This window comes from Micromonospora sp. NBS 11-29, from assembly GCF_002140155.1.
GTDB lineage: Bacteria > Actinomycetota > Actinomycetes > Mycobacteriales > Micromonosporaceae > Micromonospora.
The window spans coordinates 122,479-179,132 of the sequence record NZ_NAPR01000013.1 but is presented as its reverse complement, the minus strand read 5'-3'; the positions used below and the strand labels follow the sequence as shown (position 1 = coordinate 179,132).

56 protein-coding genes, 1 tRNA gene and 8 pseudogenes (1 of these 65 running past the window's edge) are annotated in these 56,654 nt (G+C 72.0%); 31 read left to right on the top strand and 34 right to left on the bottom strand.

What is annotated here, in order from left to right; genetic code table 11:
* Positions 1-174 carry the 3' end of a TetR/AcrR family transcriptional regulator gene (locus B1205_RS17210; protein WP_089157063.1) on the top strand. 492 nt of this gene lie to the left of the window's left edge, so only the last 174 of its 666 coding nucleotides appear in the window; its start codon lies beyond the left edge, outside the window; it ends in the stop codon at positions 172-174.
* A 25-nt stretch (positions 175-199) separates the two neighbouring features.
* Here the strand turns inward: B1205_RS17210 and B1205_RS29180 are convergent, their stop codons facing one another.
* From B1205_RS29180 to B1205_RS17180, 7 genes are all read right to left on the bottom strand, one after another.
* Positions 200-349 (bottom strand): hypothetical protein, encoded by a 150-nt coding sequence (locus B1205_RS29180; protein WP_176308662.1) that lies wholly within the window; start codon positions 347-349, stop codon positions 200-202.
* A 49-nt stretch (positions 350-398) separates the two neighbouring features.
* A complete protein-coding gene (locus B1205_RS17205; RefSeq protein ID WP_089156543.1) occupies positions 399-872 on the bottom strand; it encodes a DUF4383 domain-containing protein in 474 nt (157 codons plus the stop codon).
* A gap of 115 nt (positions 873-987) precedes the next feature.
* Complete coding sequence (locus tag B1205_RS17200) at positions 988-1,443, bottom strand: DUF4383 domain-containing protein (protein ID WP_089156542.1); 456 nt, start codon at positions 1,441-1,443, stop codon at positions 988-990.
* A gap of 97 nt (positions 1,444-1,540) precedes the next feature.
* Positions 1,541-3,340 (bottom strand): ABC-F family ATP-binding cassette domain-containing protein, encoded by a 1,800-nt coding sequence (locus tag B1205_RS17195; protein WP_089156541.1) that lies wholly within the window; start codon positions 3,338-3,340, stop codon positions 1,541-1,543.
* Between the two features lie 65 nt (positions 3,341-3,405).
* Positions 3,406-4,359 (bottom strand): 4-(cytidine 5'-diphospho)-2-C-methyl-D-erythritol kinase, encoded by a 954-nt coding sequence (locus B1205_RS17190; RefSeq protein WP_089156540.1) that lies wholly within the window; start codon positions 4,357-4,359, stop codon positions 3,406-3,408.
* Positions 4,360-4,442: 83 nt separating this feature from the next.
* Positions 4,443-5,312 carry a 16S rRNA (adenine(1518)-N(6)/adenine(1519)-N(6))-dimethyltransferase RsmA gene (gene rsmA / locus B1205_RS17185; RefSeq protein ID WP_089156539.1) on the bottom strand — a complete coding sequence of 290 codons (870 nt, stop codon included), beginning with the start codon at positions 5,310-5,312 and terminating at the stop codon, positions 4,443-4,445.
* A gap of 79 nt (positions 5,313-5,391) precedes the next feature.
* Positions 5,392-6,297, bottom strand: a complete 906-nt coding sequence (locus B1205_RS17180; protein ID WP_089156538.1) for a TatD family hydrolase — start codon at positions 6,295-6,297, stop codon at positions 5,392-5,394.
* Between the two features lie 81 nt (positions 6,298-6,378).
* Here B1205_RS17180 and B1205_RS17175 point away from each other — a divergent pair.
* Positions 6,379-7,568: pseudogene (locus B1205_RS17175) on the top strand (hypothetical protein).
* 59 nt (positions 7,569-7,627) lie between these two features.
* Positions 7,628-8,458, top strand: a pseudogene (locus B1205_RS17170) (alpha/beta fold hydrolase); the annotation flags it as partial.
* A gap of 18 nt (positions 8,459-8,476) precedes the next feature.
* Here B1205_RS17170 and metG read toward each other — a convergent pair.
* Complete coding sequence (gene metG, locus B1205_RS17165) at positions 8,477-10,279, bottom strand: methionine--tRNA ligase (RefSeq protein ID WP_089156537.1); 1,803 nt, start codon at positions 10,277-10,279, stop codon at positions 8,477-8,479.
* 135 nt (positions 10,280-10,414) lie between these two features.
* Between metG and B1205_RS17160 the strand changes: the two genes are divergently transcribed.
* Positions 10,415-11,239 carry a hypothetical protein gene (locus B1205_RS17160; protein ID WP_254910015.1) on the top strand — a complete coding sequence of 275 codons (825 nt, stop codon included), beginning with the start codon at positions 10,415-10,417 and terminating at the stop codon, positions 11,237-11,239.
* Positions 11,240-11,243: 4 nt separating this feature from the next.
* Here B1205_RS17160 and rsmI read toward each other — a convergent pair whose 3' ends face one another.
* Positions 11,244-12,083, bottom strand: a complete 840-nt coding sequence (gene rsmI, locus B1205_RS17155; RefSeq protein WP_441338512.1) for a 16S rRNA (cytidine(1402)-2'-O)-methyltransferase — start codon at positions 12,081-12,083, stop codon at positions 11,244-11,246.
* A 139-nt stretch (positions 12,084-12,222) separates the two neighbouring features.
* On the opposite strand from rsmI, the pseudogene B1205_RS17150 reads away from it, so the two are divergent.
* The 6 genes and pseudogenes from B1205_RS17150 to B1205_RS17125 all read left to right on the top strand — a co-directional run bounded on the left by B1205_RS17150 (position 12,223) and on the right by B1205_RS17125 (position 18,652).
* Positions 12,223-13,760, top strand: a pseudogene (locus B1205_RS17150) (dolichyl-phosphate-mannose--protein mannosyltransferase).
* Positions 13,761-14,074: 314 nt separating this feature from the next.
* Positions 14,075-15,311 (top strand): annotated as a pseudogene (locus B1205_RS17145) (VWA domain-containing protein).
* Between the two features lie 2 nt (positions 15,312-15,313).
* The gene (locus B1205_RS17140; RefSeq protein ID WP_089156536.1) at positions 15,314-16,087 is read left to right on the top strand and encodes a peptidase; all 774 of its coding nucleotides are present in this window, start codon (positions 15,314-15,316) and stop codon (positions 16,085-16,087) included.
* Positions 16,088-16,199: 112 nt separating this feature from the next.
* Positions 16,200-16,856 carry a 4'-phosphopantetheinyl transferase family protein gene (locus B1205_RS17135; RefSeq protein WP_089156535.1) on the top strand — a complete coding sequence of 219 codons (657 nt, stop codon included), beginning with the start codon at positions 16,200-16,202 and terminating at the stop codon, positions 16,854-16,856.
* Between the two features lie 75 nt (positions 16,857-16,931).
* Complete coding sequence (locus B1205_RS29830; protein WP_089156534.1) at positions 16,932-18,056, top strand: hypothetical protein; 1,125 nt, start codon at positions 16,932-16,934, stop codon at positions 18,054-18,056.
* A gap of 131 nt (positions 18,057-18,187) precedes the next feature.
* Positions 18,188-18,652 (top strand): DUF1579 family protein, encoded by a 465-nt coding sequence (locus tag B1205_RS17125; protein ID WP_089156533.1) that lies wholly within the window; start codon positions 18,188-18,190, stop codon positions 18,650-18,652.
* A 7-nt stretch (positions 18,653-18,659) separates the two neighbouring features.
* On the opposite strand, the gene B1205_RS17120 is transcribed toward B1205_RS17125, so the two are convergent.
* Positions 18,660-19,529 carry an alpha/beta fold hydrolase gene (locus B1205_RS17120; protein WP_089156532.1) on the bottom strand — a complete coding sequence of 290 codons (870 nt, stop codon included), beginning with the start codon at positions 19,527-19,529 and terminating at the stop codon, positions 18,660-18,662.
* A 53-nt stretch (positions 19,530-19,582) separates the two neighbouring features.
* Positions 19,583-21,697 (bottom strand): cellulase family glycosylhydrolase, encoded by a 2,115-nt coding sequence (locus B1205_RS17115; RefSeq protein ID WP_441338511.1) that lies wholly within the window; start codon positions 21,695-21,697, stop codon positions 19,583-19,585.
* 348 nt (positions 21,698-22,045) lie between these two features.
* On the opposite strand from B1205_RS17115, the gene B1205_RS17110 reads away from it, so the two are divergent.
* Positions 22,046-22,753 (top strand): methyltransferase domain-containing protein, encoded by a 708-nt coding sequence (locus tag B1205_RS17110; protein WP_217809843.1) that lies wholly within the window; start codon positions 22,046-22,048, stop codon positions 22,751-22,753.
* Between the two features lie 282 nt (positions 22,754-23,035).
* On the opposite strand, the gene B1205_RS17105 is transcribed toward B1205_RS17110, so the two are convergent.
* Positions 23,036-23,269 (bottom strand): GntR family transcriptional regulator, encoded by a 234-nt coding sequence (locus B1205_RS17105; RefSeq protein ID WP_089157059.1) that lies wholly within the window; start codon positions 23,267-23,269, stop codon positions 23,036-23,038.
* Between the two features lie 167 nt (positions 23,270-23,436).
* Between B1205_RS17105 and B1205_RS17100 the strand changes: the two are divergent.
* Both B1205_RS17100 and B1205_RS17095 read left to right on the top strand, forming a co-directional pair.
* Positions 23,437-23,694, top strand: a pseudogene (locus B1205_RS17100) (hypothetical protein); the annotation flags it as partial.
* Positions 23,695-25,104: 1,410 nt separating this feature from the next.
* Positions 25,105-25,332, top strand: coding sequence for a hypothetical protein (locus B1205_RS17095; protein ID WP_089156531.1), 228 nt, complete (start codon positions 25,105-25,107; stop codon positions 25,330-25,332).
* A 76-nt stretch (positions 25,333-25,408) separates the two neighbouring features.
* On the opposite strand, the pseudogene B1205_RS17090 reads toward B1205_RS17095, so the two are convergent.
* Together B1205_RS17090 and B1205_RS17085 are read right to left on the bottom strand one after the other, a co-directional pair.
* A pseudogene (locus B1205_RS17090) lies at positions 25,409-26,043 on the bottom strand (HAD family hydrolase).
* Positions 26,040-26,906, bottom strand: a complete 867-nt coding sequence (locus tag B1205_RS17085) for a winged helix-turn-helix domain-containing protein (RefSeq protein WP_089156530.1) — start codon at positions 26,904-26,906, stop codon at positions 26,040-26,042. The pseudogene B1205_RS17090 and the gene B1205_RS17085 overlap by 4 nt, the downstream one beginning before the upstream one ends.
* Positions 26,907-27,090: 184 nt before the next feature.
* Between B1205_RS17085 and B1205_RS17080 the strand changes: the two genes are divergently transcribed.
* From B1205_RS17080 to B1205_RS17040, 10 genes and pseudogenes are all read left to right on the top strand, one after another.
* Positions 27,091-27,417 (top strand): hypothetical protein, encoded by a 327-nt coding sequence (locus B1205_RS17080; RefSeq protein ID WP_089156529.1) that lies wholly within the window; start codon positions 27,091-27,093, stop codon positions 27,415-27,417.
* Between the two features lie 198 nt (positions 27,418-27,615).
* Positions 27,616-27,738 (top strand): hypothetical protein, encoded by a 123-nt coding sequence (locus B1205_RS31725; protein WP_254910014.1) that lies wholly within the window; start codon positions 27,616-27,618, stop codon positions 27,736-27,738.
* Positions 27,739-27,837: 99 nt separating this feature from the next.
* On the top strand, positions 27,838-28,113 hold the full coding sequence (locus B1205_RS17075) for a hypothetical protein (protein ID WP_089156528.1): 276 nt from the start codon (positions 27,838-27,840) through the stop codon (positions 28,111-28,113).
* Positions 28,113-28,352 (top strand): hypothetical protein, encoded by a 240-nt coding sequence (locus B1205_RS17070; RefSeq protein WP_089156527.1) that lies wholly within the window; start codon positions 28,113-28,115, stop codon positions 28,350-28,352. Before B1205_RS17075 ends, B1205_RS17070 begins: the two co-directional genes overlap by 1 nt.
* A 384-nt stretch (positions 28,353-28,736) precedes the next feature.
* Positions 28,737-29,770: pseudogene (locus B1205_RS33045) on the top strand (ATP-binding protein).
* A complete protein-coding gene (locus tag B1205_RS17060) occupies positions 29,767-30,684 on the top strand; it encodes a hypothetical protein (RefSeq protein ID WP_089156526.1) in 918 nt (305 codons plus the stop codon). Before B1205_RS33045 ends, B1205_RS17060 begins: the two are co-directional and overlap by 4 nt.
* A 95-nt stretch (positions 30,685-30,779) precedes the next feature.
* On the top strand, positions 30,780-31,469 hold the full coding sequence (locus tag B1205_RS17055; protein WP_254910066.1) for a GGDEF domain-containing protein: 690 nt from the start codon (positions 30,780-30,782) through the stop codon (positions 31,467-31,469).
* A 138-nt stretch (positions 31,470-31,607) separates the two neighbouring features.
* Positions 31,608-32,845, top strand: a pseudogene (locus B1205_RS17050) (replication initiator).
* A complete protein-coding gene (locus B1205_RS17045; RefSeq protein WP_089156525.1) occupies positions 32,842-33,027 on the top strand; it encodes a helix-turn-helix transcriptional regulator in 186 nt (61 codons plus the stop codon). The pseudogene B1205_RS17050 and the gene B1205_RS17045 overlap by 4 nt, the downstream one beginning before the upstream one ends.
* Before the next feature lies 1 nt (position 33,028).
* Positions 33,029-34,276, top strand: coding sequence for a tyrosine-type recombinase/integrase (locus tag B1205_RS17040; protein ID WP_089156524.1), 1,248 nt, complete (start codon positions 33,029-33,031; stop codon positions 34,274-34,276).
* Between the two features lie 64 nt (positions 34,277-34,340).
* Here B1205_RS17040 and B1205_RS17035 read toward each other — a convergent pair.
* The 6 genes from B1205_RS17035 to B1205_RS17010 form a co-directional block, all read right to left on the bottom strand.
* Positions 34,341-34,414, bottom strand: a tRNA-Ala gene (locus B1205_RS17035).
* Between the two features lie 218 nt (positions 34,415-34,632).
* Entirely contained in the window at positions 34,633-35,415 is a 783-nt protein-coding gene (gene sepX, locus B1205_RS17030) for a divisome protein SepX/GlpR (RefSeq protein ID WP_176308661.1), read from the bottom strand.
* A 178-nt stretch (positions 35,416-35,593) separates the two neighbouring features.
* Positions 35,594-36,244, bottom strand: a complete 651-nt coding sequence (locus B1205_RS17025) for a GNAT family N-acetyltransferase (protein ID WP_441338510.1) — start codon at positions 36,242-36,244, stop codon at positions 35,594-35,596.
* Entirely contained in the window at positions 36,177-37,490 is a 1,314-nt protein-coding gene (locus B1205_RS17020) for a molybdopterin molybdotransferase MoeA (RefSeq protein WP_089156522.1), read from the bottom strand. Before B1205_RS17020 ends, B1205_RS17025 begins: the two co-directional genes overlap by 68 nt.
* Entirely contained in the window at positions 37,487-38,476 is a 990-nt protein-coding gene (locus B1205_RS17015) for a UTP--glucose-1-phosphate uridylyltransferase (RefSeq protein ID WP_089156521.1), read from the bottom strand. Before B1205_RS17015 ends, B1205_RS17020 begins: the two co-directional genes overlap by 4 nt.
* A 9-nt stretch (positions 38,477-38,485) precedes the next feature.
* Positions 38,486-40,660: a diguanylate cyclase gene (locus tag B1205_RS17010; protein WP_176308660.1), complete on the bottom strand. Its 2,175-nt coding sequence runs from the start codon at positions 40,658-40,660 to the stop codon at positions 38,486-38,488.
* A gap of 82 nt (positions 40,661-40,742) precedes the next feature.
* Between B1205_RS17010 and B1205_RS17005 the strand changes: the two genes are divergently transcribed.
* A complete protein-coding gene (locus tag B1205_RS17005; protein ID WP_089156520.1) occupies positions 40,743-41,390 on the top strand; it encodes a 5-formyltetrahydrofolate cyclo-ligase in 648 nt (215 codons plus the stop codon).
* 34 nt (positions 41,391-41,424) lie between these two features.
* Here B1205_RS17005 and B1205_RS33040 read toward each other — a convergent pair whose 3' ends face one another.
* Entirely contained in the window at positions 41,425-41,574 is a 150-nt protein-coding gene (locus B1205_RS33040; RefSeq protein ID WP_369597309.1) for a hypothetical protein, read from the bottom strand.
* Between B1205_RS33040 and B1205_RS33035 the strand changes: the two genes are divergently transcribed.
* Positions 41,504-41,839: an FmdB family zinc ribbon protein gene (locus B1205_RS33035; protein ID WP_369597304.1), complete on the top strand. Its 336-nt coding sequence runs from the start codon at positions 41,504-41,506 to the stop codon at positions 41,837-41,839. The two genes, B1205_RS33040 and B1205_RS33035, sit on opposite strands and share 71 nt — an antisense overlap.
* An 899-nt stretch (positions 41,840-42,738) precedes the next feature.
* Positions 42,739-43,236, top strand: coding sequence for a flagellar biosynthesis protein FlgA (locus B1205_RS16995; protein ID WP_089157055.1), 498 nt, complete (start codon positions 42,739-42,741; stop codon positions 43,234-43,236).
* 14 nt (positions 43,237-43,250) lie between these two features.
* Here the strand turns inward: B1205_RS16995 and B1205_RS16990 are convergent, their stop codons facing one another.
* Complete coding sequence (locus B1205_RS16990; protein ID WP_089157054.1) at positions 43,251-43,433, bottom strand: hypothetical protein; 183 nt, start codon at positions 43,431-43,433, stop codon at positions 43,251-43,253.
* An 859-nt stretch (positions 43,434-44,292) separates the two neighbouring features.
* Here B1205_RS16990 and B1205_RS29170 point away from each other — a divergent pair.
* Positions 44,293-44,520 carry a hypothetical protein gene (locus B1205_RS29170; protein ID WP_140158083.1) on the top strand — a complete coding sequence of 76 codons (228 nt, stop codon included), beginning with the start codon at positions 44,293-44,295 and terminating at the stop codon, positions 44,518-44,520.
* A 7-nt stretch (positions 44,521-44,527) separates the two neighbouring features.
* On the opposite strand, the gene B1205_RS16980 is transcribed toward B1205_RS29170, so the two are convergent.
* Positions 44,528-45,010, bottom strand: a complete 483-nt coding sequence (locus B1205_RS16980) for a DUF2231 domain-containing protein (protein ID WP_089157053.1) — start codon at positions 45,008-45,010, stop codon at positions 44,528-44,530.
* 138 nt (positions 45,011-45,148) lie between these two features.
* On the opposite strand from B1205_RS16980, the gene B1205_RS16975 reads away from it, so the two are divergent.
* Positions 45,149-46,000 (top strand): oxygenase MpaB family protein, encoded by an 852-nt coding sequence (locus B1205_RS16975; protein WP_089156518.1) that lies wholly within the window; start codon positions 45,149-45,151, stop codon positions 45,998-46,000.
* A gap of 17 nt (positions 46,001-46,017) precedes the next feature.
* Here B1205_RS16975 and B1205_RS16970 read toward each other — a convergent pair whose 3' ends face one another.
* The 11 genes from B1205_RS16970 to B1205_RS16925 all read right to left on the bottom strand — a co-directional run bounded on the left by B1205_RS16970 (position 46,018) and on the right by B1205_RS16925 (position 54,334).
* Positions 46,018-46,857, bottom strand: coding sequence for a RecB family exonuclease (locus tag B1205_RS16970; RefSeq protein WP_254910065.1), 840 nt, complete (start codon positions 46,855-46,857; stop codon positions 46,018-46,020).
* Positions 46,858-46,977: 120 nt separating this feature from the next.
* Positions 46,978-47,592 carry a MarC family protein gene (locus B1205_RS16965; RefSeq protein ID WP_089156516.1) on the bottom strand — a complete coding sequence of 205 codons (615 nt, stop codon included), beginning with the start codon at positions 47,590-47,592 and terminating at the stop codon, positions 46,978-46,980.
* A 31-nt stretch (positions 47,593-47,623) separates the two neighbouring features.
* Complete coding sequence (locus B1205_RS16960) at positions 47,624-48,490, bottom strand: PHP domain-containing protein (protein WP_089156515.1); 867 nt, start codon at positions 48,488-48,490, stop codon at positions 47,624-47,626.
* A 10-nt stretch (positions 48,491-48,500) separates the two neighbouring features.
* Positions 48,501-49,778, bottom strand: a complete 1,278-nt coding sequence (locus B1205_RS16955; RefSeq protein WP_089156514.1) for a hypothetical protein — start codon at positions 49,776-49,778, stop codon at positions 48,501-48,503.
* Positions 49,775-50,260, bottom strand: a complete 486-nt coding sequence (locus B1205_RS31705) for an RNA polymerase sigma factor (RefSeq protein ID WP_254910011.1) — start codon at positions 50,258-50,260, stop codon at positions 49,775-49,777. The genes B1205_RS16955 and B1205_RS31705 overlap by 4 nt, the downstream gene beginning before the upstream one ends.
* Positions 50,261-50,632: 372 nt before the next feature.
* Positions 50,633-51,505 carry a PH domain-containing protein gene (locus B1205_RS16945; protein WP_089156513.1) on the bottom strand — a complete coding sequence of 291 codons (873 nt, stop codon included), beginning with the start codon at positions 51,503-51,505 and terminating at the stop codon, positions 50,633-50,635.
* A gap of 6 nt (positions 51,506-51,511) precedes the next feature.
* On the bottom strand, positions 51,512-51,670 hold the full coding sequence (locus B1205_RS29825) for a hypothetical protein (protein ID WP_176308659.1): 159 nt from the start codon (positions 51,668-51,670) through the stop codon (positions 51,512-51,514).
* A gap of 118 nt (positions 51,671-51,788) precedes the next feature.
* Positions 51,789-52,487, bottom strand: coding sequence for a DUF6758 family protein (locus B1205_RS16940; RefSeq protein WP_369597299.1), 699 nt, complete (start codon positions 52,485-52,487; stop codon positions 51,789-51,791).
* Between the two features lie 89 nt (positions 52,488-52,576).
* The gene (locus tag B1205_RS16935) at positions 52,577-53,200 is read right to left on the bottom strand and encodes a TrmH family RNA methyltransferase (protein WP_089156511.1); all 624 of its coding nucleotides are present in this window, start codon (positions 53,198-53,200) and stop codon (positions 52,577-52,579) included.
* Between the two features lie 40 nt (positions 53,201-53,240).
* Positions 53,241-53,732: a hypothetical protein gene (locus B1205_RS16930; RefSeq protein ID WP_089157052.1), complete on the bottom strand. Its 492-nt coding sequence runs from the start codon at positions 53,730-53,732 to the stop codon at positions 53,241-53,243.
* Positions 53,733-53,818: 86 nt separating this feature from the next.
* Positions 53,819-54,334: a MaoC family dehydratase gene (locus B1205_RS16925; RefSeq protein ID WP_089156510.1), complete on the bottom strand. Its 516-nt coding sequence runs from the start codon at positions 54,332-54,334 to the stop codon at positions 53,819-53,821.
* A gap of 548 nt (positions 54,335-54,882) precedes the next feature.
* Between B1205_RS16925 and trxA the strand changes: the two genes are divergently transcribed.
* The 3 genes from trxA to B1205_RS16910 all read left to right on the top strand — a co-directional run.
* On the top strand, positions 54,883-55,245 hold the full coding sequence (gene trxA, locus B1205_RS16920) for a thioredoxin (protein WP_089156509.1): 363 nt from the start codon (positions 54,883-54,885) through the stop codon (positions 55,243-55,245).
* A gap of 144 nt (positions 55,246-55,389) precedes the next feature.
* Positions 55,390-55,830: a hypothetical protein gene (locus tag B1205_RS16915; RefSeq protein WP_089156508.1), complete on the top strand. Its 441-nt coding sequence runs from the start codon at positions 55,390-55,392 to the stop codon at positions 55,828-55,830.
* Positions 55,827-56,654, top strand: an 828-nt coding sequence (locus tag B1205_RS16910) for an HTTM domain-containing protein (RefSeq protein ID WP_089157051.1), incomplete at its 3' end; no start/stop codon positions are given. The genes B1205_RS16915 and B1205_RS16910, both read left to right, overlap by 4 nt.

The following is a 56,654-nucleotide window of genomic DNA, read 5'->3' as shown; positions in this document are numbered from 1 at the left end:
CCGAAGCTGGCGGAGCTCTACTCACAGGCGCTGGTGGGCATGGTGGCGTTGACCGGCCGCTGGTGGCTGGAGGTCCGCAAGCCACGCAAGGAGACGGTGGCGGCCCATCTGGTGAACCTGGCCTGGAACGGCCTGTCGCACCTGGAGTCGAAGCCGGGGCCGATCATGGGTTGAGCCTGGTCCTCAACCCGCGCGGCGGTCACACCGTGCGGCAGGCTGGCCTGGCGGCCTCGATCGCCGCGTTGAAGTCCGGTCCGGCATCGATCTGGGCGAGCAGCACATTCGCCGCGTTGTAGCAGTCGAACCGTTCGATCTTTCCCGCGACGACGAGCCGGGCGACGGGGGCCACGAGCGGGGTCCTGCGGGCGTGCCAACCCGGCCGGTCACCGGCCTGGTGGTCACCGGGGTCCCTCGGCCACCGGGTGGTAGCGGCGCTGACGTTCCTCCTCGGCGTGCTCGGGCGGCCCGACCTTGTCGTAGAGGCCGGTGGCGAGCAGGATCAGCCCGAACAGCAGCGACACGATCACGGTCGACATGGAGAAGTTCAGGAAGTTCGCCGGGGTCTGGAGCACGGCCATCATCAGGATGCCGGTGACCAGGAAGACCGCGCCGGCGGTGAGGTTCATGTAGTGCCCGAGGTTGTTCCGGCGGGACGCGCCGACGATCAGGATCGCGCCGAAGACCACCGAGACCAGCGAGAACGCCAGGTTGGTGCGCAGCCCGAGGGCCCAGTTGCCGGCGCGGCCGAATAGACCGTCGCCCCAGGTCTGGAACACCCCGTAGACGCCGAAGACCAGGATGTAGAGACCGATGAGCCCGGACAGCAGCCGGTAGAGCGGTCGCGCGGGATGGTTCACCGGGAAGTGCGCCATGATGCCCTCCAGTCGTCCGACCGATTCGGGGCAATTGTCACCCGGGGCGACGCGCTCCGTACCCGGAAACCCCGAAGGCCCGGCGCGGACGCCGGGCCTTCGGATCGAGCGGGGGTCAGAGCACCAGGCGGGCCTTCTGCCAGGCCTCGTGCTCGTCGTCGGTGCCGACCTTGCCGTACATGCCGACCATCAGGAGCACCAGCGACAGGGTCAGGACCACGATGTCGGTCATGATCGAGAAGTTGAGGATGTTGGCGTCGGTCTGGAGGAACGCCAGCGCGGCCAGGCCGATGACCATCAGGGTGTAGGCCAGCCACTGGTTGATCGCCACGTCGAGGTTGCGGCCGATCACGGTGCCGACCAGGATCACCACGCCGAGCAGGACCGACAGCAGCGAGAAGCCCATGTTGGTGCCCTGCCCGAGCACCTTCGTGTCGTCCTGGGCGAAGAAGTCGTTGCCGGCGCTGGCGATGATGCCGAGAGCGCCGAAGACGACGAAGTACAGACCAACGAGCCCGCCGATCGCCCGGTAGATCGGCCGCGCGGGGTGGTTGACGGGGGTGTGGGCCATCTCTGCGTCTCCAAAAGACCGAACGGACGAGGGTTCCACCGCTGATTGTCCCGTACGCCGGTCAGTGACGCCGCACACCCCCCACCCGGGTGGGAGCTCAGCCTGCGGGCAGCTCCTCGGCCAGGGCCAGCCAGGTCTCCTCGGTGCGGTCCCGCTCGGCCCGCACCTCCTTCAACTGGGCGTCCAACTCGGCGACCCGGCCGTAGTCGGTGGCGTTGGCGGCGAGCTGCTCGTGCAGGCCCGCCTCCTTCTGCTCCAGCTTGGCGATCTGCCGTTCCAGCCGGTTGAGTTCCTTCTTCGCGGTGCGTACCTCGGCGGCGGACATGCCGTCGCGGGCCGGCGCGGCGGTGCCCGGGGTGAGGTCGGCGGGCGCCGGGCCACCGGTCGCGGCGGCGCGCGCGAGGTATTCGTCGACGCCGCCGGGCAGGTGCACGAGCCGCCCGTCGCCGAACATTCCGTACGCCACGTCGGTGACCCGCTCGATCAGGTAGCGGTCGTGGCTGGCCACCACGATGGTGCCGGGCCAGGAGTCGAGCAGGTCCTCCAGCGCGGCGAGGGTGTCGGTGTCCAGGTCGTTGGTGGGCTCGTCGAGCAGCAGCACGTTCGGCTCGCCGGCGAGCAGCCGCAGCATCTGCAGGCGGCGGCGCTCGCCACCGGAGAGGTCGCTCACCGGGGTCCAGAGCCGCCGGTCGTCGAAGCCGAAGATCTCGGCGAGCTGGGAGGCGCTGATCTCCCGGTCGCCGAACTGCACCCGGCGGGCCACCTCCTCGACGGCCTCCAGCACCCGCAGGTGGCCGGGGAGTTCGGCGAGTTCCTGGGAGAGGAACGCCGGCCGGACGGTCTGCCCGGCGGCGAAGCGCCCGCCGTCGGGGCGGGTCACCCCGGCGAGCATCCGCAGCAGGGTGGTCTTGCCGGCGCCGTTGCGGCCCAGCACGGCGACCCGGTCGCCGGGCCCCACCTGCCAGGTGGTGTCGTGCAGGATCTCCTTCGGGCCGGCGTGCAGGGTGACGTGCTCCAGGTCGTACACCTGCTTGCCGAGCCGGGCGGTGGCGAGCCGTTGCAGCGACATGGTGTCGCGTGGTTCCGGGACGTCGGCGATGAGCGCGTTGGCCGCGTCGATGCGGAACTTGGGCTTCGAGGTGCGCGCCGGGGCGCCACGGCGCAGCCAGGCGATCTCCTTGCGGAGCAGGTTCTGCCGGCGGGCCTCGGTGGCGGCGGCGACCCGTTGCCGTTCCACGCGGGCCAGCGTCCACGCGGCGAAGCCGCCCTCGTACGCCCGGACGGTCTGGTCGGCGACCTCCCAGGTAGTGGTGCAGACGGCGTCGAGGAACCAGCGGTCGTGGGTGACCACGACGAGCGCGCCCTTGCGGGTGACCAGGTGCCGGGCCAGCCAGTCGACGCCGCCGACGTCGAGGTGGTTGGTGGGCTCGTCGAGGACGAGCAGGTCGGCGTCGCGGACCAGCAGCGCGGCGAGCGCGACCCGGCGGCGTTCCCCGCCGGACATGGTGCCGATCGGGGCGTCGAGGCCGAGGTGGGGCATGCCGAGGCCGTCGAGGATGGCTCGCACGCCCGCGTCGCCGGCCCACTCGTGCTCGGCGCCCATGCTCTCGCCGAGCCACGCGGTGCCGAGCACGACGTCCCGCACGGTCAGGTCGGGAGCCAGGTCGAGGCGCTGGGGCAGCCAGGCGACACGCAGGTCGCGCCGGTGCGTGACGCGGCCGTCGTCGGCCCCCTCGGTGCGGGTGAGCAGCCGCAGCAGGGTCGACTTGCCGGCGCCGTTGAGGCCGACGACACCGATCCGGTCGGCGTCGTCCAGGCCGAGCGAGACGTCGGTGAGCAGCGGCCCGGCGGCGCCGTACCCCTTGGACACCCGGTCCAGGTTGACGATGTTGGCCACTGACCCACCCCTTCACGACTCAGGCGTCCCGGGGCCCGGGACGCCTGAGTCAAGGGTACGGGGCCTCAGACGATGCGGGCGCCGTGCACCGGGCCGCGGGCGACCCGAGCCTCCCGACACACCCCGGCGACGGTCAACTCGGCGGCGATCCGCCGGGCATCGGCCTCGTCGACGGCGAGGAACACGCAGGTGGGACCGGAGCCGGAGACGATGCCGGCGAGCGCGCCGGCGGCCTCGCCGGCCTTGAGCGTGTCGGCCAGCGCCGGGCGCATGGTCAGCGCGGCGTCCTGGAGGTCGTTGCCGAGCGTGGCGGCGAGCACCCGCGGGTCCCGCTGGCGCAGCGCGGCGAGCAGCGCGTCGGTGCTGCCCAGCGGCGCCCCGGCGGCCCCGGTGTCGCGCAGCCGGTCCAGCTCGCGGTAGGCGGCCGGGGTGGACAGGCCGCCGTCGGCGATGGCCACCACCCAGTGCCAGGACGTGGGCCGGGCCAGCACCGGGCTGACCGCCTCGCCCCGGCCGGTGCCCAGCGCGGTGCCGCCGTGGATCAGGAACGGCACGTCCGAGCCGAGGTCGGCGGCGATGCCGGCCAGTTCGTCGCGGGACAGGCCGGTGCCCCAGAGCGCGTCGCAGGCGACCAGCGCGGCGGCCGCGTCGGCGCTGCCGCCGGCCAGCCCGCCGGCGAGCGGGATCTGCTTGCGCAGGTGCAGCCGGGCGTGCGGGGCGACACCGGCGTAGCCGGCGAGGGCGTGCGCGGCGCGCATCACCAGGTTCGTGTCGTCCAGGGCCAGCTCGCCGGTGCCCTCGCCCTCCATGGTGAGGGTGAGCGTGTCGCCGCGGCGGGCGGTCAACTCGTCGTGGATGGAGATCGCGTGGTAGACGGTGTTCAGTTCGTGGTAGCCGTCGCGACGCAGCGGCCCCACCCCGAGGTGCAGGTTGACCTTGGCGGGCACCCGCACCTTGACCGGGCCGCTGGACCCGCGCCGCTGCCCGTCCTCGTCCTCCGGTCGCCAGGCCTCGGTCACCGGGAGAGCCCCCGTGGACGCAGGCGGATGTCGAACGGCTTCTGCACGGTCAGCTCCTCGGCGGGTCGGACAACGGCGCCAGCCTACTGGGCGGCGGCGGAGGCGTCCGGGGCCGACGCGGCGATCGCGGCGAACTGCTCCACGGTGAGGGACTCGCCGCGGGCGCCCGGGTCGACGCCGGCGGCGGTGAGGGCGGTGGCGGCCCGGTCCGCGCCGCCGGCCCAGCCGGCCAGGGCGGCCCGCAGCGTCTTGCGACGCTGGGCGAACGCGGCGTCGACCACCGCGAAGACCGCCTTCCGGGGTACGTCCGGTCGGGGCGGCTCGCGGCGGGTGAACGCGACCAGGCCGGAGTCGACGTTCGGCACCGGCCAGAACACGTTCGGCGGGACCTTGCCGGCGGCGCGGGCGCGGGCGTACCAGGCGAGTTTGACCGACGGGATGCCGTACACCTTGGAGCCGGGACCGGCGACGAGCCGGTCGGCGACCTCCTTCTGCACCATGACCAGGCCGTGCCGCAGCGTGGGCAGTTCGGCGAGGAGGTGCAGCACCACCGGCACGGCCACGTTGTAGGGCAGGTTCGCGACCAGCGCGGTGGGCGGCGGGTCGGCCAGGTCGGCGGCGGTGACCCGCAGCGCGTCGGCCGGGTGGACGGTGAGCCTCCCGGCGGCCTCCCCGGCGAAACGCGCGGCGGTCTCCGGCAGCGCGGCGGCGAGCGCCGGGTCGAGTTCCACGGCGTGCACGTGCGCGGCGACCGGGAGCAGGGCGAGCGTGAGCGAGCCGAGGCCGGGGCCGACCTCCAGCGCCACGTCGTCGGGGGTGAGCCCGGCGGTGGTGACGATCCGACGCACGGTGTTGGGGTCGTGCACGAAGTTCTGGCCGAGCTTCTTGGTCGGTGTGACGCCGAGCCGCGCGGCGAGTTCCCGGATCTCCGCCGGGCCGAGGAGTCCAGTCACGCCCCGTAGCGTAAGCGGCGGGCCGTCGCGGTTAGGCGGGGGCCCTTCTTATCGCCTGGCGCTGTGGCGGGGCCCCCGCCTAACACCACGGGCCGAAGGCGCGCTCACTGTTGGTGGAGATGGCGGCGCAGAGGGTGTCGAGGTCGGTGCCGGTGGTGTCGGCGAGGAACCGCACGGTCAACGGGATCAGGTACGACGCGTTCGGCCGGCCCCGGTGCGGCATCGGGGTCAGGTACGGCGCGTCGGTCTCCACCAGCATCTGCGCGGGCGGGGTGACGGCGGCGGCCTCGCGCAGCGCGGCGGCGCTGCTGAACGTGACCGTGCCGGCGAAGCTCAGCAGGTGGCCCCGGCGGACGCACTCGCGGGCGAAGTCGGCGTCGCCGGAGAAGCAGTGCATCACCACCGTTTCCGGCGCGCCCTCGTCGTCGAGGATCCGCAGCACGTCGGCGTGGGCGTCCCGGTCGTGGATGACCAGCGCCTTGCCGTACCGCTTGGCCACGGCGATGTGCGCCCGGAAGCTCTCCTCCTGCGCGGCCCGCCCCTCGTCGCCGGTACGGAAGAAGTCCATGCCGGTCTCGCCGACGCCGCGGACCCGGTCCCGCCCGGCCAGCGCCTCGATCTCGCGCAACGCCTCGTCGAGGTCGGCCAGGCGGGGCGCCTCGTTGGGGTGCAGCGCCACGGTGGCGAGCACCGGGGCGTACCGGTCGGCGACCTCGGCGCCCCACCGGGACGACTCGACGTCCACCCCGACCTGGACGAGCCGGTCCACGCCGACCCCGGCGGCGGCGGTGATCGCCGCGGCGACCGGGTCGTCGCCGGCCGCGCCACCGGGGGGTGCGCCGTACTCGCCGACGGTCAGGTCGAGGTGGGTGTGGCTGTCCGGCACGGGCACGGGCAGCGGCTCGGGGGCGGGCGGGAACTCGCCGGCCCGGCGGGCGGCGCGCTGCTTGCGGGTCTCGGTCTGCTCGGTCATCGCGGCCAGCATCACACACCCGCCCGGGGCCGCGTTCCCGGACCGCCACCGGCCGTTCACACGCCCCACATCTGGCCGGCTTAGCGTCCCGGAATGACCGTCACCGACCAGGCCGGCGGGGCCGCCTCCGAGCGGACCGGGCTGCGCGTGACGTACGACGGGCGGGTGTATCCGGCCGAGGAGATCGCCCGGGGCGCGGCGTACGAGTTGTTCAGCGCCGACGAGGCGCCCGGCTTCGAGTGGTGCCCCCGGCCCGGGGTGTTCCACCCGTGGCGGCGGTTCGTGCACGTCTCCGAGGTGGGCGCGGTGCACGGGGCGACCGCGCCGACCGAGGAGGCCGACTCGCCGCTGCTGATGCCGGTGCACCGGGAGCGGGGCTGGGCGTACGTGCATCAGCTCAGCCAGCGACCGGCGGCGGTGGGCGACCCGACGCTGGCCGCGGTGCGCGCGTCGGCGGTGATCCGGCCGGGCACCCGGATGGTGAAGGCGCTCTCCGCCCGGCAGCTCGCCGGTTACGTGCGGGGCTGGCTGCCGCACGGGTTCTGCTACCGGGAGCACGACGTGGCGCACCTGCGCACCCCGGCGGGAATGGCGGTGCTGCGCGGCGACCCGGAGGGCGGCGAGGTGGCGTACGCGTTGCGCTGGCGGGCCGCCGACCCGGCCGACTACGACGTCCCGGTGGGGCCGGCGCACCACGGCCTGACCACCCTGCCGCCCCGCGACCGCCTCGGACCGCCNCCCGCGACTTCGCCGACCTGCCGATGCCGGCGAACGCCACCCTGCTCGCCTACCCGTCCGACGGGGTGGAGGTGGTGCTCTACACCTACCAGGCGGAGCAGCGCGGCTGGCTGCGGCTGGCCGGCCCGCAGTGGCGGCATCTGCTCGCCGCGGTGCCCGGCCTCTCCGCCGACCAGGAGTACGTGCCGACCGGCGAGGCGCCGCGTTCCACGCAGCTCGTCGGCGCGTACGCCGGGGGTGAGTACGAGGCGGTGGCCGACCAGCCCGGCGGGTTCCGGGTGTTGGCGATGACCCGGGCGGCCCGGTATCCGGTGGAGGTGGCGGCCCGCCGGCTGCGGACGGCCACCTGGCGCGGGGTGCCCTGCCTGGTGCTGCGGGAGGAGGGGGGCTGGCTGCGGTTGCGGCTGCGCCGGCCGGATCCGGACGCGGTCACGACGACCGGGGCGCAGTGCCACGAACGCGGTGTCTACGAGGTCTGGGCGCCGGGTGGCGAGCTGACCGACGACCGGGTGGTGGACCTGCCGTATCCCCGGCGGGACGAATAGAACCCGGCAGGTCGGGAAGGCGTGGGCGTCCGAGGCCCCACGCAGGAGGATGTCCCGATATGCCTTTCGTCACCGTTGGTACGGAGAATTCCGCACCCATCGACCTGTACTACGAGGATCACGGCGCCGGCCAGCCGATCGTGCTCATCCACGGGTTCCCGTTCAACGGGGCGACCTGGGAGAAGATGAGCGGTCCGTTGCTCGCCGCCGGGTATCGGGTGATCACGTACGACCGACGCGGGTTCGGCAGTTCCGCCCAGCCGGCGTTCGGCTACGACTACGACACGTTCGCCGCCGACCTCGACGTGTTGATGACCGAGTTGGACCTGCGCGACGCGATCCTGGTCGGGCACTCGATGGGCACCGGCGAGGTGACCCGCTACCTGGGCGCGTACGGATCGGACCGGGTGAACCGGGCGGTGCTGATGGCCCCGTTGGCGCCGTTCCTGCTCAAGACCCCGGACAATCCGGAGGGGGTCGAGCAGAGCATGTTCGACGGGTTCAAGCAGGCCATCGTCGCCGACCGGTTCGCCTACCTGACGCAGTTCTGCGACGCGTTCTTCAACGCCAGTGAGAACAGGGGCAAGCTGGTCAGCGACGAGGCGTACCACGCGCACTGGCAGATCGGGGCGCAGGCGTCGGCCAAGGGCACGCTCGACTGCGTGGACGCCTGGTTGACGGACTTCCGGGGCGACCTGCCGAACATCGACGTGCCGGTGCTGATCATCCAGGGCGACAAGGACAACGTGCTGCCGTACCCGAAGACGGGTCAACGGCTGGTCAACATGCTGTCCGACGCCAAGCTGGTCACGTTGAAGGGCGCGCCGCACGGCACGCCGTGGACCCACCCGACCGAGGTCAACAACGCGATCATGGAGTTCATCGGCCGGNCGGGGGCCGCGTCGTGGTCAGCCGGTGAGGCGGGCCAGTTCCTCGTCGACGATGGACGGGTCGAGCTTGCGGAACACCGGCTTCGGCGCCGCGAGCGGTCGGCCCACCTCCAGGGGTACGGACTCCCAGCGCGCGCCGACCGTGTAGTCGCCGGTCAGCACCGGGTAGCCCGGCCCGCCGTCGAGGTCCTCGACCTCTTCGAGCACCGGCATCGGGGCGTGCGTGCCGGTGCCGCCGAGCAGCTCGTGGATCTTCTGCGCGGAGTGCGGCAGGAAGGGCGTGAGCAGCGTGTTGGCGTCGCTGACCACCTGGAGGGCGACGTGCAGGATGGTGCCCATCCGGGGCTTGTCGGCCTCGCCCTTGAGCTTCCAGGGCGCCTGCTCGGACAGATACTTGTTGGCCTCCGCCACGACCTTCATGGCCTCGCCGATGGCCTGCTTCTGCCGGTGCCGGGCGATGAGGTCGCCGACCACCGCGAAGCCGGCCTTCGCGACGTCCAGCAGCGCGCGGTCGGCGTCGGTGAGCCCGGCCGGGTCGACCGGCGGGATCGCGCCGAAGTTCTTCGCCGCCATCGAGACGGACCGGTTGACCAGGTTGCCCCAGCCGGCGACCAGCTCGTCGTTGTTGCGGCGGAGGAACTCCGCCCAGGTGAAGTCCGTGTCGTTGCTCTCCGGGCCGGCCACCGCGATGAAGTAGCGCAACGCGTCGGCGTCGTAGCGCTCCAGGAAGTCCCGGACGTAGATGACCACCTTGCGGGAAGAGGAGAACTTCCGCCCCTCCATGGTCAGGTATTCGCTGGAGACGACCTCGGTGGGCAGGTTGAGCCGGCCCAGGTCGCCGGGCTCGCCGTCGCGGGCGCCCGCGCCGGAGTAACCGCCGAGCAGGGCCGGCCAGATCACCGAGTGGAAGACGATGTTGTCCTTGCCCATGAAGTAGTAGCCACGCGCGTCCTTCCCCTCGGCGTCGGCCGACCACCACCTGCGCCACGCCTCCGGGTCGCCGGTGCGGCGGGCCCACTCGATCGAGGCGGACAGGTAGCCGATGACCGCGTCGAACCACACGTAGATCCGCTTGTCGGTGCGGTCCTGCCAGCCCTCCAGGGGGATCGGCACGCCCCATTCCAGGTCGCGGGTGATGGCCCGGGGCTGGAGGTCGTCGAGCAGGTTGCGGGAGAAGCGCAGCACGTTGGGCCGCCAGCCCTCCCGGGTGTCCAGCCACTGGCGCAGCGCGTCGGCCAGGGCGGGCAGGTCGAGGAAGAAGTGCTCGGTCTCCACGAACTCCGGCGTCTCGCCGTTGATCTTCGACTTGGGGTCGATCAGGTCGATCGGGTCGAGCTGGTTGCCGCAGTTGTCGCACTGGTCGCCGCGCGCGCTGTCGTAGCCGCAGATCGGGCAGGTGCCCTCGATGTAGCGGTCGGGCAGCGTACGGCCGGTGGACGGGGAGATCGCCCCGGTGGTGACCTTGGCGACGATGTAGCCGTTGCGGTGCAGCCCGGTGAACAGCTCCTGCACCACCGCGTAGTGGTTGCGGGTGGTGGTGCGGGTGAACAGGTCGTACGACAGACCGAGCGCCCGCAGGTCCTCGGCGATCACCCGGTTGTACCGGTCGGCCAGCTCGCGCGGGGTGACCCCCTCGGCGTCGGCCTGCACCTGGATCGGGGTGCCGTGCTCGTCGGTGCCGGAGACCATGAGCACGTCGTGGCCGGCCATCCGCATGTACCGGGCGAAGACGTCGGAGGGAACGCCGAATCCGGATACGTGGCCGATGTGGCGCGGGCCGTTGGCGTAGGGCCAGGCGACCGCGGCGAGAACGTGACTCATGAGCGTCAAGCCTAGTGAGTGGCGTGGACCACCCGCGAATCAATAGGGCGGACCGCGCCACCGTACGCCCGTTTTGTCGCCGACACGCGGCGTGAGCTGCCCGGAAGCCCGGCGGTGCCGGTGTGGAATGAACTCGTGACCAGCACACCAGTGTCACCCGAGCCGTCGGCGGCCGCGTCGGACGCACGGCCGGCGCGCGGCGCGCCGGTCGCCCCGCAACCCCGGCTCGACCCGGCGGACCCGCCGGTGGAGGTGGAGCCCACCACCGGGGCCCCGGTGGACGCCGTACCCCGCCGGGTGCCGGTGCGGCAGCCGCGCTGGCAGCGACGGTCCGTCCCGCCGGGCGACGACGCGACCGGCTGGGCCCCGATCGAGGAGGTGCACTGGGACGGCACGCCGCTGCGCGACGAGCCGCGCCGCCGCGCCGGTCGGGTCCGCATCCGACGCGAGCCGACCCGTACGGTCCGTCCGCCGGACCCGCCCGCCGGCCTCGCCGTGCTGCTGGCGCTGAGTCTGCTCGCCGCGTTCTTCGCCTGGGTCAGCGCCGGACCGTTCTGGTTGGCGGTGGGGCACTCGACCGGCGGCACCGTGATGATCACCGAGTGCACCGGCGGCGGGCTCGGCCAGCGCTGCCGGGGCATCTTCCAGGCCGACGGCGACCGCTTCCAGGCCCAGGGGGTACGGGTCAGCGGCGTGCCGTCCGGACGCACCGCCACCGGCAGCACGCTGGCCGCCCGGATGACCGGGCCGGACGGCGCCACCGCGTACGCGGACACCGGCGCCGGCCGGCACCTGCGGTGGCTGCTCGGGCTGGCCCTGGTGGGCGGCTGCGCCGCCGGGATCGCCCGGTGGACGGGCGCGAGCCGGCTGCCGGACCCGAGGCAGCGCCGCCGGGCGGTGTGGCTGGCGCTGGCCGGCCCGCTGCTGATCACGCTCGGCTTCCTCGCCGCCGCCTGGTAGACGGTCAGCGGTGGACCACGGCGTAGACCTCGCGGCGGCGCAGCCCGTACGCGATGGCGACCTCGGTGATCGCGTCCCGCCGGGATGCGCCCGCCGCCTCGCGCTCGGCGACCGCGGCGCGCAGCGCGTCGTCGTCGGGGCGGACCGCCGCCGCCGGCGGTGCGCCCGCCACCACCAACGTGATCTCGCCGCGCACGTCGCCGGCGGCGGCCCACCCGGCCAGCTCGCCCAGCGGCCGGCGGACGACCTCCTCGTAGGTCTTGGTCAGCTCGCGACAGAGCGCGGCGGGCCGGTCCGGGCCGAACGCGTCGGCCAGGTCGGCCAGCGCGGCGGTGATCCGGTGCGGCGCCTCGAAGAGCACCAGCGTGCGTTCCTCCCCGGCGAGCGCGCGCAGGCGGGAGCGGCGGGCGCCGGGGGTGCGGGGCAGGAAGCCCTCGAAGCAGAACCGGTCGCAGGGCAGCCCGGACAGCGCCAGCGCGGTGGTGACCGCGCTGGGCCCGGGGGCCGCGGTGACCGGGACGCCGGCGTCCAGCGCGGCGCGGACCAGCCGGTAGCCGGGGTCGGAGACGCTCGGCATGCCGCCGTCGGTGACCAGGGCGATCGTGTAGCCGGCGGCGAGCACCTCGACCAGTTCGGGGGTACGCCGTTCCTCGTTGCCCTCGAAGTAGGAGACGATCCGACCGGGCACGGTGACGTCGAGGTCGCGGGCCAGCCGGGTGAGCCGGCGGGTGTCCTCGGCGGCGACCACGTCGGCGGCGGCGAGCACCTCGCGGAACCGGGCGGACGCGTCGGCCGGGTTGCCGAGCGGTGCACCGAGCAGCACCAAGCGCCCGGTCTCGGACATTTCCCCCACGCTGCGCGCTCCCTCATCGACGGTCGTACCAATTTCGGGGACGACGGACGCCACCGGGCACCTTTGCAGCCTACGATCGCCGGGTGACGAGTGCCTCGNCGACGCACCAGGCGACGGCGGCGGGGGCGGAATCCCGGCCGCGGTCCGACGCCGGCTCGCCACCGTCGACGACCACCTCGGCCGAGGGCAGGCGTGGCTGGCCACCGCCGTGGTGGTGGCCATCGCCGCGATCCTGCGCTTCGTCGGGCTCAGCCACCCGTCCGGCAAGATCTTCGACGAGACCTACTACGCCAAGGACGCGTACGGGCTGATCGACCGCGGCGTCGAGTGGAACTACAAGGACAACGGCCCGTCGTACGTGGTCCACCCGCCGCTGGGCAAGTGGCTGATCGGGATCGGCGAGTGGGCCTTCGGCTACCAGGACACCGAGACGAACATCTCGGTGCCGGGGCACCTGATGACGACCGCGCCGGAGTTCGGCTGGCGCTTCGGCGCGGCGGTCTGCGGCACGCTGTCGGTGCTGNGGGCCTGCTGCTCGCGCTGGACGGCTTCCACCTGGTGCTGTCCCGCACCGCCATCCTCGACATCTTCCTGCTGCTGTTCGTGCTGGCCGCGTTCGGCGCGCTGGTGCTCGACCGGGACGCCCGGCGTCGGCGCTGGGCCCGGGCGTTGGAGGGCGGCCTCGACCCGACGCAGCCGGGCCGGGCCGGACGCCCGGCGTCGGGCTGGCGGAACTGGCCGTGGTGGCGGCTGGCCGCCGGGGTGCTGCTCGGCTGCGCCTGCTCGGTGAAGTGGAGCGCGGTCTACTTCGTACCGGCCTTCGCGCTGCTGGTGGTGCTCTGGGAGGTCGGCGTGCGCCGTTCGGCCGGGGTACGCCGTCCGTGGCGCGACGCCGTCCTGGACGAGCTGCCGTGGCTGCTCGCGGCCGGCGTGCTGATGGTGGTCGCCTACGTGGCCACCTGGTCGGGGTGGCTGCTCAGCGACGAGGGCTACTACCGCCTGGCCGAGCGCTACCCGAACGTGCCCGGGTTGAGCGACGCGCCGGTCGTCGGCTCGCTGATCAACCTGTGGGAATACCACAAGGCCGCGTACGGCTTCCACACCCAGCTCGACGATCCGCACAAATACCAGTCCTGGCCGTGGCAGTGGCTGCTGCTGGGCCGGCCGGTGGCGTTCTCCTGGTCCGGCGACGGCAATTGCGGCGCGGCGAGCTGCGCCTCGGAGGTGCTGCTGCTGGGCACGCCGCTGCTCTGGTGGTCGTTCCTGCCGGCGCTGGCCGCGACCATCTGGCTGGGCCTGGCCCGGCGCGACTGGCGGGCCGGCGCGATCCTGCTCTGCGTGGCCGCCGGCCTGCTGCCCTGGTTCTGGTACGCGCTCGACGGCCGGACGATGTTCTCGTTCTACGCCGCGCCGGCGGTGCCGTTCCTGGTGCTGGCGGTGGTCTACGTGCTCGGCGCGATCGTCACCCCCGCCCCGGTCACCGGCACCGCGCCGCCGCCCACCGCGGAGCAGGTCGGTGACCGCCGCCTGGTCGGCGGGATCATCGCGGGCGCGTACGTGTTGCTGGTCGCGCTCTGCTTCGGCTACTTCTATCCGGTCTTCGTGGGGCGGCTCCTGCCCTACGCCGACTGGTCCGCCCGGATGTGGCTGGACGGTCGCTGGATCTGAGGCGTCGGCCGAGCACATTACGGCCCGGTGGGAGGCTCCCACCGGGCCNGCCCCGATCGCCTGCCACGGGGGAAGCGGGCGATTGGGGCGCGCAACACAGAGCTTAACCACAGTGTGGCAACCGCACAACGGGTGCAGCCGGGTCAGATTTCCGACCCATGCGCCACCCCCCGAAAGGTTTACAACGGGCAGATAACGGTGGGTCATCCGGCGGGAACATAACGAATTCGACGTCATCGGTGAACCGCGACGCCACCGCCACCGAGGGCCCACCCGGTCGATCTTCCATTGTGGATCTCACTACACTTCGCCCGGTGATCAACAAGAGACGATCGACGGCCGTCCTGTTCGGACTGCGNCGACCCCGCCGAGCCACCGAAGGTCGAGCTGGTCCTCGACGTCAGCGGCTCGATGCGGGCGCGCGACATCGACGGCCGCAGCCGGATCTCCGTCGCCCAGCAGGCGTTCAACGAGGTGGTCGACGGTCTGCCGGACGAGACCCAGCTCGGCATCCGGGTGCTCGGCGCCACCTACCGCGGCAAGGACAAGAAGCAGGGCTGCCTCGACACGCAGCAGATCGTGCCGGTCGGACCGGTGGACCGCACACAGGCCAAGGCCGCCGTCGCCGGGCTGCGCCCGACCGGGTTCACCCCGGTCGGGCTGGCCCTGCGCTCGGCCGCGCAGGACCTGGGCACCGGCAGCACGACCCGCCGGATCGTGCTGATCACCGACGGCGAGGACACCTGCGCCCCGCCCGACCCCTGCGAGGTGGCCCGGGAACTGGCCGCCCAGGGCACCCGGCTGGTCGTCGACACGCTCGGCCTCGCCCCGGACGAGAAGGTACGCCGGCAGTTGCTCTGCATCGCCGGGGCCACCGGCGGCACGTACACCGCGGCGCAGAGCGCCGACGAGCTGACCGGCCGGATCAAGCAACTGGTCGACCGGGCCCGCGACACGTACACGGCCGCCCCGGCGGTCGTCGACGGCACGGGGGCCTGCGACGGCGCACCGATGCTCGCCCCCGGCGTCTACACCGACCGCGAGGCGTTCTCCGAGCACCGCTGGTACCGGGTGCCGGTCCGCCCCGGGCAGGAGCTGCGCGCGTCGGTCAGCGTGGCGCTGGACCGGCCGGTCAACCCGGACTACGGCGTACTGCTGCGGGCCACCGCGCCGGACGGGCGGGAGCTGGTCCGCGGCGTCGACGCCGGCAGCGGGCGGACCGACGTGGTCTCGGCCGGCCTGCGCTGGTCGGCCGCCGAGGAGAAGGACGCGGCGGCGAGCCCGGAGCCGACCCCGAGCGGGGTACAGGCGGCACGGACGGTCTGCCTGGTGGTCAGCAACTCCTTCGCGCCCCGCGGCGGCACCCGGGCCGAGCCGGGGATGCCGGTGGAGCTGACCGTGGACCTGGTCGCCGCCTCACCGGCGCCGGACGGGCCGGACCTCGGCCGAGGCTGGGCCCTGCTGCTCCTGCTCACCCTGGCCGGACTCGTCACCGGGCTGCTCGCCGGTCTGCTCACCCGCTGGTGGGTGGCCACGTGGAGGGAGAACTGAGGATGCGTACCCCGATCCGGGTCGCGGCGGCCATGGCCGCCGCCGGCCTGACCCTCACCCCCGCGGCGGCCCTCGCCGCGCCCAGCCCGTCACCGGGCGCGGCCACCGTGACCAAGGCCGGCACGTCGTTCCTCACCGCCACGACCATCACCGCCGGCCAACCGGTACGGGTGGGCGCCTCGACCGGCGACCACCTGTACTGGTCCTTCCGGGCCGACGCCGGGCAGGTGCACGAGATCGGCGTCACGGTCACCTTCCCGAAGCGGCGGACCGGCGCGTCCACCTGGACGGTCGACGTCTTCGACGGGCTGCGCCGCCGGCAGGCCTGCACGGCCGGCGCGCAGACCCCCACCGCGGCGACGGCGGCGACCAGTGTGGCGCTCGGCTGCACGCTGCGCCGGGTGCGGCCGTGGGCCGAGCCGTGGTCCGGCGACCCGCTGCCCGGCACCTACTACGTCCGGCTCTCCGTCACCGACCTGCCCGAACCCGACCTGGGCCTGCCGATCGAGGTGGACCTGCTGGTCGGCGCGGTCGACGAGGGCGGCGCCTCCGGCGACGACGGCGAGCTGGCGGCGGCGCTGGTGCCGAACACCCGCGCCGGGACGGTGCTGACCGCCGAGCCGACGCCCGAACCGGTCGCCGAGGAGGAGACCGACCTGACCGGTTGGCTCCCCGAGGCCGGCTCACGCTGGGTCTGGACAACCGTGGGCGGCGTACTCGCCGCCGTGGCCGGCGTGGCCGGCTTCGCCCTCACCCGGCGACCCCGCCGCCGCTGAGACCGCGGCCGGTGGCCGCCGCGAACCCGACGCGGCGGTCACCGGCCGCGCCGAGGGTGCGGGGCCAGTTACGGTACGGTCACCGGCGTGTCCCCGGCACCCACCGACGCCCGTGCGTGACCTGCTGCCGCCCACCGTCGCCGTGGCGGTGGCCGGCCCGGCCGACTGGTCCGGCGAGTTGCTGCCGGCCGAGCGGGCCGGCCTGGGCGAACGCGCGGTGCCGAGCCGTCGGCGCGACTTCACCGCCGGCCGGATGTGCGCCCGCCGGGCGCTCGCCGCGCTCGACCTGCCGGCCACGCCGGTGCCCGTCGGCACCGACCGCGCGCCGGTCTGGCCGGCCGGGGTGGTCGGCGCGATCACCCACACCGAGGGCTACTGCGCCGCCGTCGCCGCCCACGCCGCCGACGTGCGCGCCGTCGGCATCGACGCCGAGCGGCACCGCGCGCTCAGCCCGGGGGTACGCCGGAAGGTGTGCCGCCCCGAGGAGGAGGCGGACCTGGCCCGGCTGCCGGCCGGTACGCCCTGGCCGACGGTGGTGTTCAGCGTCAAGGAGACGATCTACAAGGTCTGGCATCCGCTGGTCGGCACCTGGCTGGGCTTTCCGGACGCCCGGGTGACGCTCGACCCCGACGCGGGGACGTTCGAGGCGTGGATCGCGCCGGCCCGGCTCGCCGCCGCGCCGGTGACCGATCCGCCGGCTTCGGTGACCGGACGGTTCGCGGTGGACGACGAACTGGTCCGTACCGCAGCCGTTCTGACACGTCGCTGAGGGCCGGACGGCCGCTTCGCCGCCGGCTTGTACCGTCGGTTCGACTGAAAGTCCCGACGGTGTCCAAGGAGTACGGTGAGCCAACCTCAGCCTCCGTCCGGGTCGCAGGACCCGAACCAGCAGCCGCACGATCCGCCGACGCAGGGGTTCCCGCCCGCGCCGAACGACCCGTGGGCACCGCCACTCAACCCGACGAAGGCGTTCCCACCCTCGGGCACGTCGTACCCGCCGCAGCCGTCCCCGGACGAGCCGTACCCGCCGGTCCCGAGCGATCCGTACGCGCCGGCCGATCCGTACGCCTCGGCCCCGGGCGATCCGTACGCGCCGATCTCGGGCACGCCCTACCCGCCGCCGGGTGGCGCGTATTCCCCGCCGGGCGGCGGCTATCCGCCGCCGGGTGGGGCCTACCCGCCGCCGGGTGGCGCGTATCCCCCGCCCGGCGGGGCGTACCCGCCGCCGGGTTACTCGCAGCCGGCGTACCCGCAGCCCGGGAAGTACGCGCCGGCTGAGGCGTACCCGGGCAGCGGACCGTATCCGCCCCCGGCGCCGTTCGGTCCGCCGCCCCGCAATTCGAGCCGGAACGTCTGGCTCACGGTCGGCCTGGTGGTGGCGCTCCTGCTGGTGCTCTGCTGTGGCGGCGGCATCTTCGCCGTCTACAGCGGGACGAAGAAGGCCCAGCGGGAGATCGGCACGCTGCCCACCCCCGGCATCACCTTCGGCGGCCCGACCGACTCGCCGACCTACGGCACCCCGACCGACGGCCCCTCGACAAGCACGCCGCAGCCGGGCACGACGGACGACGAGACGTTCAACATGCCGGCCGGCGACAAGCTGATCATCAACGACGACGAGGGCACCATCGAAATCACGGTCGGCAACTTCCAGACGAAGAAGACCGCCTGCCGGGAGTTCATGCCCGACCCGAAGAACGGCATGTACCTGGTCGCCGACGTGACCGCCGAGATCACCAAGGGCACCGGCTCGATCAACCCGTTCTACTTCAGTTGGAAGGGCACGGACGGCACCCGGGAGAGCGGCATCGCCGGCGCGTTCTCCGGCTGCGGCAAGCTGATGACCTCGGGCAACAACCTGCCGGCCGGCTCCAAGCGCAGCGGTCAGCTCATCTTCGACGTCAAGGACACCAACGGCGTCGTCGAATACCAGCACCGCCTGCGTACCGCCGGTTCCTGGAAGCCCTGACCGCGACTCGCCGGAAATCCGGGCGGCGACGCCAGTTCGGTGAGGTGGCGGCATCCTCATGTCGGGAGGGCGCCACTTCGGCGAACTGGTGTGGATCTCGCCGCTCGGGCGGACGGACCTATGCTGGGCCGGTGATCCTCGCTGACGCCACCGGTTCCTGGGTCGGCACCAACGGCTTCCGGATGCTGCCCGCCGATTCGTTCACCGAGTCGCCGGCCACGGCGGCCGTGGCGACCGCGGCCGGCGGCCACCTGACCACGGTGGCGTACTCGTGGGCGCATCCGGACGACGGGCCGCAGGACGGCCTGCTGGTGATCGGCGCCGGGGAGCAGCCGGGCTCGCTGGTCGCCTGGTGGGGCGACTCGTGGCACCAGCAGCCCGGGCCGATGACGCTGACCGGTGAGGCGGGGCCGGACGCGGTGGCCGGGCTGACCGCCGAGTACGGCGGCGGGTGGGGGTGGCGGATCACCCTCGACGCCGCCGACCCGACGACGTTACGGCTGCGGATGGAGAACGTGGTCCCCGCCGACCAGGCCGCTCCCGAGGTGCCGGCCGGGCCGTACCCGGTGATGGTCGCCGACCTGCGTCGCGCCTGAGCCGTCGTCAGCCGAGACGGTCGAGGATCTCCCGCAGGCGGCGGGCGAACGCCTCCGGCTGGCCGGCGTAGCCGTGCTCCCCGTCGAGGAACCCGCCGTGGTGACTGGGGAAGACCGCCGCCCGTCCGCCGAGCAGCTCGGCCGCCGCGACCGAGGTGCGTGCGGTCAGGGTGTCCGCCGATTCCTCGCCCACCGCGATGACGATCCGGGTACGCGTCACGCGGAGCGCGTCGACGTCCGGTCGGTAGCTGGTGACCGCCGCGGACCGCTCGGACAGGAGCGGGTCGTCCCGGGAGCCGTCGTCCTCGACCGGCATCCCGAACGCGGCGGGGTCCGGCGCGGGCTGGGCGAAGTAGTCCCCGGTGAACTCACCCCGCCACGAGGTCATGGCCACGAACGCCGCCATGCCGGCGCCCCAGCCGCGCTTCTGATATGCCTCCTGGCAGCCGGCCATGGCCCGGGCGGCGGCCTCGGCGTCGGGCAGCAGCGGGATGAGCGGCGGTTCGTGCGCCACCAGCGTGGCCACCGTGTCCGGGTACGCCGCGACCAGGGCGAGCGCGGTGACCGCACCACCGCTGCTGGCGAACATGTCGACCGGACCGGCCCCGAGTGCGTCGACGACGGCGCGTACGTCGGCGGCCTGGACCTCGGGCACGGCGTCCGTGCCGCCGTCCTTGCGCACGCTGCGACCGAGCCCGCGCGGGTCGTACGTGACGACGGTGCGGTCCGGGAAGTAGGAGGCCAGCGTGGTGAAGCCGTCGGCGCACATCGGTTGGCCGATCATGAACAGGGGCCGACGCCCGCCGTCGACGCCGCTCGGGGCGTGCACGTCGTAGACGAGGTCGACCTCGGGTGTCCGGAGTGTCTGTGTGGTCATACCCGTGTCGACCGGCGTCGGGCCGGAAAGTCATCNGAGCGGCACCGGCGTGGTCAGCTCACCGTGCCGGTGACGCTGCCGCCGGACTTGGTGACGTAGTAGGTCACCTTCGTGCCGCTCCAGAAGTGGAACGTCAGGGTGACCCGCTGACCGTCGTTGACCTCGGCGAAGAACTCCGGCTTCAAGGTGATCGTGTTGCTGGCGTAGTTCGGCGCGAACGTCACGTCGAACTCCTTGAACGGGGTCCAGTTCTGCGGGCCGGCGTTGCTGCCGTCGGCGTACTTCGCCTCCATGGTGGCGAGCTGGTCGCCCCGGAACTGCGCCGGCAGGTTGAACCCGCTGGTGGGGCCGGTGGCGTTGCCGAGCACCGGCGGGTCGTACGTGATGATGCTGATCCGCCACGGCACGCCGGTGGAGAAGCGGGCCTGGAGGTTGGCGTTCACCCCGTACGCGCGGTTGCCGACCAGCCGGGTGAGCGCCGACGCGGTGAGCGTGAGCGTGCTGCCGGAGACCGTATAGTCGGTGCCGTTGACCAGGTCGGTGGTGCCCTGGCGCAGCCCCTGGAACGTGGTGCCGTTGAGGTTGAGCGTCAGGCTCTTGGCGGTGATCGTGCCGGTGCGCGGCACGTACACCTGGTCGCTGGACGCGGTGCCGGAGCGGGTGGTCCAGCTCGACTTGATCTGCGCGATCAGCTCCGGGTCCTTCCACACGAAGGACGTCCGGTCGAAGTGCTGGCCGTTGTCCCAGAGCTGGGTGGTGAGCTTGCGGCTGCGCGCGTAGTAGCCGAGGAACTCGAAGAACTTGAGCTTCTCGCCCTGCTCGATGGTGCCGGTGTGGCGGTCGAAGCCGAGCAGGCCGTACTCCCCGATGATCACCGGGATGTTCCGGGCGACGAACGCGTTGTAGACCCGGTCGAACTGGTCGGTCAGGTCCTGCTGCACGGTCGCGTCGAAGCGGGTGCCGCCGGCGATGTTCACGCTGAACGGCCAGTAGCCGTAGAAGTGGACGGTGGCGATCAGGTTCGGATCGTTCAACGCGTTGAACGTGCTGACCAGCTCGTTCACCCGGGCCTGCTCGGCCGAGGTGTGCAGGGTCGGCAGCACGAGCAGCCGGGTGGCGTTGTTGCCGCCGGACTGGCGCACGATCCGCTGGAACGAGGTGTTCAGCTCGTTGAGCAGCGTGGCGTTCTGGGCGTCGCCGGAGCTGCCGGTGAACTGCGGTTCGTTGACGCTCTCGAAGACCAGCTTCGACGAGCTGTCCCGGAACGCACCGGCGATCTGGGTCCAGAGCGCGTTGTAGCGGTTCAGCACCGTGGTGCGGTCCGTGGGCATCGTGTTGATCCACTGCCACGAGTCGTGGTGAATGTTGATCACCACGTAGAAGCCGTCCGCGAGGGCCCAACCGACCACCTCGCGTACCCGGGCGAGCCAGGCGGCGTCGATGGTGTAGTTCGGTGCGCCCCCGTGGTGGTTGCTCCACGTCACCGGGATCCGGATGCTGTTGAAGCCCTGCGCCCGCACGTTGTCCAGCAGCGCCTGGGTGACCCGCGGGTTGCCCCACGCGGTCTCGTCCGCGCCGACCGCGTCGAACGAGTTGCCGAGGTTCCAGCCGGGCTGCATGGCGGCGACCGCCGCCATGGCGTTGCCGGCCGGCGGCGGCGTGGTGGGTGGCGGGGTGGTGGGTGGCGGGGTGGTCGGCGGGGGCGTGGTGCTGGGCGGCGGGGTGGTGCCGCCGACGCCACCGGTGCAGGCGACCCCGTTGAGCGTGAACGAGGTGGGCGCGGTGTTGACGCCGGACCAGGAGCCGTTGAAGCCGAACGACACGCTGCCGTTGGTGGCGATCGCGCCGTTGTAGCTGACGTTCGTAGCGGTGACCTGGGCGCCGGAGGAGGTGACGGTGGCGTTCCACGCCTGGGTGACCTGCTGGCCGGACGGGAACGTCCAGCGCAGGGTCCAGCCGCTGACCGGGTCGCCGAGGTTGGTGACGTCGACGTTGGCGCTGAAGCCGCCGGCCCACTGGCTGGCGGTCGTGTAGGTCACGCGGCAGCCGGCCGCCGCCTGGGCGTTCGTCGCCAGGACGGCGGTGCCGGCCATGAGTGTCGCGGCGGTGGCCGCGACCAGGCCGACCCGCAATCGGGCCCGCTTCGGGGTACGGGAGATGCCGAGCATCGTGGTTCCTTCGGGTGGTGGGTGTGCGCGTGGACGGGACGGGCGGGCGCGCACCCCGCCCAGCGCGAGAGTAAGTTTGGATTCCAAACATTGTCAATCGGCGGGCGTGGATGCGTTTCCCGATTATTGCCCGCGACAGGGCCACCCCGGCGCGGCTGGCGTCCACCGGATGACGCGGATGCACGACGACGAGGTGCCCACGGACAGCGCGCTCGTCGCGCGGCTGGTCGCCGGGCAGTTCCCGCAGTGGGCCGACCGAGCCGTCACGCCCGTGCGCTCCGGCGGCACCGACAACGCCATCTACCGGCTTCCGTCAGTAGGCAGCGCTGGCGCAATAACCTGTCGATCATGCATGGGTTCACCGACGTCGACCGCCAGTCAGACCCGGACTCGTGGGTCGGCGTACTCGACCGCCTCACCACAGAACCCTTCTATCAGGCATACCAGCAGCGGGTCCGCGAACTGCTCCATCCAACAGCCGGCCGTCGATACGTCGAGGTCGGTGCCGGCACCGGTGCAAGCGCGGCCCTCATGAGAGATGAACACGATGTCAGCGTGGCCACCGTGGATCGCTCGCTGACCATGGCTGCTGCCATGCGAGCGCGCGGCCTCACCCGATGCACCGTCGGGGACGCCCATCGGCTGCCGTTTGCCGACAACTCCTTCGATGGGGCATGGGCCGATCGCACCCTGCAACACCTCGCCGATCCCCTCGTCGCGATCAACGAACTTGTCAGGGTCGTGCGGCCGAGTGGTCGTATCGTTCTCGCCGACCCCGACTACGACACCCAGGTGCTCGACATCGCCGACCAGGATCTGGCCCGGCGCGTGCTGAGGTTCCGGGCCGATGTCCTCCTCCGCAACGGCACCCTGGCACATCAACATGCTGGCCTTCTCGCCGCACACGGCCTGGTCGACGTCACCGTGGAGCCCCGTACGCTACTGGTCCGGAACCCGACCGCCGTCGACAACGTTCTCGGCCTTCGGAGCTGGGCTGCCACANCGACGAGGCGGTTGAAACACACCGGTTCACCTACGCCGTCACGTTCTTCCTGACCGCCGCCACCGTTGCCTGAGGCGGAAAACGCCCCGCCGCCCCGCGCTGGCACAAGATCGGAAAAAGCCGTCTCCGGTAACCGGAGACGGCTTTTTGAACTGGGTGGAGCTGAGGGGATTTGAACCCCAAATGCCACGAGCCGGGTATAGATCATCTGGAATCAGGCGTATCTGGCCTCTGACCAGGGCGGGAGTCATCAACGCCTCACGGCGTTTTACACCCGTTTCCGGGCTCGGTTGTGCCGGATCTGTGCCCGATGATCATGCGGCGGGCATCGACGGCTATTGGCTTTCCGGCTTGACGAACGTCCCGCGTTGCGGCACCACGAACAACACGCCCTGGTCGACCAGCACGGCGATGGCGCGTCGCACGGTCGCGCGGGCAAGGCCGTACTCCTGGACAAGCTGGGACTCTGACGGGATGGCCCGGTTGGGCTGCCAGTCGCCGCGACGAATCCGGGCCGCGAGGATGCCGGCCAACTGGCGGTAGGGCGGCAGCGGTGCGCCGTGGTCGATGCCGGNACCTTCTACGTATCTAGACGTCGGTGTACCAGGCTTGGTACGGTGCGGCAATCCCGCTGTGCTGGTCGTAGAGACCCGAACTCGCCTCGGCGCGGCGGTACCCCTGCCCGGCCGGGTTCCTCCGTACCGGTCGGGCAGGGTCATCGGCAGGGAGGTAGATCGTGTCCGCTGACCCACGGGCTACGGCCCTTCTCCGGACCCCGGTTCCCGGCGACGAGCTGGTGATCGGCCGGGATGCGTCGGTGCAGTTCGCGGCCCAGCCAAGCTTCCTGTTCCGAGTGGTCTCGGTCTGCCCGAAGCCGACGTATCTGGGTTGGGTGTGGCTGACGGGCTACGTGCTTAACGGCCAGGGCGACGCCGTCGACAAGCGGGAGATCTTCGTACGGCTGGCAGGCCTGAATCTCGTGCGTCGCGCTGATCGGTACCCGGGTTCGGGCTCGGCTTTCGTGTCGCGGTCCGGTGCTCGGCGGACACCGCCACAGCAGCGCCTTTGACCTGACCGTGACCAGCCGCGGGCTCGGCTCCCGGGCGACCACCCGACCCCCGACGGCCCCCACCCCCTTCCCAGGTGCGGGGTTTGACCTCACCTGGACTCCGGTAGGAGCTGGCACAGGGAGTCGCCCGCCTGGCCTCGACGGACACCGCCCCCATGCTTGGGGCTTGCTGTCCCTGCCTTGCGCGTCATCCTCAGAGCCAGGCTCCGGCGGCGGCCCGTTCTAGCGCCGGGGTACACGAGGGTTGTCCGGTCGGCTCGAACGCTGCGTGCGCCTCGGCAACCCGGTGTGCGTCCGGCCGCCTGGCGACTGCGGCCGTCCCTCGCTNGCGCGAACACGGCGGCGGGCCGCAGGCCCGCCCTTGACCAAGTAAAGAAAGTCTGAACACACTACGCTCCGACAGCCGCTCTCCGTTCTCGCCAACAAACGGGGTTGCGGTTGCCTGGATACTGAACAGGTGGATTCACTGCCCGGGGCTGCACAAGCAGGAGATCGGCTGAAGAAGACTGCCTTGCGCGACTTTGGCCCTGCCGACGAGGACGACGTGCAGCGAGGAGTTTGTTATAGGGTGACCATCGACCTTCATGAGGCGCCGGTTCCGGCCTTGCTCAGGTTTGCACTCAACCTCATTGGCATTGAAGCGCACGGGCCAGGAGAAAAGGTCGCATGGTGGGTGAACTTCACTTACCGGGGTGAGTTTTTCCAGTTGGCGCACCAGAAGTTTGGCCTACGACTTTACATACAAAGCGAGGCTTCCGAAGATGAAGCGCGGAAAATGCAGGCTGAAGTAATCAAAAAGCTTCGCTCTTCGATGCGCACCGTGGAGTCCCTGATTCTAGACGCTGCGCCGGAGTTGCTAGGCAAGGGTGATGCCACGGTAATCAATCAGCATGCATCACTCGATCGGGCGTATAGGTACTTTCGTGAGCGCGCAATCAAGCCCGATTTAATCGAAGATGAGAGAATTGAGCATCCGCCGGTTGAAGGCACCTCGATTCGACACTATTCATTTAAATCCGGCGCAGCTCGGATGAGGATGAACGCATTTCATGACATGATTGCGGCAATCACTGCATACCTTAGTCGGCTTGAGCATGACCTGGTATTGGCATTAGCATTCAGCGGATTCGACCCTAGCGCAGATGACCTCACGCGGGTGATCGCTTCGCGCTGGGGAGAGAAGTTCGATCGCCTCTTAGGTGGGCGGAGCGATGCACTTCGCTTCCGCCAGCGACTGACTGACGTTGTTGAGCGGTGGCGTAATCCTTACTCACATGGAGGGTTTGAGAAGGGGCACGGGGCAACAATATATCTACACACCCCCGGCNTATGCCTGTGAGTGAGACCGAAATAACGGACGTTTTTGAATTATTCGATGAATTTGATGCGTGGCTTGCCTCGGAGTTTTCGGATGCGATGCAATGGATTGAATCCGGTCTCGCAGTTCGCTTCGATGAGGACTTCCGCATGATGCTATCAGAAGCTCGGCAGGCAAACGATTTCGAGGACTTCCTGGGGTCCCACGCATACTGGCAGGACACCATTGATAATATGGATTACTAGTTGTTACAACCGACCTAATTGCCGAAATTCGATATGCAATGCAGCAGGCTAGTCATCCCGACTCTCCGGACCACGTTCAAAGTCGATGAACTAACGCATCGGCTATCTCGCGCATGCTGGTAACCACTAGGTCCGCCCCGGCTGCCTGAAATCTCTGTGCCTTAGCTGGGCGGTTCGCGTACCCGATAACTCGCGCCCCGGCTGCCCGCGCCCCGTCGATATCCGAGAGGGAGTCGCCAATTAGTACGCACCGGGCCGGCGGCTCTCCTACCGCGTGCGCAGCTTGTTGGATCGGTTCCGGGCTGGGCTTCATGCGCTCTGGGGCGGCGTAGGACCGGCCAACAATCGGCGAGANTTGCTTACGACCGCCACGGGGAAACCGGCCTGGCGGGCAGCCACGATGACTTCCCGGCCGTACGGCGTTGGTTCGGCGGACTCGACGGCTTGGCGCTCCGCTGCGCAGAGTGCGTCCTCTACCGCTCGTGTCGCGTTCCGGTCGCCGGTGCTCCCGGTGCGGCGTAGCACCTCAAGCGGGTCCGGCTCGCTGACGAGGTCCGGCGGAACCTCAACGCCGTGTCTGCGCAGTACGTCGACTAGTTCCGTAGCGACCTTTGGTGCTGGGTAGCCCGAGAAGACGCTGCACACTGGTCCATCGAAGTCGAGCAGCACGGCACCGACTTCGTCGAGCAGCCGGGCAAGGTCGGCGTTCATGCGTCGTACCGGTAGGCGATGGTCGACCACACCGAGTCAAACCACTGGCGGGATGCTTCGACGAACTGGGTGCCGTGAGAGGCGTCGTCGTCGGTCACCGCGTAGTGGAACAGCGGCACGTCCTTGCCCATCAGGTCGTAGATCGCCATCGGCTCGCCCTTGATGGAGACAGTGCGCTCTATGACCGGATAGAAGCCGTAGAACACCTCTTCGCCGTTGAGGATGTAGAGCTTGAACAGCGGGGACGCGCGGTGCATCCGTACCTCGACGCTGGTCGACCGGATCAGGCCGAGGTCGCCCAGCTCGGTGACTTGGTCGATGATGCCGTCTGCTGCCCGTCGGGTGATCCGCTCCGCCCGCTCGCGTACGGCAGGATCGTCTGCCTGGGTCTCGGCTCGTGCGGGCAGTGCCATGGGGGCGGTCATGTCGGAGATCAGGACGCGCACGGTGATCGTCTCTGGTGTGAGGCGGCCGACCCGGACTTTGTCGAGCGCTTCGGCGAGCGTATCTCTCAGGGTCTCCCCGGAGAACCCCGCGAAGTCGATGCTGACGTGTGGTCGTTCGAACGAGGCTTCGATGTGTGGGCGCAGCTCTACAGCTCGTTGCGTCTGCGCCCGGACAAACGCTCCGCTGCCTTGCCGGGACACAATGAGCCGTTCCGCGCGGAGCAGGTCTAGGGCTCGTTTGACGGTTTCTCGGGCGACGCCGTAGCGCGCTGCGAGGTCGGGCTGTGACGGCAGCTTGTCGCCCGGGGCAAGCCGGCGCGTGAGGATAGCGGCCCGCAGCTTGTTCGCGATCTGTTGCGATGCCTGCTTTGGGTCATCGGGGTCCAGCTCACCGAGGAAGTCAAGGTTCTCGCTCACAACTTCACACTAGCCCTGACTAGCCAAGCAAGGAAAGTCCGCGTCGCGCTCTTGACTTGACTAGCCAGGCCGGTCTACCTTCGGTGCATCGCCTGGCTAGCCAGGTAGGCCAAGTCTGGCTAGGCCGGGCTTCATTCGATGCGCCCGGCCCGATGAGTTCATCAAGATCGAAGGAGATCTAGGAATGCGGAACATCCCTGTGAACCTGTCCGGCTACAAGCTGCGGGTGGTGGAGGAGCCGTCGATCAAGGCGGATCAGGAGGGGAAGGTGATCACGGCTTACGGCACGAATGACCCGCTGTACACGGTGGCGGTGTTCGCCAAGCCGGTGGCGACGGAGGACGGCTACCGGGGCAAGGGCGAGGAACTGAAGATCACGCTCTCGGCTGACCCGGGCCGGGTGGAGGAGGGTGAGTTGGTGGAGCTGATCGGGGCGACGGTGTCGCACTGGGAGCGGGATGGCCGGTCGGGTCTGACGTGGAAGGCGCAGGGCCTTAAGACCGCACGGTGAGTCGGGCGGGTTTCTGATTGTTTCGCCCCGCCCCTGTCTGGTGGGTGACCCGTTCGAGTCGGGTCGGGGCACTCCGTCGGAGCGATGGGCCGCCTGTCGGTTCATCCTCGGCAGCATGTTCATTGAGAATTACACAGTGGATAGAACCTTGCCTAAAACAGGTCGATGTCACTATTCGATAATAGGAGGGAGGTTGCTATGTCTGATTTCGAGTTGGCTCTTATCGGGTTGTTGGTGCTGTCGGTTTCGGTGAACGTCGGTTTGATTCGTCGTGAAACGCGCCGTTGGCGTCGGGTGTGGCGTCTGACGGGCCGGGAGTGATCGCCTTGCTCGGCGGTTTCCATCCCTCCCGGGTGCAGGTTTCCGGGGGTGGGTGGTGTCCACCGAGTGTGTGGGCTTCCGTGACCGGAAGGGGCAGGTATGGATTTGGTGCCGGAGTTGGTGAAGTCGATGACCGGCCGGCGGCGGTATGAGGCGTTGGTGGGCAACGTGCAGGGCTTGGCGATGCTCTTGGACGGCGTGAACAGCCTGATCAAGTCGTGTGAACCGCCGCCGGGGACGGTGTACCAGTTCGCCGCCCGGATCGAGGACCTGGAGGACGCGCACCGCCAGGCGGTGGAGTCGCTTCGGGCGTTCCAGGTGCGGGTCAAGACGTATGAGGCGGATCTGATCGCCAAGCCGTGGAAGGTGAACTAATGGCGTCGTACCGGGTCACTGACACTTACGACGGGGTCGATCAGGCGATGCGTCTGCTGCGCCGGTCGATGAAGGGAATGCCGGAGCGGTACCGCTACATGAAGCACTACGACGAGTTGCGTCGGTCGGTGGCGGTGCTGCTGGTTCTCCTCGAAGAGGCCACGCCGTGGCTGGAGGAGACCGACAAGGCGAAGCAGTCGACGACGCTCGCGAAGAAGATGCTCGAAGCGGTCCATTGACCGGCGGTTGTTCGACGGAAAAGGCCCGGGTTGGTAATCCGATCCGGGCCTTTTCCTTGCCCAATTACAGCGGCAATGGAATTGCATCCGAATTGGTGAAGGTAGGTGCGGGAGATGGGTAAGCGCGTTCAGGGTTGGGAATGGCGTGTGGCGGGGTGGGCTGCTCGGCACCCGGGGTTCATGGCGGCTCCGGCCGCGTTGGGCGCTGGTCTGGTCGAGTTCGGGCCGGCGACCACGGGCGGCGTGATGGCCGGTGCGGTCGCTGCCGGGCTGGGCTGGTACCGGGGCCACCCGGACTCCTGGGAGCTGGTGGCGGCCCCACGGCTGCGGGCGGTGCGGCGGCGGTGGCTGTCGCGGGCCTACCTCGGGCCGTGGTGGAGCCGGGTGGTGGAGGCGTGCAACCTGGTCACGGTCCACCGCACGACGGGCGTGATCAACGTGCCCCGGATCATCCGCATCCGGTCGCACTCCCCGTCCACGGAAACCGTCTATGTGCGGCTGCTGCTGGGGCAGACGCCGAAGATGTGGGAGGAAGCCGCTGAGGCTCTGGCGGTGGCGCTGAGGGCTGAGCGGGTCGGCGTCGAGCGGGTGCGCCCCCAGGTAATCGCGTTGGTCGTGCAGCGGTCGGAGCCGTTCACGCAACCGATCATCCCGCCGGACCTCCTGGGCGACTCGGATGCAGTGAACCTGGCCCGGGTGTATCTGGGTGAGACCGAGCACGGTTCGGACTGGGTTGCGCCGTTGCTGGGTCAGCATTGGCTGATCGGCGGGGCCTCCGGTTCGGGGAAGAACTCGGTGACGTGGATGGCGCTGCGGGCGTGCGCGCCGCTGATCCGTGACGGCCTGGTGCGCGTGCACGTGGTCAACCCCAAGGGCACCGAACTCAACGCGCTCCAGCCGGTCTCCCATCGGTACGCCGAGACCGACAGCGACATCGTGGACGTCATACANGGACCTTCACCATGTCCCGCGAAACCCCGCTCGACGTCCTGGTCCTCGACGAGCTGGGCGCGGTGACCGGCTACGGCGACCGGTCGCTGACCAAGGGCGCTCAGGCCGTGTTGCCGCTGATCCTGTCGCAGGCCCGCGCGTTGGGCGGCAGCGTGATCGGCGCGCTCCAGGAGCCCACCAAGGACGTCATCCCCCAGCGTGACCTGTTCTCCCTGCGGGTGTGCCTGCGGGCCACCTCCGCCGGGCACGTCGACATGGTCCTCGGTGAGGACATGCGCCGCCGGGGCGCGCTCGCCGACGAGATCCCCAACGTGCCGGAGTCGGCCGGGATCGGGTTCGTTGTCAAGCAGCGTTCCCGTACCCCGGTGCGGGTCCGAGCCGCCTACTGCGACGACTCCGACATCGCCGAACTCGTCCGCGTCGCCGGCTGGCCGGTATCCGAACTCGCCGCGGCGGGGCAGCGATGAACGACATGCAGGAGGGCGCCAAGCCGGCTCGGCCGCCCCGGCAGGTTCGTAAGCTGTCCCGCCGGCTGAATGTGGCGCGGCAGCTTCACCACCTGGAGCAAGACACCGCGCTCGACATCGTGGACATCGAAAGACTGCGGGCCAGCGTCACCCGCTCACTGTGGCTGTTCCTGGCGGTCGGGTCAGTGTTCACCACCACCGGCGTGCAGGACTTTCTCGCCGGACACCTCACCCCGGCCGACCCAGTGTGGTGGGGCTGCTGGGGCGTAGAACCGTGCCTGATCGGCATCCTCATCACGATCCTTCGATGGGAAGCCGCGATGATCGCCCGGAGCATCGACATCAACTCCGGGGCCGTCGACTGGCTCAAACGGTTCCTCCTCGGCTCCACGCTCGTCATGAACGTCGTGCCGGCGCTGTGGCCGCGGGAAGGCTCGATCAGCGCGGGCATGCTCGCCGCGCACATCATGGTGCCGGTCCTAGTGTTCTTCCTCGCCGAAGTCATGCCCATCGTGCAGGCACGATGCACCCAGGCACGCCGCGCCATTGTGCTGACCAAGCCGGAAACGAACGCGCCCGAACCCGCCGAATCGGTCGGCACCCCGGCGGTAGAGGCCCCGGCCCCGCCGGCACCGGTCGAGCGCCTGGTCGTCCCGGTCGTGCCGGAACGTGGAAAGGTTCCCGCCCCGGTCGTCGCGGCAGACAACCCGGCTCCGGTCCCGGTCGCCGTGGTGGAGCTCAACGGGTTGGGCATCCCGGCTGGCATGCAGGCGCAGATCCGGCAACTCGTCGCGGACTCGGCCGCTCCGGTGACCGCCGCCGACATTCAACGCGCCACGCGGCTACCGCTGCCGATTGCGGCGCGGGTGCTCGACCGGCTCACCCCGGTCACCGCCAACGGCTACTCGCACTGAGCACNCCTGGTCCTGCCGCGCTGCATCCTGCGGGCGCGGCAGGACCCCGGCCCCCTGATCGGAGACATGCCGTGCCCTACCTCTCGTCGCTCACTCTGGTCTACGTCGCTGTCGCGGTCGGCCTACTCCTGGCCGTCGCTCTCGTCATGGTCCTCACTCGCTACCGCCGGACTGTGGTACGCGTGACCGTCCTGCATACGGAGCTGACCACCCTCCGACGGGCTCTGCTGCGGGACCCACTTACCGGTTTGGCGAACCGGCCCGGACTCGTCCAGGCGTGGACGCGGCTCGCCTCGGCCCGGCCTCATGTCGTGGTGATCGACCTCGACGGCTTCAAGCCCGTCAACGACACCCACGGCCACGCCGCCGGGGACATCGTGCTCACCACCGTCGCCGATCGGCTCCGCACGATCAATGTGGTAGCGGCCCGGCTCGGTGGAGACGAGTTCGCCGCGCTCATCCCCGGACCGGACCCGGCCACCATCGCCGGCCAGCTCGCCCGGGTTATCGCCGAACCAATCCCGCTACCCACCGGTGCCACGGTCACCGTCACCGCCAGCATCGGCCTCGCCCCCACCACCGGTGATCTGGCCGCCTCCCTCGCTGACGCCGACGCGGCCATGTACCGGGCCAAGACCACCCGCACCGGCGTGGCGGTGTTCGACCCCCGCCGTGATGACCACACCACCCCGGCCGCGACCACCCGCCCCGTCGTCCGGGTCCGTGACCTGCCCCCCATCGCGGTCACCCCGGCGACTCCAGCCCTTGGCGCTGATCTTCTCTGACTCGTCCTGGCCCGCCGTGCTCCTGGACCCCGGGGACGCGGCGGGCCCTGTCCCTGGAGGGATTCCATGTCCTCACCTCCTTGTCCGCCTCGACCTGCACCGATCGGTCACGACGCTGAGGCCGCGCTGACCCGGTGGATGCGCTCCCCGGCCTACAAGCAATGGCGGGCCGGTGTCGAGTCGGTTCGTGGGTGTCTCCAGCCGGTCCGGCTCGTAGGCAAGTGGGAAGTCCGCCACCTCGGCACCGGTGACCTGATCGCCGCCAGGCAGGGCCGGGTGTGGGCCTCCTGCGGTACCCGCCGGGCGGCCGTCTGCCCGACATGCGCCGACCGGTACGCCGCCGACGCCTGGCACCTCATCCACGCGGGCATGTCCGGCGGCAAGGGCGTCCCCGACACCGTGGCCCGGTCCACCCGCCTGTTCGTCACGCTCACCGCTCCGTCCTTTGGCCCGGTCCACAACCGGCCCGGCAAGCGGCCCTGCTCCTGCGGGCGCTGGCACACCGAAGGACACCGGCTGCTGGGTAGCCCGATCGACCCGGGCTGCTACGACTACACGGGTGCGGTGCTGTGGCAGGCGCACAGCGGCCAACTCTGGCACCGGTTCACCATCGCCCTACGCCGCGCCGTCGCCGCCGCCGGCGGTCTCACCGTCCGCGCANCCTGGTCCACTTCCACGCCGTCATCCGCGCGGACGGCCCGTCCGGCCCGGACTCGGCACCCCCGGTGTGGCTCACCGCCGACGTGTTGGCCGACGCCGTGCGTTCCGCGGCTTCGTCGGTCGAGCTGGACACCGCCCGCCCGGACGGGACCCCGCTGGCTCTGCGGTGGGGCGCGCAAGTCGACGTCAAGGACATCACCGCCACCGACCTCGACATCTCCGACGGCGACGATGACGGCGACCAGGTCGTCAACGACACCCGGCTTGCTGGCTACATCGCCAAGTACGCCACCAAGGGCACCGGCGCTACGGAGACCGGAGACCGGCGCATTCGCTCCCAAGCCCACATCGACCGGCTACAGGTCTCCGATCACCACCGGGCCATGATCCAAACTGCGTGGGACCTCGGCGGCGTCGACCAGTACGCCGACCTCAAGCTCCGCCACTGGGCGCACATGCTCGGCTTCCGGGGCCACTTCCTCACCAAGTCCCGCATCTACTCCACGACCTTCAAAAACCTTCGCGCGGAACGTCAGGCGCACCAACTACAGACCGCGCTCACCGAAGCCGGCCTGCCCGAGAACACCGGCGTCCTGGTCGTCAACGACTGGCAGATCCTCGGCATCGGCTACGACACCCCCGAGCAACTCGAACTCGCCGCCGCTATCGGCGACCGCATCCGCGCCGCCCGACAGACCAGGAAGGAACCCGAGTGAGCACCACCCCCACCGAACGCCTGTGGAGCGTCACCGACGTCTCGGCGTTCCTCGGTATCCCGGTCGGCACCCTCTACCAGTGGCGTCACCGCCGGATCGGCCCTCGCGCGTCCCGCGTCGGTCGGCACCTGCGCTACGACCCCGCCGAGGTGCGGGCCTGGTTCGAGAAGAAGGCGGCCTGACGTGCCCATCGATGACCTGTGGTACCTGACCAAGCGTGGGCCGGACAAGAAGCGGCTCCCCTCGAAGCGGCACGGCCGAGGTAAGCGCTGGCGGGTCCGATACACCGACGCCGCCGGTGAACCCCGGGAGAAGCTGTTTGAGCGCAAGGCCGATGCGGAAGCCTTCGACCTGGAAGCCCGCACCGGCACCGCGGAAGAGACCAAGGTCGACCGGGCCGAACGGCAGGTGACCTTCCGTGAGTACGGCGAGCGGTGGCGGCTCTCGCGTCAGATCGGGCAAGCCCTCGACTACCAACGACACACGGAGTCCCGCCTTCGGCACCATCTCTACCCGCACCTCGGCAAGCGGCAGGTGCGAGCGATCACGGTCACGGACGTACTGGAGTGGGTGGCGCTCCTGCTGCGCAACAACGTGGCGCAGTCCTCGGTGAAGACCTACTTTGACCTGTTCAATGCGGTCATGAACGCCGCTGTTGCGGACAAGGTCATCTCCGATAACCCGTGCAAGGCAGTCCGGCTGTCGGCGATCCTGCGCGGCTTCTCCCGGGCACCGAAGTGGGTGCCGACCGATGACGACATGCTCGCCCTGGTCGACGTCGTACCCGACCGGTACCAGGCGGCCATCTGGTGCGGTGCCGGTGAAGGGCTGCGTCTGGGTGAAGTTCTCGGCCTGGAAGACGGGACGCGGTGCGTCGATCGGCCGCGCCAGGAACTGCATGTGGTGCAGCAACTGCGGTTCCACAAGGGCCAGTACAGCGGCTTCTACCTCGCTCCGCCGAAGGCTGGCTCAGTCGGGGACGTGGACCTTGACGACCATGTGGCGTTGCTGCTCGCCGAGCACGTCCGCAAGTACCCGCCCGCGTTGGTCGAGCTGCCCGACGTCACTGCGGGCACCCCAGACCCGGGGAAGCAAGCGAAGCGGCGGGCGGTCCCGCTGCTGTTCACCGACGAACAGGGCAGGCCGATCCATGATCAGCGTTGGTCGGACCTGTGGCGTGGTTGGCGTAGGGCGGCCGGCTGGCCCGACGAAGGCACGTTTCACTCCCTGCGCCACTACTTCGCGACTCGGCTGATCACCTCGGGTGCCGACCCGACCGACGTGCAGAACGCGCTGCGGCACTCCAGTCTGCGGATCACGCTGGAGACCTACGTGCACTGGTGGCCGAAGAAGAACCGTCGCCGCAACATCGTCAGCACGGCGCTTCGGGAGGCTGCGGGCAACCGCTCGGGGATGGCGCTTCCGGGCTGAGTTGTGCCGGATCTGTGCCAAACGATCAATGGCCAGCGTTTCCGCTGGCCATTGATGTTCTGGGTGGAGCTGAGGGGATTTGAACCCCTGACCCCCTCGATGCGAACGAGGTGCGCTACCGGTCTGCGCCACAGCCCCTCCGCTGGCGAACCAGCGTTGATCCCACCCGGCTCGCACCGGGCGGGTCGGCGACAAGGCTAACAGGTCGCTCCCCCACCACGCGAACCGCCCCACCCAGCTCGCCGATCTTGGAGTTGTGGCACCTCCCATAAGCCGCCGAAGGAACAAACCCTGGCACCACAACTCCAAGATCGACGTGAGCCCTCTGGAGGAGCGCTCGCGACCGCGGGGTGGGGTCAGGCGCCTCGGCCGGACTGGTAGGGGCGGCCGCGCAGGCCGCCTGCGCGGCGGTAGGACACCGAGCCGCCGCTCGCGGCCGGGGGCAGGTCCGCGGGGCGGTCCAGGCCCATCGCGGTACGCCGGACCGCCTCCCGCTGGGCGGCCAGCCGGCGCTGCGCCTCCCGGCGGGCCGCCGCGCGCCGGGCCTGCTCGCGGCGTACCTCGGCCTGGCGGGCGGCCAGCCAGGCGGCCTCGCGGGCGTCCGCGCGTCGGCGGCGGCGCTCGGCCACAGCGCGCTGGCGCAGGTGCGCGACGTACGCCACGAGCAGCGTGCCGGTGACCGAGACGCTGATCCAGAACCCGGGGCCGACCAGCGCCACGCCGACCAGTTCGACGAAGTTGAGCAGCAGCAGCGCGGCCAGCACCCGCCGCCGGCGGTAGATCGCCGGGGTGTGCCGACGTCGGCGTGGGTGCCGTCGGCGGGACTGCGCCGGGACGGCCGAGACGGGCCGCAGCCGACCGGAGCGGCGGCGCACGGGTGGCGCGGAAACCGGCCGGGCCAGACCCCCCGTGTCGACATTTTCACTGAGGGTCACAACGAGAGAACGCGGCGGGTGCAACGGCTGGCGTCCGGGCACGGTGCGGCGACGACGCTGGCGCTGGAGCACCCGCGCCGTCGACTGCGCCCGCTCCGCCACCAGCCGCTCGGTGGCGTCGTACCGGCGGACCAGCGCCGGAGCGAAAGCGAGCAGACCGGCGGCGGCGAGGACGGCGAGGAGCACCGACGTCGGCACCCTCACCCCTCCCGTCACCAAGTTCGGGGCGAGCGTCACACCGCCGCAACTTCTTCCGTCGACCGTCGTTAACGGCGCACAACGTGCGGGCGGGCAGCGCTTGCCACAGCTTGCAGTTACTTGAGGTTACGGGCCGCCGACCCGGTTCATCGTGCGCCGCGCCGGGCGTCACGGCTGCAACGGCTCAGTGCCGGCTGTCACGTACGCGGTGCCACCTGGCCAGGAGCCCGCCCTCGGCGGCCACTTCCTCGCCGGTCATCGCGTAGCCGATGTGGTCCCGCCAGGCGCCGTCGATGTGCATGTACCGCACGTGGTAGGCCTCCTCGCGGAAGCCCAGCTTCTCCACCACCCGGCGGGACGGCGTGTTCTCCGGCCGGATGTTCACCTCGATCCGGTGCAGGCCGCCCGGACCGAACGCGTGGTCCACGGCGAGCGCCACCGCGGTCGGGATCACGCCGCGACCCGCCACCCGGGAGTCCACCCAGTAGCCCACGTACCCGGAGCAGAACGCCCGCCGCACGATGCTGCCCACGTTGACGTGACCGACCAGCCGCTCCCGACCGTCCTCCCGCAGGCAGACCGCGAACGGCATGCCGTCGCCGGTCCGGGCGGACCTGCGCTGGTCGGCGTGGACCAGGCGGAACGCGGCCGGCGAGTTCGTCACGTCCCAACCGCCCGGGACGTGCGACTCCCACGGAGCCAGCCAGTCCCGGTTCGCGCGCCGGATCTCCGACCAGGCGGTGGCGTCGGAGCGNCCCTGCGGAACATCACCGACGCCGGTCCAGCAGCAGCACGTCCACGGTGGAGCCGGCCGCGGCGGTGGTGACCCGCTCACCGAGCACCAGCAGGCCGTTCGCCTCGGCCAGGCCGGAGAGCGTGAACGGTCCACCGGCCAGCGGCTGCACGGTGTAGCCACCGCCACGCCGCTCGGCGACGTGCGCCGGGCGGAACTCGCGCAGCCCCACCGGGGACGAGACCGTCTCCAGCAGGTGCGCGCGGACGCTCGGCCGGAACACCGGCTCGGCCCCGGCCAGCAGCTGGATGGCCGGGCGGGCCAGCACCTCGAAGCCGATCAGCGCCGCGCCGGGCTCACCGGGAAGACACACCACCGGCACCTCCTCGGCGCCGACCGTACCGAACCCGAGGGACGTTCCGGGATAGAGGGCCACCTCGGTGAAGGCGACCGGCCCGGCCCGGCCGCCCTCCCGGCGGGACAGGATCCGGCGGACCATGTCACCCGGCCCGGTGCCGGTCCCGCCGGTCGTGATGATCAGGTCGGCCCGCAGGGTCTGGTCCTCCAGCAGGCCGCGCAGCGCCTCCGGGTCGTCGTCGCAGATCCCGACCCGGTACGCGAGCCCGCCCGCCTCGGCCGCCGCCGCGGTCAACGCGTGGGAGTTGGTGTCCACCACCTGCCCGGGCTGGCTGCCCCGGCCCACGTCGACCAGCTCGTCGCCGGTCGCCACGATGACCACCCGCGGGCTGGGCCGCACCACCACATGCCCGAGGCCGGTGGCGGCGAAGACCGCGACCAGGGCCGGTGACACGTACGCGCCGGCGCGGGCGAGCAGCGTGCCGGCGACCAGTTCCTCCCCGGCGCGGCGCAGGCCGTACCCCCGCTTGGGGGCCCGGAAGATCTCCACCGCGGCCATGCCCTGGTCGGTCCACTCCACCGGGACCACCACGTCCGCGCCGATCGGCAGCGGTGCGCCGGCCGCCACCGAGAAGCACGCGCCGGGGGTGAGCCGGACCGGCCGCCAGCTCGCCGCGCCCAGGTCACCGACCACGTTGAGCCGGATGCTGCGCCCGCCGGGCATACCGGAGGGGGCCGGGACGTAGCCCGGCCCCCGGCTCCCTCCGGAGATGTCCTCCCAGCGTGCGGCGTACCCATCCACCGCCGCCTGATCGAAGGCGGGGTAGGAGTGCGGGGCGACCACGTCCTCGGCGAGCACGTTGCCGTACGCCTGGGTCAGGTCGAGGTCGAGCGGAGGCAGCGCGCGTAACCTGCGCAGCACGCTGCCCAGGTAGTCGGCGAGCGGCGTCAACTCGTTCGCGGCCGCCTCGGCGTCGGCCGTCGCGGTCATGTATCGGCACCGCCGGACGCGTTGCGCAGACCGTTGAGAACCGCGTCGGTGACGGTCTCGTCGCCGTTGTTGACGAACTCGGCGAGCCACTTGCGGAACTCGGCGCCCAGGTCCTCCCGCTCGGCGGCGATCTGCACCACGGTCTGGAGGTAGCCGAGCGGCATGCCGGTGTCGTAGCGGGTGCCCCGGTAGACGATGGCGTGCACCGGCACCCCCTCGGTGCGCAGCAGCTCCATCGCGTCGGTGAGCTGGATCTCGCCGCCGCTGCCCGGCTCGGTGCGCCGGATCGCGTCGAAGATCCGGCCCGGGAGCACGTACCGGCCGAGGACGGCCAGGTTGCTCGGCGCGTCCTCCGGGCTCGGCTTCTCGACCATGCCGCTGACCTTCACGACCTCGCCGACGTCGGCGAACTCCGGGTCGGCCGGCTCGACCGAGGCGATGCCGTAGCGACCTGTCTCGGCTGGGTCGACCTCGAAGAACGCGAGCACCACGCCGCCGGTGCGGGCCTGCAACTCCAGCATCGCCGGCAGCAGCGGCTCGGCCGGCTTGACGAACTCGTCGCCGAGCAGCACCGCGAACGGCGCGTCGCCGACGTGCGATTCCGCGTACCCGACGGCGTGGCCCAGGCCGAGCTGCTCCGGCTGGCGGACGGTGTAGATCGCGGCCAGTTCCTCGGTGCGCTTGACCGCGGCCAGCAGCTCGGGCTTCTTGGCGAGGCGTTCCTCCAGGTCGGGCCGCCGGTCGAAGTGGTCCACCATCGAGGTCTTGCCACGCCCGGTGATCAGCAGCACGTCGGTGATGCCGGCCTGGGTGGCCTCCTCGACGATGTACTGCAGCACCGGCCGGTCGACGACCGGCAGCAGCTCCTTGGGGACCGCCTTGGTGGCCGGCAGGAACCGGGTGGCCAGGCCGGCGGCCGGGATGACGGCCTTGACCGCACGGGAGCGACCGGAGGTCGCTGAGGGGTTCGCTGAGTGCTCCGACATGCCGCGAGACTATCGGCCACGGCTCTGCCGCGGCGGGTGAGGACCGGAAGACGCGCCGCCCTGTGCCACGCCGGCCGGGTCCGCCGCACCGGCCCGGGGCAGCCCGTCCGGCGGGGTGACCGTGGCCGTGACCACCGGAATCTCCTGGGTGCGGACCGGATCGGGGACGGGTGCCAGCCGGTAGCCGTCCCGTCCGGCGGCCTTCGCCGCGTAGAGCGCGTCGTCGGCGGCGTCGAGCACCTGACGGCCACCGGCGGCGTGGTCCGGGTGGACGGCGATGCCGATGGAGACGGTCACCGGCACCCGCACCGGCTCGCCGCCGTGCCCCTCGACCGGCACCGGCTGGTCCCGCACCACCGCGCCGAGCCGCTCCGCCACGATCGCCGCGCCCCGGGCGTCGGTCTCCGGCAGCAGCACCACGAACTCCTCGCCGCCACGCCGGAACGCCAGGTCGACCTCGCGGATCACGCCGCGTACCCGGCGGGCGAACTCGACCAGCACGGCGTCCCCGGCGGCGTGCCCCCAGGTGTCGTTGACGGTCTTGAACCGGTCCAGGTCGAGGGCGAGCACGCTGAGCATCCGGCCGAACCGGTTCGCCCGTTCCACCTCCCGCCGGATCGACTCGCGCAGGTAGCGGTAGTTCCACAGGCCGGTCAGCGGGTCGGTGAGGGAGAGCCGCTGGACCTCCTCGTGCACCCGCACGTTCTCCACCGCCACCGCCGCGTGCCCGGCGAAGGTCCGCAGCGTGACCAGGTCGTCGTCGTCGAACTCGGGCCCGCCGATCCGGTCGTAGAGCGCCAGCACGCCGAGCGCCCCGCCGGGCGGGCCGGGCGGATCGCCGTCGGCCGGCGGGTGGCCGGGGCGGTCCGGGCCGCGCGGCTCGGGGGCGGCGAACGGCACCGCCACGTACGTCTCGCAGGACGGCTCGCCGGTCGGCACCTCCGGCGGCGACCACCGCCCGCGCAGCGGCTCCCCGGTGGCGGCCACCGCGCCGACCACCCCGACGCCGACCGGCACCCGCAGCGTCGCCGGGTCGGTCGGATCCCCGGTCGGCCAGCGCCCGGCCAGGCCCTCGACGCACTGGCCGACCAGCACGCCGTCCGCGTCGAGCAGCAGCACCGCGCCGGCCCGGGCGCCGGTCGCGGCGATCGCGCTGTCCAGGATCACCCGCAGGATGCGTTGCAGGTCGTGCGTGCTGGCCAGCGTGTCGCCGAGCACGGCCAGGTGGTTGCGGAGCTGGTCCCGGCTGCTGGTCAGCGCCGCCACGTAGCCGCCGGTCTCCCGGGTCATCCGGTTGAACGCGCCGGCCAGCCGCCCGATCTCGTCCCGGCTGCGCAGCGGCACCCGGGCGGTCAGGTCACCGTGCGCCACCCGGTCCACCGCGCCGGCCAGCTCCACCAGCGGCCGGGTGGTCACCCGGGCCAGTCGCCCGGCGGCCAGCACGGCCAGCAGGGCGGCCAGCGCGACCGAGGCGGCCAGCGCACCGTACCGGCCGGCCGGGCGCTCCCCCGGCACAGAGAGCACCAGCGGCAACGGCTGCCCGGAGGACGGCCCGACCCGGCGCACGTACCGCCCGTCGCCGGTGCCGGCCACCCCATTCCAGCCCGCCTCACCGGCGGCGTCCAGCACCGCTGCGCGTACCCCCGCTTTTTCGGTCGTGAGCCGTTCGGGGTCGTCGAGGAGGGTGACCCCGACGCCGGTCACGGCCGCGAGCCGCGCCACGAAGGCCGGGTCGACGGGCTGCGCGGCGGCGACCGCGCCCAGGTCGGCGCCGGACGGATCGCGGAGCCGGACCCGGGCAGCGAGCGCGCCCGCCGGGCCGGCCCGGTCACCGGCGCAGTCCTGCCAGGGACCGGGCGGAGGGCCGGCCGTGGCGTAGCTGGTCCGGCCGGTCGGGTCGGCGACCACGACGGCGGCGGCCAGACCGCGGCCGACCACCTGGTCGGCGGCGCGCGGCCGGGCGGCCGGGTCGGCGACCACCGCGACCGCGTCGGCCGCCGCGCGCAGTTGCTGGCAGAGGGCGTCGACTGAGGTACGCACGCCGGCCGCGGCCAGGCCCAGCCGCTCGGTGGCGCGGCTGCGGTCGATCGCGCTCAGCGTGGCCCCGACGAAGACCGCGCCGAGCAGGACGGGGCCGAGGACCACCACGAGGAAGGCCATCGTCAACCGCCCGCGTAGCGTCAAGCTTCCCCCCGGAAGTTCCGCGCCCTTGGTGCGATGCTGGCACAGAGCGACCGGTAGGCAAGCGTTGCGTCAGGAGTGTTGCGTGCCGGAATTTTCGGATGAGGCGCATGAGGCGAAGCGGGAACTGCGCGTCGCGCTCCTCGCCGCCCGCCGCTCCCTGTCCGCGCCGCTTCGCGCCGAGGCGGCGGCGTCCGTCCAGGCCGAGCTGACGGCCCTGGTACGCCGGCTGCGCCCGACCCGGATGACCGCGTACGTGCCGGTCGCCTCGGAGCCCGGCGGGGACGACCTGCCGGACGTGCTGCGGGCGGCGCTGCCGCCGGACGCCGAGCTGCTGCTGCCGGTGCTCCGCGACGACCTGGACCTGGACTGGGCCGCGTACCTCGGTCGCGGGTCGCTGCGCGCCGCCGGCCGGGGCCTGCGCGAGCCGACCGGCCCACCGCTGGGCCGCGCCGCCGTGGCCGGGGCCGACCTGGTGGTGGTGCCGGCGCTGGCGGTCGACCGCCGGGGCGTCCGGCTGGGCCGGGGCGGCGGCTCGTACGATCGGGCGCTGGCCCGGGTGCCCGCCACCGTGCCGACCGTGGCACTCCTGCACGACGGCGAGCTGGTCACGGCGGTCCCCGCCGACCCGCACGACCGCCCCGTACACTCCGTGATCACCCCGGCGGGCGGACTCGTGGCCGTGCCGGATGTGGGCCCGGGCGCTTCCGCTGGACGAACCCGGGTGCGATGACGCACCATTGGCACTCGAAGACCACGAGTGCCAATCAGGCCGTGCCAGATCCGGAGGAGAACGTGCCCACGTACCAGTACGCCTGCACCGCGTGCGGCCACCAGCTCGAGGCGGTGCAGTCCTTCTCGGACGAGCCGCTGACCGAGTGCCCGGCGTGTGAGGGGCGGCTGCGCAAGCTCTTCAACTCGGTCGGCATCGTGTTCAAGGGCTCCGGCTTCTACCGCACGGACTCCCGTGCGTCCGGTTCCGAGAACGCCAACGGCACCGCGAGCAAGCCCGCGAAGTCCGAGTCGTCGCCCTCGTCGCCGGGGTCCTCCTCGCCCGGGTCCTCGTCGTCCGGGTCTTCGTCGTCCGGGTCTTCCTCGTCTGGTTCCTCGTCGTCTGGTTCGTCCGGCTCGGGGTCCGGTCCGGCGGCGAGCAAGGCGTCGGCGGCGTCCAGCTCCTCCTGATCCACGCACGCCGAGAAGGTGGCCGCCTCTCCCGGGGCGGCCACCTTCTCGCGTGCGCAGTCTCCCCGCCCACGCATCACCTTCCACTCACCGCCCCTACCGGCCGCGACTGGAACACCACGGGTGCCAAACCCGCCCGCAGACACCCATGGTGTTCCACTCACCGCCCGCATCGGCCGCGAGTGGAACGCCATGGGTGTGAAACCCGCCCGCAGACACCCATGACGTTCCAGTCACCGTCAGCGCCGGCGGTGGGTGGAACACCATGGGTGTCACGTCCGCCTCAGGGTGGGCTGCGCCGCCAGATCGGCGAAGTGGCGGCATCAGCTCAGGCGGAAGCAGCCCTTTCGCCGAAGCGGCGAACCGGCCCGGGCAACGCCCTAGCCGAAGCGGCGAACCGGCCCCGGCAACGCCTTAGCCGAAGTGGCGAACAGGCTGGGCCAACCCTTCCGTCGAAGCGGCGATCAGGCCGGGGCAATCCTTTGGCCGAAGCGGCGATCAGGCCGGGCCAATCCTTGGCCGAAGCGGCGATCGGGCCGGGTCCTGACGCGGCCACCCGTGGCCGCCGGGCCAACCGGCCGGGCACGGGATGACCGGCCCCGCCGGCGGGCGCTACGGCCAGCACCGCCCGCCCGGGCCTGCGGACGGGTCCGCCGCTGGGAGGCCGACTACCGCGATCGGAGCGTGCGCGGCGGGTGCCACTTCGGGGAAAGAGCGGTAAACGCCCCCGTCCCGAACAGCATCTTCGCCGAAATGGGGCCTCCGTCGGCCGCGAAAGGGTGTCGCAGCAGGCCAGCCGGGTGGCGGGTTATCCACAGGGGGGCGCGGTGGGGCGGCGCGGGCGACCGGTCGCGCCTAGCCTGCTGGCGGGACGGTCGGCTGACGGGTGGGAGGCAGTGGTGGTGGGTGGGGAGGCGACGTTGCGCCCGGTGCGCTGGCCCGGGCTGCCCCGTCGCCGAGCGCTGGTGCGGGTGGCGCTGGTCGCACTACTGCTGGGGTTGGCGGCGGCAGTGCTCCAGACGCCCGGCGGATGCCCACCCGGGGCGGCAACTTCCACCAGGTCCGCCGGCGCGGAGGCGCCCGGTGTCGGCGAGCAGCCGTCCGGGGCTCCGACGCTGCCCGTCGGGGCGGTCGGCGTACCGATCCGGTTGGCCGAGCCGGCCGCCCTCGCGGTGCTGCGGCCGGGTGCCCGGGTCGACCTGCTCGTCGTGCCGGCCGGCGGGTCGGCTGACCCTACGCTGCTGGCACCGCGGGCACTGGTGCTCGACGTGGTGGGTGCGGCCGCCGGGGCGGTCGACGGCTCCTCGGCGCTCTACCTGGCACTTCCGCCGGAGCAGGCACGACGCGCGGTCGGCCTGCCCGAGGGCAGCCGCTTCGCCGTGGTGGTGCGCGGCTGACCCGCCCGCTCGGTTCAGTCCCAGTGCGGCGGACGCTCGGCGAGCAGCCAGTCGTCGTTGCCGCCGGCACGCTCGCCCCAACCGCGGTCGGTGTCGTCGGTGGTCTGCTCGGGCAGCACCACGAAGTCTTCGCTGAGGTCGACCACGCGGTCGTCGTCGCCGCGCGGGATTCGGATGCCGGGTTCGGTCACGAGCAGCAACGATACCGCCGCTGACGGGCCGCCTCGACCCCGTGCGCCCGCCGACGACGACGCACGCCGCACCGGGATCGGCAGGGCGAGGCCGGGCAGCAGCCACCGGTCCTGCCCGGGGTGGGGCCATGAAGCCGTGAAGCCGTTAAGCCGTGGGTGAGTCTGCCTCGCCGCGTCGGACGGCCGACCGGCCGAGGCGTTGGTAGCGTCGGACGGCGTGACGACGCCGAGCGGTGGCACCCCCGACGACGAGACCTGGCGACGCCCCCAGCAGCCAGCCAGCGAGGCCGACGATCCGGCGCTGGCCCGGCCCGCAGACACCGTCCCCGAGGCGGGTCCGATCGCGTCCTCGGCCGACCCGGTCCCCGACGCGGCGGCACCCGAGGCGGCCGCACCCGAGGCGGCGGCACCCGACGCGGCTCCGCCCGAGGGCAGCCTGACGTCGAGCGGGCTCCCATCCGCGGCAGGACGCGCCCCCGATACCGCCGCGGCCGGAACCGCCGCTCCCGCCGCCGGCCGGCCTGAACGCGCCAACCCTTGGTCACGTGAGGGGGCCGCCGAGAACCCCTGGGCCCGCCCGGACCCGACCGGACCGCCCGGCGACCGGACCACACCCGGCCACGACCGACCCGACCCCGGAACCGGCAGCCAGGCCTGGACAGCCACCGGCACCGGTACCCAGGCCTGGACCGCGGCCGGCTATCACCGACCCGATCCGGCCTCGGGGACACACGGCTGGGCCCCGACCGGCGCTCAAGGTCCCGGCCCCACCGCAGTGCCGCACGGTCAGGTGCCGGGCGGCCACATGCCGGGCGGTCAGGTGCCGGGCGGCCACGTGCCCGGCGGTCAGGTGCGGGGTGGTCAGATGCCCGGTGGGTACACCGGACCGCCGCCGAGCACCCCGCCGCCACCCGGCTGGCGGCCCCCGGTGTACGTGCGGACGCCGCCGCCTCGGCGGCTCCCGCCGCAGGACATGGGTGCCATGGACCGGGAGGAGCAGCGCGCCCAGCAGCTCACCTACGGCATCGGCGCGATCGTCGGCGTGGTGCTGGTGCTGCTCACCTGCCTGCTGTGCGCACGGGTGCTGTTCTAAGCCGCGCTCAGACGACCCCTTCCCACACGATCTTCGCGCCGCTGTCGCCGGTCAGGTAGACGTAGATCAACGCGAACACGGCGAGCACCACCGCCACGGCGGTGAGCACCAGGGGCAGCCAGCGGGGCAGGTTCCGGGTCCGGGCGAAGCCCCTGGTGGTCAGCAGCAGCAGGATCGCCACCACGGCGAGCCCGAGCGTGAACCAGAGCAGCGTCTCGCCGTACTCGGAATGCTCGTGGATCTCCTGGAGCTTGTCGGGCGGGTAGCCGCGCGACCGCAGCACCTCCTGCAGTGCCTCGCCGGACTGCGTCGCCACCCAGGTGACGATCGGGGTGACCACGGCGAGCGCCGCCACCGCCCAGTCCAGCCGGGGCCGCCAGCGGGGCAGCGCACCGTACGCGACGGTGAGCAGCGCCAGCAGCGGCACCAGCACCACCGCGGCGTGAATGACCAGGATGTGGACCGGAAGACCGTTGACTTCCCTGAACACCGACACCTCCGGGAGTGGACGGATCCGCGTGATCAGCCTACGACGTGTCGCAGCTACCTGCATCGACTCACGCAGGTACGACCATTCCGGTTCACCCGGCGGCCCGACCGTACGTGGGACGCGTGGCACTCTTGATCGGTGGACACCGACGACCTCGGCCTCTTCGGACCGGGATCGGTCACGTGGAAGGTGCACGAGGAACCGATCCTGATCGTGGCCGGCCTGCGCTCGCTCTACCTCCAGGCGTTGCACCCCCGTGCGATGGCCGGGGTCGCGCAGAACAGCAACTACCGCGCCGACGCGTGGGGTCGACTGGTGCGGACGTCGACCTACGTGGCGACGACGATCTACGGCACGACCGCCGAGGCGGAGGCGGCCGGCCGGCGGCTGCGTACGCTGCACGCCCGGCTGCGCGCCACCGACCCGTTCACCGGCGCGGAGTTCCGGGTCGACGAGCCGGATCTGCTGCGCTGGGTGCACGTCACCGAGGTCGAGTCGTTCGTGAGCACCGCCCGGCGGGCCGGGCTCGCGCTGACCGACGACGAGGTGGACGGCTATTACACCGAGCAGCGCCGGTCGGCGGCCCTGGTCGGGCTGGACCCGGCCGACGTGCCGGGCACCGCCGCCGAGGTCGAGGCCTACTACCGGGACGTACGGCCGGAGTTGCGGATGACCCGGGAGGCGGCCGAGACCGCGTTGTTCCTGACTGCGCCGCCGATCCCGTGGAAGGTCAGCCGGCCGGTGAAGCTCGGTCTGCACCTCGGTCCGCCGCGTTGGGCGTACCTGGGGATCGCCGGCACGGCGCTGGGGATGCTGCCGCCGTGGGCGCTGCGGCTCTACGGCGGGTTGGGCCTGCCCACCACCGCGCTGTCGGCGGAGCTGAGCGCGCGGGCGTTGCGGCTCGCCCTGACGGCGGTGCCGCGCCGCTACCGGGAGGGGCCGTTGCAGCAGGCGGCCAAGGAACGCGCCGCCCGGCTGACGGCGGCCTGAGGCGGGCCACGCGCGGCTCAGTCGGCCGCCGGCTCGGCGAGGCGCTCGACGGCCGACCAGGGGTCCTTGCCGGGGGCCTGCGCGCCGGTCGGGCAGGTGCGCCGGTAGTCGCACCAGCCGCAACGCGGCCCCGGCTCGGTGGGGAACGTCTCGTCCGGATCAGCCCCGTCGGCCACCGCACGCTCGGCGGCCATGATGTCGCGGGCGGTGTCCTCGGCGCGGGTGAGCTGCCGGTGCAGCGACTCGGGGGTGTGCTCGTGCGCGGCGACCGTGCCGGTGGGCAGGTGGTGCAGCTCGACCCGGCGGCACGGCCGCCGGAACACCCGCTCGGCCGCGTACGCGTAGAGCGCGAGCGCCTGTGAGCCGCGCGCGTCGTCGGCGTCGAGCCCGGTGCGGCCGGTCTTGTAGTCGACGATGACCAGCTCGGGCCGCCCGTCGGGGCCGGGGCGGGAGTCGATCCGGTCGGTGCGGCCGTTGAACGCGAGCACGGCGGTCTTCACCGCCACCACCCGCTCCACGCCGAGCGGCTCGTCGGCCGGGTCGAGCGTCGCGACGTAGGACTCCAGCCAGGCCAGTGCCCGGCGGAAGGCGTCGCGCTCCTGCTCGTCGTCGCGGTAGCCCTCGCGGACCCAGGTGCCCTTGAGCAGCGTGCCCAGCGCCTCGGGGCGGCGACGGTCGGGGGGCGTCGCATACCAGTTCTTCAGCGCGGTGTGGACGCTGGCGCCGAGCGAGTTGTGCGCCCAGGGCGGCCCCTTGGGCGGGGCCGGCCGGTCCACGTACGCGTAGCGGTAGCGCCGGGGGCAGTCGGCGTAGGCGCCGAGCTTGCTCGGGGTGCAGACGAAGAGCCGTTCCGGCATGCCCGCGAAGCCGAGCTGCTCGGCCTGGTCGACGCGGGGCCGGGGTGCCCGGCCGCCGGTGGATCGTGAGGGTCGCACACCCGAGATCCTGCCATCCGGGTACGACAGGAGACGAACGGCTCAGCCGTTGTTGACGTACTCGGTCACGAACGCGGCGATCGCGTCGGCGATGAGCTGCACGGCGATGGCGGCCAGCAGCAGGCCGGCGATCCGGGTCAGCACCTCGATGCCGCCCGGGCGGAGCACCTTGACGATCCCGCCGGAGAACCGCAGCACCACCCAGACGGCGACCATCACCGCGACGATGGCCAGCGCGATGGCGACGTAGTCGGTGACGCCGCCGGCCCGCTGGACGAACAGCATGGTGGCGACGATGGCGCCCGGGCCGGCCAGCAGCGGGGTGCCCAGCGGCACCAGCGCGATGTTGGAGGTGACCTGCTGGCTCGGGTCGTCCGCCTTGCCGGTGAGCAGTTCCAGCGCGACCAGCACCAGCAGCAGGCCGCCGGCGGCCTGCAACGCGGGCAGGTCGACGTGCAGGTAGGCCAAGATCGTCTGCCCCGCCACCGCGAAGATCACGATGACCCCGAGCGCCAACGCCACGGCCTGCCAGGCGGCCCGGTTCCGCTCGCGCGCGGCCAGCGGCCCGGTGAGCGCGAGGAAGATGGGCATCATTCCGGGTGGGTCCACGATCACCAGCAGGGTCACGAAGACCTCACCGAAGAGCTTGAGATCCACGCGGACACGGTAGCCGCGCGGCCGGAACGCTTCAGCCTGAAGCGACGGGCGTCACCCCGCGGGCCAGCGCGACGATCCGCTCGTACGCCTCGGATCCGGTGGTGTGCGCGCCGAGACGGACGGTCTTGTGCGTGCCGTGGAAGTCCGACGAGCCGGTGACCAGCAGCCCCAGCTCTGCGGCGAGCCGGCGGACGTGCTCCCGCTCGGCCGGGCTGTGGTCCTCGTGGTCGGCCTCCAGGCCGACCAGGCCGGCGTCGGCAAGCTGCCCGATCAGCTCGTCGGGCACGATCCGGCCGCGCCGGCTGGCCCTCGGGTGGGCGAAGACGGGCACCCCACCGGCGGCCCGGACCAGCGCCACCGCACGGAACACGTCGATGTCGTCCTTGGGCAGCCGGTACCGCTCGCCCAACCAGTCCGGCCCGAACGCCTCGGTGGTGGTGGCCACCAGGCCTGCCCGGATCAGCGCCGCCGCGATGTGCGGGCGTCCGACCGTCCCGCCCGCCGCCCCGGCCAGGATCTCCGACCAGCTCACTCCGATGCCGTCGGCCTGGAGCAGCCGGACGATCCGCTCGCCGCGTTCCTCGCGGGCCCGCCGGACCCGGGCCAGCTCCGCGACCAGTTCCGGTTCGGTCGGATCGAAGAGGTACGCGAGCAGGTGCAGCGGGACCGCCGGTTCGACGCCGAACCAGCGGCAGGAGAGTTCAGCGCCCCGGATCAGGGTGAGGCCGGGCGGCAGGGCGGCGACGGCGGCCGCCCAGCCCGCCGTGGTGTCGTGGTCGGTGAGTGCCACCACGTCGAGCCCGGCGTGGGCGGCGGCCCGGACCAGCTCGGCCGGGCCGAGGGTGCCGTCGCTCGCGGTCGAGTGGGTGTGCAGGTCGATCCGGGCCGGGACGCTCACCCGCCCGACGCTACGCCCCGTCGGGGCGTACGGGGACGTCGGCCACCACCACTGGTCGCTGCCCGGATGAGGTCCCGCCGATCGCCGACGGGGTCGGCCGCTCGCCGGCCAGCACCCGCCCCGGCTCGACCCGGAGCAGCCCGCCCGCGGCGTCCACATGCAGTGCGGCGCCGGCACGGGTCCAGGCCACCGCCCCCGCCAACGGCGGGCCGGCCGGATGGGTCGCCGGGGTGGCGCCCGGGTCGGCCAGGTCGACCAGCAGGGCGGTGCGGCCGGTGCCGTTCACCAGCAGCCACCGCCCGTCGGGCGAGACCCCGCCGAGTCCGTCGGCGGCCGGCTTCGGGCCGCAGACGGTACGCGTCGGGGTGAGGCCGTGGGTCGGGTCGAGCAGGGCCAGGCACGGCTGCCCAGCCGGTCCGCCGCTGACCAGGCCGACCAGCCGGCCGTCCGGGCGGGTGCCGTAGACGGCGCGTACGTCCGGGTTCGTGGCGCCCGGCACGCCGCCGGCGTCACGCCGCCAGACGCTGATCCCGCCCGGGCCGGGCGCCCGGAGCAGCACGTCGTCGCCGGTGAAGCCGACCGGCACGACGCCGGCCGGCGCGGTCACCCGGCTCGGTGCGATGAGCTGACCGGCGACGACCGCGGCGGCGAGCAGGTCCGGGCCGTCCCGCCAGGCCACCTGCCGGCCGTCGGCCGAGACCGCGACGGCGTCCGCGGCGGCGAGCATGACCTGCGGCGGGCCGTCGGCGGGCACCCACCAGAGGGTACGGCCGGCGGCGGTGGCCGCCGAGGTCAGCAGCCAGCCCTCCCGGTCGTGGACCCGCTGGCCCCGTTCGACGCCGCCGACCTCGGTCAGTTCCCGCCGCTCGCCGTCGCTGGTGTCCAGCCGGTTCCCGACGAGCAGGTCGAGTTCGGCGCGGACCGGCCCCGGCCGGGACACCGGGGTGGAGGCGGTGGGCAGCGGCGAGGCGGCGAACCCGCGCGGGTCGCCGAGCACCACGGTCGGCGTGCCACCGTGGCCGTCCGGCCCGCCGAGCTGCGCCATCCCGGTGGTGACCAGCGCGGTCGCCACCCCGGCCAGGGCCAGGCCGGTGAGCGCCCGACGGCGTCCGGCCCGGCGGGCCCGGCGCAGCGCCGCTCCCGCCGGATCCACGCCGAGCGGTCGGGGCGTGGCGACCTGGCGGGCCAGCGTCTCCCGCAGCGCCCGCTCCAGCTCGTCGTCGTGCACGGCGAATGGACGCTCCGGGCCGCTGGCCCGGTTGTCATCGTGCTGTCGAATGCCGCTCATCGGGTCTCCACCGGTACCCCGACGGCGGGTCGGGCCGGGGCCGCCGACGACGGCGTGGCCGGGCGCGGCGCCGGCGTGTCGGGCTGGGGCGCCGGACCGGCCGCCACGTCCGAGTCCGGCGGAGGGACGGGCTGTCGCGCCGGGCCGGCCGGAACCCGGGCGGCCGGCGGCACGACGGGTTGGCGTGTCGCTGCGGGTCGAGCCCGCNTCGACCCGGGCCGTCCCGCCTCGGCGGACGACCCGGTCGGATCCGCCGGCAGGCCCGGGGCGGTTTCGGCGCCGAGCCGACGGCGCAGGGTGTTCAAGGCCCGGGAGGTCTGGCTCTTGACCGTGCCCGGGGAGATCTCCAGCAGGGCGGCCGTCTGCGCCTCCGACATGTCCTCGTAGAAACGGAGCACCAGCACGGCCCGCTGCCGGGCGGGCAGGGCCCGCAGGTGCCGCCAGAGCGCGTCCCGGTCGAGCTGGTGCTCGATCTCGTCCACGGCGGCACGCTCCGGCAGCACCTCGGTCGGCCGTTCACCGTGCCAGCGGCGGCGCCACCAACTGGTCGACGTGTNCGGGCGTACGGCTCGATGGCGTCGATCCCGCCGAGCCGCTTCCAGGCGAGGTAGGTCTTGGTCAACGCGGTCTGGAGCAGGTCCTCGGCGGTGGCCCAGTCGCCGGCCAGCAGGTAGGCGGTGCGCAACAGGGCGCCGGACCGGGCCGCGACGAACTCGCGGAACTCCTCCTCCAGCGGATCACTGCTCGCCACGCTCACCTCCGCGCCCCCGTCCTGCCTGGCAGGCTCCCATGACCGGGCGGGTCGGGGCGACGGCGGAAGGTGTGCAACCGCTCCGATGTTCGGACGAAAAGTTTCAGGCGCCGTCGTCGGCCTTGGCCTCGTCCTGCTCCTTGCCGATCCGTGCCTCCACCGCCTGCGGCTCGTACATCTCCTCGACCACGCGCAGGTAGAGCTCGTTCGGGTTGGGCAGGTTCTTGATCTCGCGCAGCGCCTGGTCCTGACCCGCCGACTCGAGCACGAACGTGCCGTAGTTGAAGGTCCGGCCGCTCGGGCTCTGTTCGTATTTCATGTCGGTGACCCGGGCCAGCGGCATCATCGCGACCCGACGGGTGATGATGCCGTTGACCACCATCACCCGCTTGTTCGTGAGGATGAACCGGTCGTACCACCAGTCGGCGACCCGCCAGGCGACCCAGCCCATCACCGCGAACCACAGCAGCACCGCGATCGTGGTCAGCGCGCCGACGTCGCGCCCGGCGAGGAAGCCGGCGAGGTAGCCGAGCACGAACGTGGCCGCCACGCCGACGACGATCGGCGTGGCGAGGTGCACCCAGTGCCGCTTCCACTCGCCCCGGAACCGCTCGGTCGGGAAGAGATAGCGAGCCGCCAGGGCGCTCGGCTCGTCCTCCATCGGCAGCACCCGGCGCGGAGCCATGCCGGAGGCGTCGGCCCGGAGACCGGCCAACTCCTCCTCGGTGATCGACTGCTCCGGGTAGCCCTCCGGGTCACGCGCCCAGGTGCGGCCGGAGCGGCCCTCCCCCGCGTAGCCGGGTCCGTCGCCGAAACCGGCATCGTCCGGCAGGGAGGGGCCCCCGCCGTAGCCGGTGCCGGCGCCGTAGCCGGGACCATCATCCGGGTCGATCCGGGGGATCGGCTCGGTGTCGCGCTCCCGGCGTGCCCGGTCGGGATCGTCCGGGTCGAAGGGTGGACCGGAAGGGCTTCCCATGGCCGGCTAGGCGACCAGGTTGGTGAAGAAGTCGCCGAACCCTTGCGCGATGTCCACGACGCTGCCGCCGAGCGACTTGAACACGTCGGCGGCCGAGTTGGGCCGGTAGGCGACAAAGAAGATCAAGAATGCTATGCCGGCCCAGGTGAGGACCTTCTTGACCATAGCGGGCCATCCTCTCGCGCGGCGCCGGGTCCGTTTACCGCAGCGGCACCCAGAGTATCAGCATCGTGTCGTACCGTGAATATCTGCGTCCGCTCCCCGACTTGTCGGTGCCGGCCGGTCAGGCCTGCCCGTGCAGGTACGGGGACGGTGCGCCGTACACGAGTTCGGACGGTGTCCACTCGGTGAGGTCGTGCAGCACGACTTCTTCCGCGAGGAGGTGACCCGCACTCGCCGGCCAGGCTATCGCATGGAGCCACATTCCCCGAGCTTCACCGGCGTACGCGCTTCGATCCGTTTCGGACCGGACGAGCCACAGTGGAGTGGGATGGCCGCCCACACGGATCTTCGCGTGCGGCAGACGCTCGGGGTGACCAGGGCCGGGATCGGTCAGCGCCTCCTCGACCTGTGGGCCGGGGTCGGGGCCGGGCAGTCCCGCGAAGCGGGAACCCAGCCCGACACCCGGCTCCTCGGCGACGAAGATCAGGTCGGCCGGTCCACCGTCGAGCGGGGCCGGGCCGGCGCACGCGACCACCGTGGCGCGGATCCCGGCCCGGTCGTCGCCCGCCCAGGCCACGCCGGTCAACGTCCACCCTGGAGGCAACGGCCACGGGCACCACAGCGGCACACCGGGCCGGTCGGTCGGGTCGACGTCGGCGGCCACCCGCTCGACGACGCTCGCCATGATCTCGGCGCCAATGTGCTCGGGGACGTGCAGGGGCGCCACCGGGCCGCACCGCACGCACCGGTACTCGCCGTTCATCAGGTCCGGCGCGCGTACCGGGCCGGCGCATCTCGGACAACTCACCACGACAGTCACACCCTCACCGTCACCCCGCGCCGCCGGGGCGTCAAGCGGGCTGGCCGACGGACACCGGTTTTCCGGCCGGCCCTGGAGACGGTGGCGCGTCAGTCCGGCGGCGGGCCGGCGTACGACCGGATCCAGGCGTGCATGGCGATACCGCTGGCCACGCCCGCGTTGATCGACCGGGTCGAGCCGTACTGGGCGATCGAGAAGAGCGCGTCGCAGGCCGCCCGGGCCACCGGCGAGAGCCCCGGCCCCTCCTGCCCGAAGAGCAGCACGCAGCGGCGCGGCAGCACGCCGGTCTCCAGCGGCCGGGAGCCGGGCAGGTTGTCGATCCCGACCACCGGCAGCCGCTCCCCGGCCGCCCACCCGACGAACTCCTCGATCGTCGGGTGGTGCCGGACGTGCTGGTAGCGGTCGGTCACCATGGCGCCCCGGCGGTTCCACCGCCGACGCCCGACGATGTGCACCTCCCGGGCGAGGAAGGCGTTGGCGTTACGGACGACGGTGCCGATGTTGAAGTCGTGCTGCCAGTTCTCGATCGCCACATGGAAGTCGTGCCGCCGCCGGTCCAGGTCGGCCACCACGGCCTCCCGCCGCCAGTAGCGGTAGCGGTCCACCACGTTGCGCCGGTCGCCCGCGGCGAGCAGCTCCGGGTCGAGGCGGGCGTCGTCCGGCGGGTCACCGGGCCAGGGCCCCACACCCACGTCGAGCTGGTCGTCGGTCACGGTCTGCAGAGGGTACGGGCCGCCGGCCGCACGCCGCGACTCAGCGCAGGTCGAGCGCGCTGCCCAGGCGGTGGAGGAACCGCTGGTCGGCGGGGCTGGGCGGGAAATCACCGACCCGGCACACGCGCGCCGCCACCGACTCGACCCACTGCCGGTACGCGGCCGAGTCGGCCGGGTCGGCGCGGCGGCGCAGCACCCGCACCGCGGCCCGACAGGCGGCGAGCAGGCCCACCAGGTCGGTGAGGCGCTCGTCCCGCTCGTCCGCGCCGTCGTGGCGCGCGTAGATGGCGGTGACCACCGCCCGGATCAGATCGCTGTCGAAGGCCCGGCCGGCGGCCACCGCGTCCAGGCCGGCCAACCCGGCGGCGACTCCTCGCGGTGGACGCCCGGGACCGGGCGAGGCGGCGGCGACCAGCACCCGGCCCGGTAGGTCGGTCAGCAGGTCCCACTCCGCCGCGGCATAGGCGGCGGTGGCGAGCGGCGTGACGCGGCGACCGGCAGAGGGCGGCTCTCCGGCGACGGAGTGGCTCATCGGGACCTCCAGCCCGAGCATATGCCCCGGGCGAGGTTCCCGGCCCCGTCCCACGCGGAACGGGGCCGACGGGCCGCGCAACCGCCTCAGCGCGGCTCGGGGAAGCTCGGGCGCTCCGGGTCGACGCCGTCCGCGACGGCGGCGGCCGCGTACTCCTTCTTCGGGACCATGACCTTGCGGCGGAAGACGCAGACCAGCGTGCCGTCCTGGTTGTAGCCCCGGGTCTCGACCGCGACCACGCCGCGGTCGGGCTTTGAGGCCGACTCCCGCTTGTCGAGCACCGTGGTCTCGCCGTAGACCGTGTCGCCGTGGAACGTCGGGGCGACGTGCCGCAACGACTCGATCTCCAGGTTGGCGATCGCCTTGCCGCTGACGTCCGGCACCGACATGCCCAGCAGCAGTGAGTAGACGTAGTTGCCGACCACCACGTTGCGCCCGAACTGGGAGGCGGACTCCGCGTAGTGGGCGTCCAGGTGGAGCGGGTGGTGGTTCATGGTGAGCAGGCAGAAGAGGTGGTCGTCGTACTCGGTCACCGTCTTGCCCGGCCAGTGCCGGTAGACCGCGCCGACCTCGAACTCCTCGTAGTAGCGGCCGAACTGCATCCTGGTCCCCTTCGACGGGCGGCGATGGAGTTCGGCACAGCATGCCTTACCGCTGGTTAAGGCGGGGGCCGGGGCGCTCGCCGGGCGGAAATGTCACACCGGGGGCCACCTGGGTGGAGACGCAATGAGCGGCGGGGCCCTCCCCGGCACCCGCCGCCCACGCTCTGATGGGAAAGATTCTGCCGCACGAGGGGGCGATCCCAACAGAGACCGACGTCACATTTATCTTTTCGTAACAATACGTTGGGTTACCGGCTACCTCTTCGGCAGCGATCTTCGCAGGCCGGATCCCCCCTTGTCAGGACCCAAGTTACCGTTACGTAGCAGGCTGCGAGCGCGATCTTCCTGGAAACGCTCCCATCACGTCCCGTCACGCAAATGCGTCCTGCACTTGCGTTCCGCACGACGGTCGTTAACAGATAGAGTTCGATGCATCGAGGGTCACCCCCGGCCCACCTGGCGTTTCGTTACACAGGTCACGGGAATTCCCTCGGTGTGTCCCTGGTTCCACCGGGCGTACGGCAATCCGCGGTGATCGGAGAGAGCAAATGGCAACGGTTGAGCTGACCACGGCCAACTTCGACGAGGTGACCGAGCGCGACGGCATCGTCCTGCTCGACTTCTGGGCGGACTGGTGCGGCCCGTGCAAGCGCTTCGCCCCGGTCTACGAGCGCTCCTCGGAGAAGCACCCCGAGATCGCCTTCGGCAAGGTCGACACCGAGGCGCAGCAGGAGCTGGCCGCCAAGTTCAACATCAGCTCCATCCCGACCGTGATGGCGATCCGCGACGGCGTCATCGTGTACGCCCAGCCGGGCGCGCTGCCCGAGTCGGCGCTGGAGAACCTCATCGAGCAGGTCCAGCAGTTGGACATGGACGACGTCCGCAAGAAGCTGGCCGAGCACAAGCACTGAGCGCACGGCGCACGCCCGCCGGCCGAGCCCTCGACGGGCCCGGTCGGCGGCGTCTCCGTGCCCGGTGGCCGACGGTACGGGCAGCGAGGAATGGCCGAGTGAGGGACCGTTCCGGGTGGTTCACTCCCGTATCGTCATGACCTGATGGAGACCTTGACCACCCGCGGACGTGCCGTCCGGCTGGGCGCCACCGTGCTCGGGCTGGCCCTGCTCCTCCTCGGCACCGTGCACGGCACCGACGACGACTTCCCGTTCGGGCCGTTCCGGATGTATTCCACCTCCGACCCGCCCGACGCGCCCGCGCCCGACACCCGCGTCGAGGGCGTCGACCGCACCGGCGCGGTGGTGTCCCTCGGCCAGGAGGCCACCGGCATCCGCCGCGCCGAGATCGAGGGCCAGCAGTCCCGGTACGCCGCCGACCCGAGCCTGCTGCGCACCGTCGCCGAGGCGTACGCCGAACGCCACCCCGCCGCCCCCGCGCTGGTGGAGGTGCGCATCGTGGTCCGCTGGTACGGCATCGAGGGCGGGCGGCCGACCGGCGAGTGGACCGACCGGACGGCCGTGAGCTGGGAGACCGCCGGATGACCGGCTGGCTCACCGAGGCGGTGCCGCGCGGCCGGGTGGCCGCCTTCCGCACCCTCGTCTACCTCTTCGTCGCCGCCGACCTGGTCGTCTTCACCCCCTGGGTACGCACCCGCGTGGACGTGCCCGGCGACCTCTACCGGCCGCTGCTCGTCGGCCGGCTGCTGCCGCTGCCCACCCCCAGTCCCGCCCTGGTCGGCGTGATCTTCTGGGCGCTCCTCGTCGCCGCGCTGCTCGCCGCGACCGGGCGGGCGCACCGGCTGCTCGGCTGGACCGTCTTCGCGCTGTACTTCGAGTGGATGATCGTGGCGATGAGCTACGGCAAGGTCGACCACGACCGGTTCGGATTCCTCGTGGCGCTGGCCGTGCTGCCCACCGCCGGCCGGGCGCGACACGGCGACCCGACCCGCACCGAGGCGGGCGGCTGGGCGCTGCGGGTCACCCAGATCGCGGTGGTCTGCACCTACTTCCTCGCCGCCTGGGCCAAGTTCCGCTTCGGCGGCCTCGACTGGGCGACCGGGTCGGTGCTGGCCCGGGCGATCATCCGCCGGGGCACCGACTTCGCCGACCTGATCGCGCAGGTGCCGCACCTGCTGATCGTGGCCCAGTTCGGCATTCTGGCCTTCGAGCTGCTCAGCCCGCTGGTGTTCGTGGTGCCCGAACGGTGGCGAACGGCGGTGATCGGGTTCTTCTACTCGTTCCACCTGGTCACCGTCGCGACTATCACCATCTCGTTCGCGCCGCACCTGGTGGCGATGACCAGCTTCCTGCCACTGGAGAAGATCCGCCCGGTGGTACGCGCCCGCCGCCTGCTCAACCGTCGCGCC

Coding starts and splice junctions, on each gene's coding strand:
- B1205_RS17205 (WP_089156543.1), bottom strand. CDS start 872: ATGGCGCACTTCCCGGTGAACCATCCCGCGCGACCGCTCTACCGGCTG.
- B1205_RS17200 (WP_089156542.1), bottom strand. CDS start 1,443: ATGGCCCACACCCCCGTCAACCACCCCGCGCGGCCGATCTACCGGGCG.
- B1205_RS17180 (WP_089156538.1), bottom strand. CDS start 6,297: ATGCTGGCCGCGATGACCGAGCAGACCGAGACCCGCAAGCAGCGCGCC.
- metG (WP_089156537.1), bottom strand. CDS start 10,279: ATGAGTCACGTTCTCGCCGCGGTCGCCTGGCCCTACGCCAACGGCCCG.
- rsmI (WP_441338512.1), bottom strand. CDS start 12,083: ATGTCCGAGACCGGGCGCTTGGTGCTGCTCGGTGCACCGCTCGGCAAC.
- B1205_RS17140 (WP_089156536.1), top strand. CDS start 15,314: ATGCGTACCCCGATCCGGGTCGCGGCGGCCATGGCCGCCGCCGGCCTG.
- B1205_RS17120 (WP_089156532.1), bottom strand. CDS start 19,529: ATGACCACACAGACACTCCGGACACCCGAGGTCGACCTCGTCTACGAC.
- B1205_RS17115 (WP_441338511.1), bottom strand. CDS start 21,697: ATGCTCGGCATCTCCCGTACCCCGAAGCGGGCCCGATTGCGGGTCGGC.
- B1205_RS17080 (WP_089156529.1), top strand. CDS start 27,091: ATGCGGAACATCCCTGTGAACCTGTCCGGCTACAAGCTGCGGGTGGTG.
- B1205_RS31725 (WP_254910014.1), top strand. CDS start 27,616: ATGTCTGATTTCGAGTTGGCTCTTATCGGGTTGTTGGTGCTGTCGGTT.
- B1205_RS17075 (WP_089156528.1), top strand. CDS start 27,838: ATGGATTTGGTGCCGGAGTTGGTGAAGTCGATGACCGGCCGGCGGCGG.
- B1205_RS17070 (WP_089156527.1), top strand. CDS start 28,113: ATGGCGTCGTACCGGGTCACTGACACTTACGACGGGGTCGATCAGGCG.
- B1205_RS17060 (WP_089156526.1), top strand. CDS start 29,767: ATGAACGACATGCAGGAGGGCGCCAAGCCGGCTCGGCCGCCCCGGCAG.
- B1205_RS17020 (WP_089156522.1), bottom strand. CDS start 37,490: ATGACCGCGACGGCCGACGCCGAGGCGGCCGCGAACGAGTTGACGCCG.
- B1205_RS17015 (WP_089156521.1), bottom strand. CDS start 38,476: ATGTCGGAGCACTCAGCGAACCCCTCAGCGACCTCCGGTCGCTCCCGT.
- B1205_RS29170 (WP_140158083.1), top strand. CDS start 44,293: ATGCCCGGTGGGTACACCGGACCGCCGCCGAGCACCCCGCCGCCACCC.
- B1205_RS16970 (WP_254910065.1), bottom strand. CDS start 46,857: ATGCCGGAACGGCTCTTCGTCTGCACCCCGAGCAAGCTCGGCGCCTAC.
- B1205_RS16955 (WP_089156514.1), bottom strand. CDS start 49,778: ATGAGCGGCATTCGACAGCACGATGACAACCGGGCCAGCGGCCCGGAG.
- B1205_RS16945 (WP_089156513.1), bottom strand. CDS start 51,505: ATGGGAAGCCCTTCCGGTCCACCCTTCGACCCGGACGATCCCGACCGG.
- B1205_RS29825 (WP_176308659.1), bottom strand. CDS start 51,670: ATGGTCAAGAAGGTCCTCACCTGGGCCGGCATAGCATTCTTGATCTTC.
- B1205_RS16930 (WP_089157052.1), bottom strand. CDS start 53,732: ATGAGCCACTCCGTCGCCGGAGAGCCGCCCTCTGCCGGTCGCCGCGTC.
- B1205_RS16925 (WP_089156510.1), bottom strand. CDS start 54,334: ATGCAGTTCGGCCGCTACTACGAGGAGTTCGAGGTCGGCGCGGTCTAC.
- trxA (WP_089156509.1), top strand. CDS start 54,883: ATGGCAACGGTTGAGCTGACCACGGCCAACTTCGACGAGGTGACCGAG.
- B1205_RS16915 (WP_089156508.1), top strand. CDS start 55,390: ATGGAGACCTTGACCACCCGCGGACGTGCCGTCCGGCTGGGCGCCACC.